Here is a 55728-nt window from a genome sequence, read left to right as displayed (position 1 = left end):
GTGCATCCGGTTGCACTCGTTGTGCTTTATTCCATGACTGGTTTCTTTGGCGGTCTCATCTTGGTGCCGGTGAATGCGCTTTTGCAGTATAACACGCGTCCGAACAACTCCGGTTCCGTGATTGCTCTTGCGAACTTGATCCAGGCTGTGGTGCTTGTGGCGTTCCTGTTCGTGTTCACGATGATGGTCCGCAACACCGATATCCGTCCGCAGAACTACTTCATTGGCCTTGCCGTGATTTCTGTGGGTGTTTTCGTCTGGTCAATTTCGAACTTGCCGCAGGCTATGCTCCGTACGCTTTTACGTTTTGTGTTTAGCCGCTATAGAATCCGCGTGTTGAACGTGCAGAACATCCCGAACGATGGTCCGATTCTCTTGGTCGGTAACCACCACAGCTTTATTGACTGGGCTATGGTGCAGATGGCTTCTCCGCGTCCGCTTTGTATTGCAAGTAACAAGGACCATTTCGACAAGTGGTATTTGCGCGCCGTGCTCAAACGCTTGGGTATGATCCGTATTGATAACCGCAATCCCAAGGTTGCGATGGATAAGATTCATGCCGCTCTCCTCGCTGGTAAGGCTGTCGTGATTTTCCCGTCGGGCGAAGTTTCCAAGTCTCCGCACGTGGAACCGTTTACGATTGACTATTCCTCCGCTGTCGATGGCACGAAGGCTCAGGTAATTCCGTTCTACATCCAGGGCTTGTGGGGTTCTAACTATAGCTATAGCTCCTCGAACATGTTCGGTGCTTCGGCTGAACGTTCTGTGACGGTTGCTTTTGGTGAAGCTCTCCCGGCGAACACGCCGCCCAACGAAATCCGCGCCATTATCCGCCGCATTTCTATTGACGCTTGGAACTACGCTGTTTCGTTTGTGCACCCGATTGCCGATAGCTGGATCCGCACTTACAAGAAGTACGTGAAGAATGGTCCTGCTATTTATAGCCCGGATGGCGCTCATTTCTCGGGTTACAAGCTGATGGGCGCTGTGATGGCTTTCCGCGGCTACCTCAAGAAGACGCTTGGCAAAAACGAACAGAACGTGGGTATTATGCTCCCGCCGAGCCCCGCAGGCGTAATTGTGAACCTCGCTCTTTGGGTGATTGGCAAGACGAATGTGAACTTGAACTACACGTCTTCTGTCGAAAACGTGAAGTTCTGCTGCGATCGCGCTGAATGCTCGACTGTGATTACGAGCCGCCAGTTTGTGCAAAAGCTGAAAGGCCGTGGCAACGATTACTCGCAGATTGCATCGGACAAGGTGCGCTTGCTCTATGCCGAAGATATCATGAAGGAAATCCCGAAGGCAAAGATTGCTGCTTTCCTTGTGCTTTGCATCCTCATGCCGAGCTGGCTTATTCGCCTTGTGTTTGTGAAACATCGCAACATGGACGACAATGCTGTGATTGTGTTTAGCTCTGGCTCTGAAGGTACGCCGAAGGGTGTGGAACTTACGCAGCGCAACTTGATGGGCAATATCCAGCAGCTTGCTTGCATTTTGAACGTGAGCCGTGGCGACGTGATGCTCTCGGAACTCCCGCTGTTCCATAGCTTTGGTCTTACGGTGACGACGCTCTTGAACCTCACGGAAGGCTGCCCGATTGTAGCTGTGGCTGACCCGACCGACGTGAAGACGATGTCTCGTGTTTGTGCTGAATTCCAGGTAACGTTCTTGGTGGCAACACCGACGTTCCTCCGAGCCTTTACGGTGAGCCGCTATGTGCACCCGTTGATGTTTAAGTCTGTGCGTATTATTATCGCTGGTGCCGAAGCGCTCCGCCCGGAACTTGCAACGGCGTTTCGCCTCAAGTTCGGTAAGGAAATTTACGAAGGTTACGGCTGTACGGAAACGGCTCCGGTGGCATCGGTCAATACTGAAAATACGTTGTTCGATGACTATACCACGTTGCAGGTGAACAACAAGCCGGGTACGGTGGGTCCTGCGCTCCCGGGTACGCAGTTCTTGATTGTCGATCCTGAAACAAACGAACCCCTCCCGACTGGTGAAGCGGGTATGATTCTCATTGGCGGTTGCCAGGTGATGAAGGGTTACCTCAAGGACGAAGACCGCACGAAGAGCGTGATTGTCCAGAAGGATGGCATTCGCTATTACCGCACGGGTGATAAGGGCTATCTCGATGAAGACGGCTTCCTTACGATTGTGGACCGCTACAGCCGCTTTGCAAAGCTTGGCGGTGAAATGATTAGCCTTGGCGCTGTCGAAAAGAAGATTCAGGATACGCCTGTTTTGCAGGGCTGTGATTACGTTGTTACTGCAATTCCGGATGCGACCAAGGGTGAAAAGATTGTTCTTTTGTACCAGGGCGAAAAGGATCCGAAGGACGTGCTCTCGGAATTGCGTGCAAGCGGCATGCCGCCTCTCATGCTCCCGTCCGCTGCGTTTAACGTAGACGTGATGCCGAAGCTTGGTTCTGGCAAGGCTGACTTTGTGACCGCAAAGAAGATGGCGAAGGAACTGGTGGAGAAGAAATAGGCGGCGGAGCCGTAGTTGCTAGTTATTAGTTGGTAGTTATTAGATTATAGTTTGGCGGCTATGCCGCGATTATTATGACTAATGACCATTGACTAATGACTAAAGACTAGGAGAACAAATGAAAAGCTTGACCCCTGTACGTACTGCACGTTTGATTGCATCGCTGATTGCGGTCTTTGGAATGTTCGTTTTTGCAGTCGAACGTGTGCTCACGAAAGTTTGCCTGATGGCAAAAGACGGCGTGCAGATGGGGCTTAACCGTTATTCGAATTCGTTCACAGGTCGTTTTGCGGCTGAGAATTTTTCGGATGACAAAAAACTTTTGGATGTTCTTCGTCAGGCAAAGGATTTATTGCCTACGGCTGATAATGCCTTGCTCGTGCTGTTCATCTTGAGCATTGTTCTTTTTATCATTGCCGCGTTTGGCCTTGCTTTCCCCAAGCAGTTCTGCCACATGCTCGTTGCAACGAAGCTCCTCAAGTGGCAAGACGGAATTGCTTTGCAGGACATGAAGCTCTCGGGTTCTCCGTCCGAGGGGCCGCGCGTTTCTGATAAACTTAAGGAACTTTGCGGAAAGATTGCAACTGCTGCGAAAAAGGTTCAGCCGAAGTACTGGATTTTTATTGGCTGTTCGCTTGCGTTTGTGCTTGTGCTCGTCTTTGGTGTGCGCGGTTGCTCAACGTCGAGCGTTTTCGGTGGATCGCAGGCGGTGTCCGAAGATTTGACCGGGCAGACTTTGTACTATATCCAGGCGCAAAAGTCTTTCTTTGCAAAGACAAACAAGGTGGGTGGGCCGAAATCGCTCCAGATGCCGGATTCTTTAGTGTCTGATTACTTTACGTATCGCATGACGGGCGGAAAGTTTACGGCGACGCTGAACAAAAACGTTAAGGATTGCCCTGCCGGTAGCCGTTGGTCGGTAAGTGCTTCTACCAAGGGCATTTTTACGGTGGATTTGGTGCTTTATCGCTCTGCGCCTAAAGACTCCAATTGCGTGTTTATCCAGCCGGAATTCAAGAAATTGGGCCGATAAGTTTCTGCATGGAATGGGGCCTAAATTTCGTATGATTCGTTTATTGCTTCTCTGCCTATTCTTGCTGGGGTGCTATTCGGCTCATACCGATTATATGTATGGGGATTTTCCCATTGACGATGAGGCGCGTGCAGACCTTGACGATGATTTCGCTCGGTATTTGAATTACTATTCGGAACTAGATTCGTCACAGGACGGTTATTACCTGGTTTATTCTCGTAATTGGGATGCTGTCGATGTAGGCAGTACGTTCCTCTTCTTTTACGATAATGGCGATTCCATAACGCTGTGCCCTTTTCGCCTTCGTTGTCAAAAGTATGAATTCAAGAAAGGAGACTTCCCGACGGAAGACCTTGAGAGAGCTCAACCCTTATTCCCAAAAGGGAGCGGCGATGTTGCCAGCAGGATATACGGCTATAAAAAGGATTCAGGGAAAAAGCGGTATTATAAGTTCTACCAGATGGATGCCTGCCATGGAGATTCCGCTTGCGCGGAAAAATGGAAAAATTCCATACAGGAAAATGCAGAGCAATACGATTTGAACGGCAGACTTCTAAAAAGTTTTGAGCAAATAGTATCAACCCTATATGAGGGTAAGTAGTTTCTTCACTCCTTTTTCCTTTTTTTCATAAAAAAGGATATATTACATTATATCCGGCATGGGTGTGCCGGATTCTTGGAGTGAATCATGAGATTGGACTATATGTTGGTTGGGATTGCGCTCGCGGCGATGGGGCCGAGCGCTTTTGCCGTTGAATGGGTCCCGCAGTGCGAAAGCAATGGCTTTACGCTGATTCGTTCTTCGGAACATTTTGAAGTTTGCAAAAAGCCGAAAGCCGATGATGGCTCTGTAAATAACGTTTCTATTGCGGTTTCCGATGCCGAAGGCGTGCTTCAATCGCTTGAAAAAGTGTATTCCTTTTACATTGATTCGCTCGGTTGGATGTTGCCGTTCCCGAAAAGCCCCGACAGAAAACTCAAGAGCAATATCTATGTGTTCGATAATTCCGTGATGGCGGCTCTTTATGGCGGTCAGGACTTTGTGAAGGACTTGAACGGCGAATATGGCCCGGGCATGTGGATTGGCGTGGGTTCGCTCAAGGATTATTGGGGAACTTCGCATGAATTCGCTCATGGCTTGCAGGGGGTTGCCGGTTGGCTCGGAAACAATAGCCACTCTGGCTGGATGGCGGAATCGCATGCAAACTGGATGGCACATCAGTACAATCCAAATGACGCTCATTGCTCGGAATATCTGATAAATTATCCGTATTTGTATTACGGTTCGACGCGTGACCGCTATTGCAACTGGCAATTCCTGGAACACTTGAAAGAAGAATTTGGAGGTGGCTACAAGGGAGTGCACGAAGTCAACCGCATCTGGATGGAATCGATTCGCGACGGGGAAGATGGCCGCATGGAACAGACTCCGTTTAGCGCGATGATGATGGTTTACGGCTGGTCGCTAGAACAGCTGAATGATCAGTTCGGCAAGTTTGCGATGAAGAACGCGACGCTTGAATACGCTCCGGCGAAAAAGAGTTTGTACAAAAAATTCTATGGCGATTATGAATTTAAGACGCGCCGCGATGCAAGCTGGGGCGACAATTACCGCAGGCACACGCGTGTGACAATGCTGAATAAGATGGATTGTGATGGTTCTGGTAATTTGGATGGGAACGTCGCGGGGGCCGAGAACTGCGCGAATCGTTACATTTCGCCCTCTTACTGGGCTCCGCAGCGCTGGGGCTACAACCTTGTACGCATTTATCCGGAAACGGCAGGGAAGGTGACGGTCAAGTTCCGTGGAATCGTGCAAGAGAAACCTACTGTAAGCGGGTATAAATGCTTTGGCGACAATATCGACTACTACAAAGGAAAAACGTACAATTGGTGTAATTACGCTCCGGACAAATTGCCGAATCCAGCTTCGGGTTGGACGGTTGGCTTGGTGGCGGAAGGTGCTGATGGTACGCCGCGATACAGCGAAATGAAGCACGGCACAGGATTCAATCTTGAAATCGAGACGAAGGCTAATGATAAGGCTTTGTGGCTCGCCGTAACGGCGACTCCGACCGAGATGCAGACGATTTTGTGGGACCAGTTCTATTACAGCATTGTGCGCTACCCGTACATGATTGAAGTCGTGAACGGCGCTCCCGAAGGCTACAACAAAGATTTCTGGAAACCCGCAAATGCAAGCGGCTACAAGCCTCATAGCAATGGGGGCGGCCTCGTGAGCAGTAAGGCAAAAGTTGCAGCTACGGCTTATGTGGGCCCCGATGCGGTTGTGAACGGTGGTACGGTTTCGGGGAATGCACGCATTGAAGATTTTGCCGTCGTGAATGGCGGAACGATTAGCGATAACGCCGTGGTTCGCGGGCGAGCGCTCGTGACTGCGGGAAACATCAGCGGCGATGCCGTGCTCGAAGATGATGCCTGGCTTGTGAGCGGAACGATTAGCGGCAAGGCTAAAGTTGGTGCGCTTTCGATTATCGTGAATACGACCGTGACCGACAACGCACAGGTCTATGGCGTGATGTGGGCGGTAAATGGCAAGAAACTTTCCGGCACGGCTCAGCTTCGTGGCGACCTCGAAAACAACTTCACGAAGGAACTTACGAAGGGCGTGTTCTACGGCATGGTCGATGACGGCATGCTGAACAATGCAAATTACGGTGCAAACCTCACGACGCCCCCGATCGATGCGACCGCAAGCATTGAAAATGCCAAGTGGTACGCTGTTGCGGATGATTCGATTGCTTCGGGCGATACGTCGACAACTGCTATTCATGTATTGCCACGCGAAGCCGATTTGATTTACTCGCACACAAGGCTCCAGGTTTTTGATCTCTCTGGCAAAAAGCTTGGTACGATTCTCTTGACGGATGATTTAAAATCTACCCTCGTGGCAGCCGGATTCAATAACGGTGTCTATATCGTCCGTAACCCGCATAGCAAGCGGTCGCTACGCATTCTCCTGAATCGCTGAAACTAAAATTTTACACCAGTCGATTATTTTAGACGCGAATTGCATTTGCTTTCGCGTCCTTTATTTTGCTATTTTATCCGTTAAGAATAAAAGTCATAAGGAAGGAATCATGAATACGACAACGCTTCTTGCACACCGCCTTTTGGGTGCGTTGGTCCTTGCACTTTGCTTTGGCAATGTGCATGCGCCCATGGCAAGACCCGATTTGGACCATTTCTATTCGTCCAGTAACCGCTATTTGTACACTCCGAAAATCGTCTGTTGCAAGAATAATGCGAAGTTCAACGATCCTTCGACAGCCTTGAAACTTGAAGTCGCCAGCGCGGATTCGAGCATTCCCCGATTTGATGAAAATTTTGAAATTCCGCATGTCGTAAGCGGTCATTCCTTGACGTTCTCCATTTACTCTTCTTATTTTGGGGGGCCTAGTGCAAATTTGAAAGTAGGCGATTATTGGTATAGTGTTTCTGAAATAATCGGTAAGGTCGATGCCGTGAGGACAAACATCATGCTTGCCATGAAGGGCAATATGAGAGAATTCAAGGACACGCTGTTGTTGGACTTGCCTGGCCTCAAAAAGACGATGGATTCCTTGAATTCGAAGATGGGTTCTCGACGGTATTCCGATTTCTTTTCGTCTATCAATCTCAACTTGATGCATGATGCCGATTCCAAGGTGGAGTCCATTGATCTCCTGACGCTGAAAGAAGATTCTTGCATGTCGAACACGTATGCCAAATTGTCGGGCATCGATTTCAATCTCAATACGGATAGCGTATATCTGGATTTGGGACCCCTGAAAAAAGATTCTCCCCTCAATGCTGTTGTTTCGTTCGATTTTAAAATTTCGAAATTCAAGGAGAATCCTGAACTGAATACAAATTTCAAGTCATTTGTCCTGGAAATGCCAGGATTGACGTCCGAGGATACGAAAGGCTGGCCGGCTCGGATCAAGGAAGGCTATTACAAGATTTTCCTGTCCAAGGATGGGGCGAAGGATAACCTGGAGTTGATAGATGAAATAGGGGAGGTGTATTTTTCGCTGAAGGGTTATTATTGGGCTTTGGACATTGTTGAAATCCCATTTCTTGAAAAAAAGGAATTCTCCTATGGAAAGAGTAAATACAGCATAAGGGAGATTGTCGAAAATCTCGATGAGTATCTCCACATTGTCGAATATGGCGTGGATTGTGCTATTGGCGATGACAACAAGATAAATCTCTCTGATGCAAAAAAAGTAATGGATAGCATTTTCGTGAAAAAAATTCCGTTGGGCGGAGTGTCCATATTGAACCGCACTCTACGGGATGTGCGGAAGGAGTATGACGAACGCGATTTTGTGAAGTTGTATGGAGATTCTTTGCAAGCTGTTACGGGGAGTGTCCCGTTGCATGAAGGGAAGAATTATATTGTTCTTAAAATTTCGCCCCAAAAGCTGATGTATCTCCCGAAATTCGATGTGGATATGAAAAATACACAGCGTTTTGAAGCCGAAGTCGATGTCTATGTTAAAATTCTGATTTATCTCGCGAAAGGGGGCACTCTAGTCTATGACGCTATAATTCTTGACAAGGTGGATTTGTCGTTGTCCAACCATGTTTATTCCATGGGGGTCGGAATGTTTGATACCAAGTTCGGAGATGGTCATGAGGAAAATTATGGAAAGCTCCGCTACAATGTAAGTATAAATGCGAAAGATGCAGATTCTGTGATGAGGGCTCATCCGTCTATGGTCGTGGATTTTGATTCCCTCTCGTTCAAGGTTGGCTATTCTGTTGTTTTGCCCATGAAGAACAAAGGCGGCAGGGAAAAGTTTACTTACGATTTTAACCGTGGCGAATGGAATGTACCCGCTCCTTTAAAACGTTTTGCCTCGTTTACTGGTGAAGATTTGCTAGCCCATGTCTATGCCGTCGAGAACGCCCTGCGTGAGTTGCGCAACCATGCGGAAGGTTCGGCGACGGCGGATTCCATTGGCGAGGCTGTCAAGATCGTTGCGGCGGTTGTCGGGAAAATGGATCGTGTCGTCTTCGTGGATACTACGAAATACAACAGCTACGGCCTTGTGAAAAACGTGGGTGCGAAGTACCGCAAGGTCTTTGGCGACGTGCAGGATTTTGCCGAAAAATTTAACAGTGCCTGGAAAAATGTCTTTGGAACCAAAGGCCTGTGCAAAATCGAATTTCTCGATGCCAAGAAAAAAGCGGTCGCTGCTGAACGGGACTTGTTCAAGGGGAAGGTCGCCTATGCAAAAATCTCGTTCGACCTGGACTTCGGATTGCGACCGGATTTCGGGCATGAGCTGGTAAAAATCCTGCGTAAACGTCTGGCGGAATTCCCGACAAAGGCTCAAGTCGCATTCTCCCGAGACGGAAAATTGACCATCGATTTACTGGTTGAATTTAAGTAAGAGACTGATGTAGAAAAGCCCCGGATTGGCCACAAGTTCTTTGGGAAAAGTAGTTATTTGCTTTTGTAAAATAATACGCTGTTTGCAGAAATGCGAACAGCGTTTTTTTATATATTGAGCGCATGATTTTTAGAAATTTCTTTATTCTGTTTGTGCTTGCGTTTGGCATTTGCAATGCGAGTTCTAGATTTTATACTGATTTTTCCTGGAGTTCATCAAAGTATGAACCGAAAATAGCTTGCTGTGGTAAAGGCTTGATGTATGATGATTCAGCTCCTATTGCCAAAGTCATTATCTCGGATAGTACTATTCCTGAATTAAACAGATATTTTGAAATTCCGTTTGTTACGAAAAAATTGAAAATTAATAGGTCTTTGTATAGTGCGCCTGAAGTTTTAAGAATTGTTGATATTGTCAGATCGGATATTATGCATGCTTTGCAAAACAACATAAGGGTACATAAAGATACTTTGCAAATGGATTGGGTTCATGTAAAACAAATCTTGTCATTGGATGATTTTTCAAAGTATTATATGAACGGTAGCTTGTGGGAGAATTTTTTCTCTTCCATAAATGTTAATCTGGTTAAGTGTAAAAATTCAAAAAGAGATTCGATTTTAGAAACTTTTAATATTCTTCCCTTGAATGGCCGAAGCCATATGATAAAAATCGTTGATGATAATTGGCAGAATGTTGTTGGCGATTCATTAAGCCTTGAATTTAAAATAAAGGCGGATAGTCAACTAGTTGATTTAGGCGCCATAAAAAAGAATTCTGAAATCACGGCTATAATATCGTTCGATTTGGAAATTTCAAAAAAAGATGATTCGATTTCTGTGGTGACGAATTTCAAATCGTTTGATATTGAATATCCTAGAATTACTGCGGAAATTACAAATGGATGGCCGCTTCATGTTAAAGATGAATGTCTAAAAGTCTCTATAACAAAGGATGGAGTGCAAGATAATTTAAAAATAGATGAAAGCTTGGATTATGTTGCTAGTATGACTGTGAATGGCGATGCAGGGATCCTTGAAGAGGTTGAGGTTCCTTTTTTGGATATGAAATCTTTTTCTGTTGGGGGTGCAAATTATAGCTTAAGAGAAATTGTGGACACTATAAAAAATTATGTAAAAATAATTGATAACGCTGCTTATGATGCATATGTTGAACCTGATATATTGGAATTGAGTAAAATGAAAGCCCCTTTAGATTGTGTAATTTATAAGACAATTCCTTTGGGAAATGTAGCTGTTTTAAATCATTCTCTTTACAAAGAAAAGGAAAAATATAGTGAAAAAGATTTTTTGAATTTGTATGGGAATTCAACTCCGGAGACTAATGGCAGTATTCGATTGCATAAGGATAGAAATGTTCTTGTTTATAGGTTTTCTCCTAAATCGATTAAAATTTTAAAGACTACGGATTTTGGCGTTTTCAAAGTTGATAGTTTTGATGTAGAACTCAATCTCTATTACAATCATGTTATTGAAATGAGTGATGAACCTTTTGGTTCTGAATATTTTTGCGTTGTATTTGGTTCTCTTACTCTTGATAGAATTGAAATAAATTTAACCGCTAAAAACCGAACTTATCATGATTATGATATTTTCCATCCGCATGGATTTGTTGATTATAAAGTATATTCAATGGATTTTGATGTTGGCATGTTTAAAGCCAAACTGAATATTGATTTTAAGAATAGAAATGAATTATTGCACTATAATGTGAGTATAGATCCAAAATCACTAGAATCGATAAAAAATGTTCGTTCTGTTTTATATTTGGAACCCGATTCTTTGACGCTTAAGACGGGGAATTTGATTGTAAAGACATTGAACAAAGATGAACTTAAGGATGGAATCCGGTATGATGCCAATCGCGATGAATGGATTTTGCCCAATTCCCTGAAACGTTTTGCGTCGTTTACCAGTGAAGATTTGCTTAAACATGTCTATGCTATTTCAAATTCTTTGCGCGAATTGCGAAACCATGTTGAAGGTTCTGCAAAGTCGGAATCTTCAAATGAATCCGGGAATGAAGTCTCGAAAGCTATCGAGGCGTTTGACCATGTTGTTTTCAATACAGACTCTGGACATGTTGTGAATGGTTTTGTGGATGAAAGTGGTCGATACCATCATCAAAAATTCCGTGTAAAACGGCGTGAAGCCCTTCTAGAATATGAGAACGGTAAGTACCATAAGCTTTTTTGTGATTTTTCTGACTTTGCAAGAAAGTTTAGTGGTGTGCATGGAGTGGAAGTCTTTTTCCTTGACGCTAATAAAAAGGAAATTCCTGTTGTCGATAATCGTCTTAATGGGAAAATTACCTATGTAAAAGTTGCCTTCAATTTGAATTTCAATTTGAGACCTGATTTTGCCCTTGAATTTGCTAAAATTCTGCGCTCGCGTTTAACCGACCTTCCGACGGAAAGTCGTGTTCAAGTTGATAAAAAATCAAATGTGCTATTTGAATTTGTTGCTGATTTACGGAAATAATTTTTTTATCTGCTGAAAAGATTATGAAATTTCTTGTGACTGTCTTGATTTTTTTTATGTTTAGCATTTGCAATGCAAGTAAAGTTGTTGAACATGCCGAAGAAAATGATGAACTATCTGTTGCATTTAAGCATAAAATCGCTTTAATGGATAGTGTTTTTGAAAATTCTTTTCCCAAGTTAAGTGCGGATTATGAAATTCCTTACATTGGGAAAACTCTAAAAATTGGTGGCCAAAGATTTACTGCATCAGAAATCATTGATTTTTCAAAAGAAGTTTCTGGAAAAATTCTACTTGCTTTGAGAAATCGTATAATGGCAAACGGATATACAGAAGACAGATACACTATTCAATATGATTCCGCTTGCGTGAAGAATGTTTTGGATTCTTTGAAAAAGACCGTGGATTTCAGAAAAGAACCCAAAAAAGAGGCTTTTTTATCGGCTTTAGAAATAAAAGATACGTTAATTTCGTGGTGCTATCGTAATTATTTAGAGAACCCTTTGGAAAATTTGGATTGCTCTATGGATGATGGCTATTTGATGATAGACTTTCTTTTGAAAACGGAAAAAAGAAAAATTGCTTTTAGCTTTAAAACTTTTGAAACTGAAGTAATTAATAAGATTTCTTTTGTTATTGAACGTTATTGGGATGACGAAAATCCCGTAGTGGTAACGAAGTTTAATTCCTTTACAATGGAAATGCCTGGAATAACATCCCAAAAAACGAAAAAGTTTGATTTGCCTATTCGTGTTAAAAAAGACGAATGTTTAAAAATTTCTATAACGAAAGAAGGATTTCGAGATAATGTTGAATTAGATAATTTTGTGAATCGTTATTATGATGGTGGATTGTCTTATTATGGAGATTATTTACAAGTATGGAATAAAACAACAATTCCTTTTTTTGATAAAAATTTTAATGGACTTGTCTTTTCTTGGAGTGGTCTGAATTTAAAAGATTTCATAGGTGTTGTAGATGATTATTGCAGTTTACTTCAATTTGTCTTAGATTATTCTATTAACGATGACTCTTATATCGATCTTGAAGGTGTAAGCAAATACCTCTATAATCTCAATGTTACAATTCCGCCAAACAGTTTGTGCTTGAAAATACTTGCTGATAAGGATGATAATTCCACGGACGAAAATTTTGTGAATTTATTAAAACCAGCTACACTATCAACCGTAAATTGGCTTCGCTTGCAAAAAGGTGAAAATATTTTTTTGTTCAAAATTTCACTAAAAATGCCTGACTATGCACAGAAGAGTAATCCTCTTCAGTTAAATGTCGCAAAACAAGAGGCTGAAATTAATGCCTATATCAAGTTTAAAGTGTATGTAACTAAAAATAGAAATGTTGTTTTGCTTGGTTCGTGGTTAGACGAGGTAGATTTGAGATGGCGTGCTGAAGTTCCTGAAATCAATCTTGGTTCGTATAAGGCGAAATTCGGAGGCGGCCCTAAAGAAAGAAACGGGATTTTGTATTATTGCCTAGTCATAAAACCGGATTCTAGTAATACGGTAGCAACACTTTATCCTTCGATTAAATTAAGTTATGACAAAGTCTCGCTAATGATGGGGGATTCCGTAATCAAGACGTTGAACCACCAAGATTATAAAGACGACTTTACTTTTGATATCTATCGCAAAGAATGGGTTATTCCAAGTTCGTTGAAGTGAAATAATAAAAAGCCTCGGATTAAATCCGAGGCTTTTAAACGATGTTAGGCGATTCCCGGTCCTTCAGCGGAGTTTACCCTGAGCTTGTCGAATGGGCTCAGGGCATTGCAGAGGCCGGAATGACGTTTTCGTTCGTCACCCTCGCACAGGCGAGGGTCTAGTTTCGTTTACACTTGCGGAAGCTTTGCAAGGCTCTTCGCGATGTCTTCATCCGTCGGGATGTAGTCGGCCATTTCGCCGTCGTTGAACTTCTGGTAAGCAACCATGTCGAAGTAACCCGTGCCGGTGAGACCGAATACGATGTTCTTGGCCTGACCGGATTCCTTGCACTTGAGAGCTTCGTCAATCGTTGCACGGATTGCGTGGCTGGATTCCGGAGCCGGGAGGATACCTTCGGTCTGGGCGAAGAGCTTTGCTGCTTCGAAAACCTTAGTTTGTTCGACAGACGTTGCTCGCATGAGACCCTGATCGTAAAGTTCAGAGAGAATGCTGCTCATGCCGTGATAGCGGAGACCGCCGGCGTGGTTTGCAGACGGGATGAAGCTAGAACCGAGCGTGTACATCTTGGCGAGCGGGCAAACTTTACCGGTATCGCAGAAGTCGTAGGCATACTTACCGCGAGTAAAGCTCGGGCAGCTTGCCGGTTCCACTGCAAGAATATCGTAGTCGGCTTCGCCACGGAGCTTTTCGCCAATGAACGGGCTCACGAGACCGCCGAGGTTAGAACCGCCGCCAGCGCAACCGATGATGAGGTCGGCCTTCACGCCGAGCTTGTCGAGAGCAGCCTTCGTTTCGAGACCGATCACAGACTGGTGGAGGAGCACCTGGTTCAGTACGGAACCGAGAACATAGCGGTAACCCGGCTGTTTGGTGGCTGCTTCCACAGCTTCAGAAATGGCGCAACCAAGGCTTCCGGTGGTGCCCGGAAATTCGGCGTTAATCTTTTTGCCGATTTCAGTTGTCATGGAAGGCGACGGGGTGACAGATGCACCGTAGGTGCGCATCACTTCACGGCGGAACGGCTTCTGTTCATAAGAAACCTTCACCATGTAAACCTGGCAGTCCAGTCCGAAGAATGCTGTGGACATCGAAAGGGCGGTGCCCCACTGGCCTGCACCCGTTTCTGTCGTCACGCCCTTGAGGCCCTGTTTCTTGGCGTAGTAGGCCTGAGCGATAGCGGAGTTGAGCTTGTGAGAACCCGAGGTGTTGTTGCCTTCGAACTTATAGTAGATGTGTGCCGGAGTGTCGAGTGCCTGTTCAAGGAAGTAGGCGCGAACGAGCGGAGAGGGGCGGTACATCTTGTAGAAAGTGCGGATTTCTTCCGGAATTTCGATGTAAGCGGTGTCGTTGTCGAGTTCCTGCTTGATGAGTTCGTCGCAGAATACCGGTTGCAGGTCTTCGAACGTGACCGGCTTGCCGGTTCCCGGATTCAGGAGCGGAGCGGGCTTCTTCTTCATGTCGGCACGGACGTTGTACCATGCCTTCGGGAGTTCGTCTTCTTTAAGATATGTCTTGACCGGACCTTCAATCTTGAGCGAGTTTCTCATCGTTATTCCTTTATTTTTTTGTGTAACAAAATCAATTTCTTTTTTACATAAAAAAGGACTCCGTTGAGGAGCCTGTTATTATGCATTCAATTTTAAACGCCAGACTCCATAACGCTTGGAATCTGCCACCACCAGAAGTTGATGCTTGTTACGATTTTCATGAACCGAAATATATTAAAACCAAGTAGTGACGACAACAGCATTTTTAAAAATGGCTCCATACTTTAATTATTTGCGTTGCAAAGAATGACTGATTTGAGTAACTTTTGCCAAAAACAATTAACAACGACTAACCCACATGCGTCTTTGGCTTTTTACTTGTCCTGATAATTTTGCATCTGAATATGACGACCTTGAAGAAATGTTTAGTCGAGGCTTGACTCGATTAATTCTAGACAAGCGTGGCCGTGGTGGCAATGCTCATGCAACATTCAACGATTATGATCGCTGGTTGCTTGGGCTCCCGATGGAATTGCGCGACCGCATTTGGGTACGCGGAACGCCTGACATGGCCGAAGAGCTCGATGTTCGCGGATGCGTCTGCGATGCGCAAAGTTTTATGGGCGAGGTCCCAGAAAGCTGGAAACGCATCAACTGTGTTGCGATTTGCAAAAATGTTAAAGAAGCTGAAGTGCTCCCAGAATGGGTGGCCGGCGTTTTGCTTGGTCCCGTCATGCATCCTTTGTCTGCAATTGAGCCTGTAGAAATCTTAGGAACATCTTTGAATGTACCGTCGAAGACTCCCGTTGTGCTGTGTGGTGGCGTCGATACGGATACGATTGACGAATTTAAGAAGTTGTCACCCGCGGGCGTCGCATCACTCGGTGGCGTCTGGAATTACGCTGACCCCGTGAATGCTTTTATAAAGCTTAATAGATTGGTCAATAGCATTTAGTCAATGGTCATTGGTTTCTGTTAGGCGACTCTACCGTGATTCTTTAACTAATGACTAATAACCAGTGACTAACGACTATTTTACTACGAACATTCCGTTACGCGGCTTGCCAGAAAGTCTGTTACCGAGCAAGTCAAAATAGATGGGATTGCGATTCAAATGTAAATCCTTGTGGCTTTTGCGGACCTGATTTCCAATTGCGGTCGTTACGGAATCTGGATTCTTGTACGGTTTATCCGGGTCATCGACGACAATCTTGATTTTCGTGACGCTCTTGCAGCCTGTTTCGTTGGTATAAGTCACGGTATAAATTCCGCTGTTGTCGCCATCTACATTTTTGAGGATGTTTTCTCGATTCGTAGACTTGAAGTTCTTGGGGCCTTCCCAGTTCCAATTTTTGCCGTCCCACGGGTGCGGACCAACAGTGATTGTCGCGCCCTTGTCGACCTTCAATTCTGTCGTTTCGTTCCATCCTCCTTCATCAACTTTGACGTAAGGAATGATTTTTGTGGCGCTGCACGGACCTACGACTTTTTTACCGTCGCAGACGCCGATGGAATCTGGAATGTCGATGACTTTCGGTTCGAAGCCTGAAGTGGGGAAGGCTTTCATGAGCGCCGCGGTTTCTTCGGCGGTAACCGGGAGGATTGTTCCATGACGGGGCGTGAAAGCTCCGCTAGTCTTGGTATTTTGCACGAACTTGAAGTTTTCCAAATCATTGCTACTCGTGAACTGGTAATGTCCGTTCACATAGCAATCGTACATCAGCACCCAGGAATTCTGGTTGATGAGCTTGAATACGCCTGCACCTTCGACGGCTTCGGTTGTCTGCTGGAGCGGCTTGCTCGGATTTCTCCAGGTGGGGGCCTTGGTGCCGTTTTCTGTTGTCAAATTTTGCGAAACGACCTTGCAGATGCCGCCATCGCCTTCGTTCTTGTAGAATCCGTGATAAAGCTTGTCAATTGGGTTATAGACGATGTCCATGTCGATGGTCGATTTTCCGCGGTCAAAGAAATGAATCGGGTCGCCTTCGAGGTCAGTAAAGTCTTCGTTTGTGTAATTGAAAAACACCTTGTCGTAAGGGATGGTGCCATCGTTGGTCAATAGCGAGTAATACACGAGCGGGCGGCCTTTGCTCCCGTCCTTGTTCACGTAGTTTTCATCCCAGAATGTTTCGGGCGCCCACACGCGGGTCACATTGGCGAAGTTCTTGCCTTTGTATTTGTCCGGAAAGTGCACTGTGCTGTGCTTCCAGTGGATGAGATCGCGGGACCTCATCAGCACCATGCCGCGGTTGCTGGACCAGCCTTCGGCGCTCTTCATGTCGGTATTCACCATGTAGAACCATCCGTCGGGAGCTCGCAGTACGTGTGGGTCGCGGAGCCCTTTCTTGATGCTCACTGTATCGGCAGCGACAACGCGGTTGCCGCCGTTCATTGCGGTAAAGTTATAGCCGTCGTTACTGAGCGCGTAGTAGATGTTTTCGTTGTTGTTTGCCGGAAAATACACAAAGAGGTAGTTGGAGTATGGCTCAAAGCCGTGGACGGACACCTTGAACAGTTTTTTCTCTGTCCGGTTATGCAAATCATCCGTAATACTTGCTGTAAGATCCACTACCTTATTTTCTCCGACAAAACGTCCATTGATATGCCCGTCGTGCCCTAAAAAAAGGGTATCGCTACTGGTCCAGGTAATCGGATATTTTTTGTCCGTTGTTACATAGGAAGGGAGCTTGAGGTCTTCGTAAAGGTCGTTTATTTGGTTGCCTAGCTTAATGCTGTCGTATGCGGCATAGAATGGGGTTACTTCGACAATCTCCTGCGCTTGAGCTCCTAGAGCTAACAGGGCTACCAGCGAAACAAATTTCTTCATAAAGTCTCCTTAGCAAGGAATAACGACCATTGACTAAAAACTATTGACTAATGACCATTTTAAATATACTTTCAGCCGTGATTAAAGTCACAAAACCAAGTGTTGGAACTCTTGAAAAATCGTCAATGGCAAAAATAAGTCTATTTTATGCTCTATGGTGGAATAAAATCAGTTGTAATATTTGGTTTTTTAAACGTATATTATAGCTATATGGAACTGCCTCGTTTAAAAATTTTAGTTGTCGATGACACCAAGACGAATATTGACGTCTTGGAAGGTATTTTATCGAATGATTATGATGTATGTGTCGCCCTCAACGGGAAAAAGGCTATTGAACTGACCGAAAAAATTCGGCCAGACTTGATTTTACTCGATGTAATGATGCCCGAAATGGATGGTTACGAGACATTGAGAATCATGCGCGAGAAGAATATCTTGCAAGGAATTCCGGTGATATTCTTAACTGCGAAAGCCGACAGCAAGAGTGAACAGACGGGGCTAGACCTTGGAGCGGTCGATTATATTACGAAGCCGTTTAATCCGGCGCTTGTGACGCTTCGCATCAAGAACCAGCTGCAGCTTAAGCAGCAACGAGACCTTTTGCAACGTCAAACTGACCATTTGCATGAACTAGTGGATGAGAAAACCGCCGATTTGCGTAAAACGCTCAAGGTCATGCTGACGAGTCTTGGTTCGCTTGCTGAATACCGCGACCCCGAAACGGGCGAACATATCAAGCGCACGCAAATCATTGTGCAACGCATCGCCGAAGAACTCCGCAAGAATCCAAAATTTAAAGGAACGATTACGCCGGAGTATATTGAAAATCTTGCGACGGCAGCCCCGCTTCACGACATCGGCAAGGTCGGTATCCACGACCGCATTTTGCGTAAACCAGGTTCTTTAACGCAGGATGAGCGCAAAATCATGATGCAGCACCCTCAAATGGGCTACGACGTCTTGCAGGAGGCGACCAAGGAATTGCACGACAGCCCGATGGTCCGTATCGCCGCTGAAATGGCTCTCGGCCACCACGAATACTGGAACGGGGAAGGTTACCCGAACCACAAAAAGGCAGACGACATTCCCATTGGCGCGCGTATCATGGCTGTCGCCGATGTTTACGACGCACTTGTATCCAAGCGCCCTTACAAGGAGCCGTACCCGCATCAAGTCGCCGTTGACGAAATTATCAGAGGCAGAGGCTCGCAGTTCGACCCGGATGTAGTCGATGCTTTCCTTTCTATTGCCGATGAACTTCCTGAAATCTACGAGCAGTTCAAAGACTCTTCTTCGTCCGAGGATTGTAAGGATTGACACCAAGTCCGCTAAATGAAAAAAAACGCCACCTTGGTTGGCGTATTTCGCTTGTTTACACGATACCGATGCTCGTCTTCACAGTCGTGCTGGTACTTGTGTTTTCGAACTTTCTGAAGTCAACATTAATATCGTCTTCATATAGTTCTTCCGAATCAAAATTCCAGGACAAGACCGTACAGGACCTGGAGCTGTTCTTCAGCAAATTTGAGAAGCAGTTCAAACCCCTCCCGCAGATTCTCCAGCATTCAAAGGAATCCGATATCAAGAAGGTGTTAAAGAAACACCTGCAGTCATCGCCATTTATTGTCGATGTTTATTACGGCTCCAAGAATGGAAAGTATATATCAGCAAGGGACTTTAAGCTAGAAGAAGGCAAGAAGGAGTTCCGAACAAGAACGTGGTATCTCGAAGCTTCAAGGCATAAGGGACTTGCCATTACGGGCCCGGAAATCAACGGAAATGCGAAAAAGCGCGTGCTCACTTATTCGTACCCGCTTTGGGACAAGAATCGTTCTTTTACTGGAGCGGTAGCTACAGATATTGACCTGCAGCGCGTTCGGCAACTGATGGGGGAATTTGCAAAAGCCGAGGGCGGAATCACGATGCTTGTGGGTTCGGAAAATGACAGCCTTTTCACGTATTTCCCTTACGAGACGAGCCTCCACAAAATCGTTGTCGATACGGTCGCTAAACTTTTGCATCTAGTGCAGGACGATATTCAATATGAAGATCTTGACCAAGAAAGCGTGACTCGTTACGAAAAGACTGATGTAGAAAATCGTAAGTTGATTTTCATGGTGATGCCGCTCAAGGATGTGCCTTTTTATGTTGTTCACGTTGTCCAAAAAAACAAGGTCGTCGCTAAAGTCCAGGAAAACTTGAATGCGATTATTGTTGTTGTGGCGCTTGTTGTCTTCGCGTTGATTTTTGTGACTTGGCTTATTGTGCGATTCCTTTTCAAGTTCTTTATTCAAAAAGACCTGAACGAAAGTGTTAGTTCCAGTACAATGTTTGAGACACTTTTGGGAAGTGATAACTTTAGGCTTATTCTTACGAACGACACGTTTGATATCCTCCATGCCAGTGCATACATTGCTGAATTCTTTAACAATGGTAACGATATCCGTGGTGAAATCCTTTGGAAATTCTTCCATTCCGAACAGTTTAAAAAATTTGTCTATAAGGTTTCGAAGGGCGGCAAAATGCACGCCAGCGAACGCCAAATTATCATTCCTGTTCGCAGTTGTATGGGCGAGGACGCCTGGTGGAAAGTGATTTTCCAGTTCCTTGTTGAAGACGATGGCTCGATTCGTTACCTGTTCCTCATTTCTGATGAAACAAGTGGCATCCAGAAAGATACGATTCTTGATACGATTATGCTTTCGGCGGGTAATTCCATCCTAGTGATTTTTGACAAGAACCGCAAAATCATGTATATGTCCAGGCAATTGGCGGATTACCTTGTTGTGGATTGGAAAGATGTTATTGGCCAACATCTCGATAATTTGCCCAAGTGTGGTTTCCACGAAGATGTCGTCGAATCGCTCAAAAAAGTTTTTGATGAACAGGGAGTCTGGAAAGATACGTTCAAGCTTCAGACGCTCAATACACACACGGACACTTGGTTCCGCGGCGAAGCCTGCACGCTTAAGGTTCAGGAATCAGTTGTCGGTTACATGCTTTCGATGATTGATATTTCAGAAGTCGTTGCCGCTCGTGAAATTGCAGAACACGCCACGCAGGCGAAGAGCGAATTCCTGGCGAACATGAGCCATGAAATCCGTACACCGATGAATGCTATTATTGGTATGGCTCATTTGTTGCAAGAAACGCAACTCGATGAACGTCAGCAAGGTTTTATTGAACGCATTAGCCATGCGGCGACATCTCTTTTGGGAATTATCAACAACATTCTCGACTTCTCGAAGATTGAAGCGAACAAGCAGGATCTAGAAATTACTCAGCTTGTATTGCAGGATATCATTGGCGAAGTGGCGGCTCTTGCCGAAGTGCGAATTGCCGGGAGACCGATTGAGTTGATTATTGATATCGACCCTGAAATTCCTGAAATCTTGATGGGCGATCCGCTGCGTCTTTCGCAGATTTTTACAAACTTGATTAACAACGCCACCAAATTTACAGAAAGTGGAAGCATCACTCTTAGGATTAAGCAAGAACAAGTTATAGGGAACAACGTAAAACTCTCGTTTAGCGTTATTGATACTGGAATCGGCATGACGGACGAGCAGTTGCACAACCTCTTTAATGCGTTTACTCAGGCGGATGGCTCAATTACACGCAAGTATGGCGGAACAGGGCTTGGGCTTGTGATTTCAAAATCACTTGTGGAACTCATGGGCGGTGAACTTGAAGTCGAAAGCGAATATGGTAAGGGTTCTAGATTCTTCTTTACAATAACGCTTGCTATGGCCCCGCAGACGACCGTTCCGAAGTGGAAGTCTGTTTCAACATTCCGTAACAAGAATGTGTTGCTAGTGGATGACTGCAGTGCACTTCGCGATGTGTTACGGCACTACTTGACAAAGCTTCGCTGCGTTGTTGAAGAAGCAGCCTCTGTTGATGAAGCGCTGGACCTGATTCAGGCGCATGAAGAAGCTGGGGAGACTCCCTACGATCTTTTCATTATCGATTACCAGATGCCTATTTTGAACGGATTTGACTTTGTACAGGGACTTCCTGCTAACATGAGAAAAATTCCGAAAGTTCTCATGCATCCCATTCACTTTGATGAGCGCAATTATCACGTTGCCGAAGAAATTGGCTACAACAGCTGCGTTGCAAAACCGCTACAGATAAGTTCTCTTCTTAGCGCCATGCAGGAAGCCGTTGATGAAAAACTCACATACCAAAAGGCTGTCAAAACAGAAAAGAACAAGATTTTCTTTAAAGAAGCGAAAATACTTCTTGTTGAAGACAATCAGATGAACCAGGAATTGACGGTTTCGCTTTTGAATAGCGTGGGCCTTGCGACGATGGTTGCTTCGAATGGTCAAGTGGCTCTTGACTTGCTTAAGAAAAATGCATTTGACTTGATTCTGATGGATATCCAAATGCCGGTCATGGATGGTCTTGAGGCGACACGGGCTATCCGCAACCGTTCCGATGAATATTTCAAGAATGTCCCGATTATTGCCATGAGTGCAAGAGCTTTTCAGAAAGACCGCGAAGACTGCATTCGTGCAGGAATGAATTCGTACATAGCAAAGCCGATTGATCCGAAACTCCTTTATGTGGAACTTTCCAAGTATTTGCAAGTTGCAGACAAGATGCCAATGGCGACCATTACGAACGAATCAGATTCCACTTCGGCAAATCCTGACGATAGTGTTGTTTCTTTGTTCCAGAAAGTTCGCAATTTTGATGCCGCTGCCGGACTGTATCATGCAAATGACAACAAGAATTTGTACTTTAAGATAATCCAGGGCTTTGTCCGTGACTATGGCAATGAAACGCAGAAGCTAAAGAAGGCTTTTGAACATGCTGACTTTGAGGAGTCTACACGCATTGTCCATACCATCAAGGGCCTTTGCGGAACGATTGGTTCGTATCATGTGCAGACACTGGGCGTGATGCTTGAAAATTCGCTCCTCAAGAAAGAGCTCAATTACACTGAGTTCCATGCGTTTGAAAGTGCTCTTGAAGACCTTATGGACGACCTTAAGATCGTGATGCAGAATATCGCTGCAGAACAGTCTAGTTCTGCTGTAGTTATCAAGCATGTGGATCCAGAAGCCGCAAACAAACTCAAACAGGCGATAGAAGAACTTAGGCCTGCAATTGAATCGTGTTCGTTGACTGCATGCAAGCGGATTCTTGAATCGCTTTATGAAATCTTGTTCACGCAGGAGCAAGAAGAAATACTACAGAAACTTCATAATCAAATTGACGATTACGATTTTACTGCCGCCGAAGAAACACTCAAGAGCCTGGAAGAAACGTTGTCGTCAAGCAATTAGAGAAGTCATGCTTGTTGAACGAGTTTCTCTATCTCATTTTGTCAGAAAATCATTGTTGCGATAAACGCAAGTGCAACGATGATGGCTGCAGTGATGGCGAGCGGGCTTGATTTTATCTTCTTTTCGCCGAATTCATTTTCGACAATTTCATCGTAGTCGGGGAGGTCGAGGTCGCTGTATTCAGCGCCTTCTTTCCAGCCTGTATTCTTGTCGCTCCCGCAGTGGGGGCAGAAGGTTGCGTTGTCTTTTAATTCGGAGTGGCAGTGAGGGCAAATCATAGTTTTAATATATAAAATAAAAACCGCCAGGCGATTTGCCTAGCGGTCTTTAAGCTTTTGCCTTTGGATCCTATCGGTCGCTGCGCGACCTCCAGGATGACTGATTACAGTTTGCCCGTGAGCAACAAAGCCCTCGGTATTAACCGAGGGCGTTTGCGAGAGTGAGCGCCTCTCACATATTTCTATGTGATTCTAGGCGCGAGCGGTCTCATTAGAGCTTGTCGTTGGAACCAAGAACGTCAACGATCTTGTGCATGTACATCTTCTTCATGTTTTCACGAGCCGGCTTGAGGTACTGGCGCGGGTCGAAGTGTTCCGGATGTTCGTCGAAATACTTACGGATAGCGGCAGTCATAGCGAGACGGCTGTCAGAGTCGATGTTGATCTTGCAGACAGCAGAGCGAGAAGCTTCGCGGAGCTGTTCTTCCGGAATACCGACTGCATCCGGGAGCTTGCCACCATGAGCGTTGATGGTGTCCACTTCGTCCTGCGGCACGGAAGAAGAACCGTGGAGCACGATCGGGAAGCCCGGGAGCTTCTTTTCGATGGCGTGGAGCACGTCGAATGCCAGAGGAGGTGGAACGAGCTTGCCAGTCTTCGGGTCGCGAGTGCACTGTTCCGGCTTGAACTTGTAAGCACCGTGGCTGGTACCGATGGAGATAGCGAGGGAGTCGCAGCCCGTACGGGTAGCGAAGTCGATCACTTCTTCCGGCTTGGTGTAGTGGGATTCTTCAGCCTGGACTTCGTCTTCAACACCGGCGAGAACACCGAGTTCAGCTTCGACGGTAACGTCGTGAGCGTGAGCGTATTCAACAACCTTCTTGGTGAGGGCGATGTTTTCTTCGTACGGAAGAGCAGAACCGTCGATCATCACGGAAGAGAAACCGTTGTCGATGCAGTCCTTGCAGAGTTCGAAAGAGTCACCGTGGTCGAGGTGGAGCACGATCTGCGGATTTGCGCAGCCGAGTTCCTTGGCGTATTCAACAGCACCCTGAGCCATGTAGCGGAGGATGGTGCCGTTAGCATAGTTACGAGCACCCTTAGAGACCTGCATGATCACCGGAGACTTGGTTTCAACGGCGGCCTGCACGATGGCCTGCATCTGTTCCATGGTGTTGAAGTTGAAAGCCGGGATAGCATAGCCACCCTTAACTGCCTTAGCAAACATTTCCTTGGTGTTAACCAAGCCGAGTTCCTTGTAAGAAACTGCCATTTGTTTTACCTCTTGTTTTGATTGGCGACTTGCGCCGCCGGTTTAAAAGTTACGTGCCTTAATTTAGAAAAAATAGGCTCGATTAAAAGGCATTTCTATCAAAAAGTTGATGAATTTTAGATCATTTGTCATGCCCGATTTAATCGGGCTCCTCCTTCTCGTATATAAAAGGAGATCCCCGCACAAGGCGGGGATGACAACAAAAATAGTTCTTAATCTTGAACTACTTCACCTTCTGCGTACGGTCCGTGATAACGAGGTCCACGCGACGGTTCTTCTGGCGACCTTCCTTGGTGGAGTTGTCCGCAATCGGCATAGTCATGCCAAGGCCCTTAGCGGTGAGGCGGGTTTCTGCGATACCCTGTTCCACGAGGAATTTCATCACATTTTCAGCACGCTGCTGAGAAAGCGTCATGTTAAATTCTTCAGAACCGGTGTTGTCTGTGTTGCCTTCAATGGACACGTCAAACTGCTGGTAAACAGAGAGGATACCGGCAATCTTAGCAAGGCTTGTCATGAGGTCGGTCTTCAAGGTGGCGCGACCCACGTCAAACAAGATATCGGACATCGAAAGGATGATACCGCGGGCGTCCTTGGTGACCTGAATCATCTGGGACTGGAGCGCGTTTAGCTTGTCCATAGCTTCGTTCTTGCTGGCTTCGAGCTTGTCCTTCTGGGCCTTGATGGCCTGCTTTTCGGCTTCGAGGTCAGAGACCTTGCCGCTGCGAGCTTCACCAATCTGTTCCTGGATGGCTTCAATAGTGCGGTTTGTGGCGGCTCGTTTTTCCCAGTTTTCGGCGATATTGTTGCGTACAGCCTGGGTTTCGCCCAGCAGTTTTGCAAGTTCAGCGTACTTTTGGCAGTTCTCCAAAATAGTCGGAATCAACTTGGATTCGTCATCGTCGGCATAAATTGTTTCGAGTGCGCTCAAGGTACCGTAGCCTTCGGCAAGGGTAAGCTTGGCCGCATTGGCGTTGGTGGGGAGTGTTGTCTTTGCGTTGTCGAGTGCAAGTCTGCACTGGTCGACTGGAGTGACTCCTGCGTTTTCCGCGGCGAAACTCATGGAAGCGGCGAGGGCGCCGAGTGTCAAAATCTTAATCGTCTTCATTTTGCGGCTCCTTACTTGCTGGTTTCCTTATTGAGAATGCTCTGGTACAAGACCTTGCGTTCTTCATCCGCGCGGAGTGCTTCTTCGAGCTTCTTGTCTTCGTTCTTTGCAGATTCGTATTCGGACTTGGCTATAGCGAGACGCATATCCAGTTCACTCTGTTCTGCTAAAACTTGGGCTTCTTCTTCGTTTCCGTCGTCTTTCAGGGCTTTTGCTTTGACCCACTTGGAGTATGCATTAGACGTAATCTTTGCATCAAGATTGTTCGATGCTAGAGAACGAGTGGCTTCGGCTTGGCCTAGGGTGCGGTTTACGGCGTTTTGGCTACTCGAGCAGCCGGTAAGGGCCACGAGAGCAATAACAGAACAACATGCGATTATTTTAGCCTTCATTGGGGCTTCTCCTATGATTGATAATCAGCGCTAAAATTACATTTTGGTTTATTAAAAAGTTCTTGCAATGCCTCAAAAACTTTTTTTACTTGCGTATATATATGGAATAGTGTAAATTGAGTAAGTGTATAGGGAAGGATTTTTATGAAAAAAAATTTTAAAAGATCAAGCCTTGTTGGATTCTTTACCTTCCTTCTTCCTTTATCAAGTGCTTTTGCTGGCAACGTTGAATACCATTTGAACAAATCCGCAAATCCGACTCAGGACGAACTCGACGCCTACGAACATATTACGGCGGCGATGGATTCGGCGGTTTACCTGTACAACAAGTATTCCGACCTTTCAAAGCATATCGAGGTTTACTACAGTTCGGGCGTTCCGACAGCTGAGGCGAGCAGCAATGGTGACTTGCGTTTTGGCAAGGATCGCAATTACATGTACGTGGGCACTGCCATGCACGAAATGGCGCATACCATGGGCATGGGGACGACTTCGGAGTACAAGGCGATGATGGACGGGGGCGTATTCAAGGGCGAAAAAGCCCAGGCGCTCATCAAGGAAATTGATGGTCCGGATGCCGTGCTCAAAGGCGATAGCCAGCATTTTTGGCCATACGGCATCAATTACAAGAGCGAAGTCCATTCCGAACAGGACTTGATCAATCACGTGAAAATCGTGAACGCGATGTACCAGGACATTTTCAAGGAAGCATTCTTCAAGCAGGGGAGGATAAAGTCCCTTTCTGAAGGAAAATGTATGGGAATAACTCGTTCGAACACGCTTGATCTTATGGACTGCGCCGATACAGCGACATTTGTGAAGATTTATTCGATGGGCGATAAGCCTGTTACGTACCGCTTCCAGCTCGGGAACCGCGTGGTCGATATTCCGAATGAATCAACCGCGGCTGGTGTAACAGCTTCGACTTATGGTTACAATGGCGGTGCGCACCAAAAATACCAGCTCGAAGATGCCGGAGTGAACACTCCAAATGCTTTCCTTCTCAAGAATTACAAGAGTGGGCTTTATTTGCAGGCGGTCGGTAAAAATGTCGTGCAGAACCCCATGCCATCGCGCTCCGATGATTTCATCTGGAAGATTGAAGAACAGCGAGCCGATACTACAGTTAAGCCGGTAGCCATTTCAAAACGCAGAATTCCAAACAAGAAATTGGAAGAATCAATGCCTGAGCGATTGTTTGACGCTCTTGGGCGTGCTGCAAGCAAAATCCGTCACAGCGTAACGTCAAGACTGTTGAAAAACAATTAAATAGTCCCGTCAAATCTAGTCCAAGCTGTAGCTACAGAATACTTCGCTGCCATTCACCATCATAGTATGATGGTGGTAATTTGCTCAATGATGCTTTAGCACAAATGACGAATGTGTAGAATATAAAAAAGACCGCTAAATGCGGTCTTTTTTGAACTTCTTATTTTTCGAAGATTAGAAAGCGTCTGCTGCTGCATCGCTTGCTTCTGCAACTGCTTCTGCGCTCGGAGCAACTTCTGCGGCGGAAGCCTTTACCGCTTCTTCAGTCACATCGTTAACGCCTTTTTCAACCATCGTAAGCTTATGTTCCTTAAAGCGGTTCATGGCAATAGTTGTCGGCTTTTGAGTGAGCTGAATGTAACCCTGTTTGGCCTGATTGTTAATGAAGCGGGCTTCGTGAGCCATCATGACAACAGCACGGAAAACCGAACCCTGACATTCTTCACTAGCATAGATATCATCAAGATAAACTCTTTGAGATTCAGCCATTAGGTACCTCGAAAAATTTTTAGAAGAGGGAGAGGGATTCGAACCCTCGTTACCGTAAGGTAAACACGCTTTCCAAGCGTGCGCCTTCAACCACTCGGCCATCCCTCCGTTAGGATGACCTCCACTGGGGAGGTGCGCCAATAATAACTTTTATTTTTTCGTTTGTCAAGTCCTACGGCGCATTTTTTTCATTTTTTTTGAAATTTATCAAAAAAAATGTAATTAAGAGCTAAAAAAGGAGATGCCCGCACTATGGCGGGCTTGACAGTTGGCTTGGCGGCGAAGCCGCGATTTTAGTCCTACAACCTGTAACCTAAGACCTATAGCCTACTGAGTTCATCCCATACAACTTGCATCAAGGGTTCCAGCGTTTTCGGCGTGAAATCGAACTTGATGTTTGCTGTGGCAAATAGTTCTGGAATCGGACGGCTGCTGCCAAGACTTTCTGCCTTGAACAAGTCGTCGATTGCCTTTTGCGGATCCTTTTTGAAGTTAGCCCAGACCTGCAATGCTCCTATCTGTGCGATGCCATATTCTATATAATAGAACGGGCATTCGAACAAATGAAGTTGCTTTTGCCACAGGTTACGGCGAACAGCTTCAAGTCCAGAGTAATCCACACCGGCATCGTAGCGGTCCATGATTTCGCTCCAGATATCGCTGCGATCTTCGGCGGTATGAGTCGGGAAGTTGTACAGACGATGCTGGAAACTGTCGATGCTTGCGACCCACGGGAACAGCCAAATCACGTCGGCGAGTTCGCCTTCGGTGCTGCGGACAATCGCTTCGTGATTGTCACCGTAGAACGGCTTCAGGTTCGACATGCCGATGAGTTCCATGCTCATGCTTGCGACTTCGGCAAATTCAGCAGGAACATCGCGGTAGGCGAAAATCGGCTGGTTTGCAAGCGCAAACTGATGGAACGAATGGCCGGATTCGTGCAACAGCGTGTAAATGTCGCGGTCCGTATTCGCGGAGTTCATGAAAATGAAGGGGAGGCGGCTTTCGTCAAAACCAATCTGGTAACCGCCTGGAGCCTTGCCGAGCCTCGAATCCGGATCGATAAGTTTTTTTGCCTGCATTTCACGGGCCCACTTGCCGGCCTGCGAATGGATGCTTTCAAAAATGGAATCAACCTTTTCAATCAGCTCGTCACCGCTCTGGTACGGCTTGAGTGGCGGCCTGTTCAGCGGGTCGACATCCAAATCCCACGGGCGCAAACGTTCGAGTCCCATCTTCTTGGCGCGGCGCTTGTACATTTCCTTCTGCAACGGGAGCACGAGCTTTTCGATGCTTTCGTGGAAAGCTTCGCAGTCGGCAGGAGTGTAGTCGAAACGATGTTTTGCAAGGAAGATGTAGTCGATGAAATCCTTGCAGTTTGCGTTCTTGGCAATCTGCTTGCGAATTTCGAACAACTTATCGTAAGATTTATCTAACGCATCTTTGTCCTGGAGACGGCGTTCCCACATAGCCCGCCAGGCGCGTTCGCGAAGATTGCGGTCGGTCTTTTCCATGTAGGCGGCAAGCTGCTGCATGGTCTTGACCTCGCCGTCGAACTCGACGCTCATGCCACCGGTGATTTTCTGGTACGCCTGAATAGCCTTGTTCTCTTCGGTTTCAAGCGGAATGTTATCGGGGGAGAACAAGTCCAAAGAAACTTGCACGCCCTTGAGCCATTCACCGAATTCGCCCTTGAGTGCGTCCTTGGATGGGTGCGCCATCAGCTTCCTATTCAGCTTGTCGTCGTATTCAATCATAAGCGGTTGAATGTTTTCGACAAAATCTGAATAAGCCTTGGCGGCTTTTTCGTCGCGGGTATCGCAAGTCATGGCGACATAGCGCCTACAGCTCACTTCGCCAAGAACCGATTCCAGTTCGCTCCAATCTAAAACCCATTGACGGAGCTCTTCTACGTTTACAGGAATATCGCGCTGCAAAAGAGCGCGATATAGTCTAGAGATTTCTTTTTCATCATCCGGATTCAAATTCTCCGGAACAAAGGTACGTTTTTTCATGTGTTATTATTTAATTATTTTTCCGAGCCATTTGTTCACGAGAAGATCAAACAATCTGTCGCGAACGAGGTTCTGGAGTTTTTCGACATCTTCTGGCTTCACGTCTCTCTTGATTTCGAAGTCCTGAGAGACCGGCTTTCCGCCTTCGGTGAGGGAAACGTCGATAAAGCCAGCAATGCCGTAGTACTTGATTTCGTTAATCTTAAAGACGTTGGCATCCAGAGGGAACGCTGCGTTGAAGTGCAAGTCATTGTCGCCTGGTGCAAGTCTGATGGTATCCTTTAGGGTCAAAGGGACTGTGACAAGCGTGTCGAACTTGATTTCAACCTTGAGCTGGTTGATCCAGAGCGTGTCCTTGGTGTTGTTGTTCGCATTCAGGAAAACGTCAAAGTTGGCGTGACCAAGGCTCTTGTTGATAACGTTCTGGGAAAGGTCCTTGACGAGCATGACTGCTTTGGGGTTCGGCAAGAAACCGTCCATTCCGTTATTCACGAGTTCCATGACATCTTCAAAGACATCGACGTTATCGAATGTCAAGTCCTTGTACTCCATCTTTGTCTGGATCAGGATTTTGGCGGCCTGAACCTTCTTGATGAGAGAACAACCGGTGAATGTCGTTGCCACGAGTGCGAGGGCGCCCGCGATAACGAGGGAAAGTGAGAGGCGTGAGAATTTGGTTTTCATATTTATCTCCTTATCTTTTAATCTTTATTATAATAAAATATCGAGGACTGTGCTAGCTCAATCTGAAATCTGCAAGTGTTTGGATAAGTTTTTGGGCGTCAATCGGTTTTGACAGATGTCCGTTCATTCCTGCTTCGAGGGCGTTTTTCTTGTCTTCTTCAAAGGCGTTTGCCGTCATGGCAATGATTGGGATTCTAGACTTCTGCGGGTCATCGAGCTTGCGGATCGCCTTGGTAGCATCGTAGCCGTTCATGTGGGGCATCTGCACGTCCATCAAAATGAGCTCATAATCGCCAGGAGCTGCTTTACGCACTTTATCGACGGCAATATCGCCATCATTTGCGGTATCGACGATTAGACCGTTTTCAGTCAGGATTTCTTCAGCGATTTCTCGATTCATCTCGTTATCTTCAACGAGCAACACCTTCATTCCCTTAAGAGGGATTGTCGTAATGGTTTTCTGTTCTGTAACTTCAGTCTTGAATTCCTGACACCACTTCATCGGGATGCTCACGACAATCTTTGTACCTTGCCCTTTCTTGGAAACGATGTTGATTGTTCCGCCCATGATGTCTGTCAGTTTCTTTACAATGGTCATGCCAAGACCTGTCCCTTGGATGCGACTGACGGTGGTGGAACTCTCGCGTGTAAATTCATCGTAGATGTGCTCGACGAATTCGGAACTCATGCCAATGCCGGAATCTTCAACGGTAAGCACGTAATTTCCATAGCCATCCCGCTCGCATTTTTGTTCTTCGAGGGTGCACATGATGCTTCCGTTTTCGTTGGTGTATTTGATTGCATTTCCGATAATATTTGCTGCAATTTGGTTGACGCGGTCGCAATCTACAAGGACGAACTTATGCTCGATGTTTGTGATTGTCGCTGTAAACAGTATGCCCTTAGTTTCAGCGTGCGAACCGTATGTTGTCGAAAGCGCCTTGATTACATTTTCAAGATTGCATTTCTGTTCGTTCAGGATGATTTTCCCGGATTCGACGCGCGACATTTCGAGCACTTGGTTTACTAGCGACAAGAGCTGCTTGCCTGCGATATCAATTTTGTCCAAGTAGCCCTTTACGGTTTCATGGTCGTCGATGTGCTTTTTGGCCATCGTCGTAAATCCCATGACCGCGTTCATCGGGGTACGGATGTCGTGCGACATGTTGAAAAGGAATGTCGTTTTGGCCTTGCTTGCTTCTCTAGCATCGGTTAACGCCTGTGTTAGTTTTTTGTTAGCCTCAATCTCCTTTGATTTTTCTGCGGTGATATTTCTGAATAAAATAATACCCTTGTTGACAACATTCTTTTTTATTTCGACTGGGATATAGACCATGGTGATGTATTCTTTACGGCCATTTAGTTTTGTATTGCTGAATACAACACTTGGAATGTAATCGAGGACCTTGCGTTCCTTGATGGTGACGTTAAAGAATGTTCTAAAATCTTCGCCATTCTGCATGTCGTCGTTGTACTTGACAAATCCTTCGACAATATCATCTAGGCGGCCTTTTTTGGGAAATGGCATTGGCATTATCGAGAGGTCCTTGAATGTTCCGTTTTCGGCATCGACGTAGATCATGGCTCTTGCAATTGCGTTTTCGGCTATGGCAATGTAGTTTGCCATGCTGTTCTGTCGGGATTCGTTACGCATTATCAAAAGTTGCACAATCAGGAGGTAGATGATGTAGCTTGCAAAAATGACGATGAGCAGAAACTGTAACATGCGCCCAGCCTTGATGCCCATGGAATAAAGGCTTTTGGAGGCTTCTATCGGAAAGTTTGAATAAACGCTCAATGGGGCTGTTTGCAGAGGGGCGATGTAACCTTGTATTTCGTCCGTATAATCTTTGTATTGGTAGCTGGATGGTGTTCTTGTTGTATATGCCTGAATAATTTTATTTCTATTCTCCTCGTCGAATTTTGAGGTATAAAGGAATTGCTTGAAGTTATCCTTGTATGGACCAAGAACCGAGGTTTGCTGCATTTTCATAGATTCAAGCGCAATTAGACTTTTACCTTCTGTATTGACGATGCCTGCAGAGGCGTGCGCTCCGTAAACCTTGTAGTCAAGAAATCTCTTTATTGTGTTTTCGTCGTACGAAGTGGAGAGGATACCGGTGATTTTATCTTGGACGAAGACTGGTGCGTAAAAAACAATGTAAGCCGGTGTGGTATTTGTCGGCATTATCACAAAGATACCGCTATTGCCTTTCATGCCGTCGGTGAAATACCACTTGTTGCCATCGTAACTTTTTTCACCAGAAGTCTTTAGGGTCAAACCGGTGGAATCCGTAAAGTAGAGGTGGTCAAACTGAATAATCTTCTCAACTTCTGCCAAGAAGACGGCGTTCATTTGTCCATCAGGGATTTCATTGGAACTGAGCTTTGTTAGTGCTTCGACGGATTTAAGGGAGCTTGAGAAAATGTCATCAAGCTTGTTTGCCATGGCGAGTGTAATATCCTTGATATAGTCCCTGTTTCGCGCCATGACTGCGTTCTTGTCTTCGGTCTGGAACGCAGAAAAAGCTTCGATAATTAAGTAAACGACAAGGATAAGAGGAACAAACCTTATGAAGGAATACTTAAATCGATTGTTCTTCTTCTTTATTTTTTTTAGACTCTGCACGGAGCTCCCCGTATTATGCATTGGATACTTAAAAATATACACTAATTATCGGTGCGATTTTCGAATTTTGCTGAAAAAAAGAGGAAAAGCTCTGGGCTGTGGAGAATCGTATATTTTTCCGATTTTTTACATCATATGTTATCTTTTTTGCGAAAATAATGTAATTTTCATATGAGTCAATTATTCCAACTTGGAATAGTAGTTAATTTAAGGAATCTAAATGAACCGTTACGATCTTGTTTTGCTCGGCCTCATTCTGGAACACGAACGCAGTGGGTACGATATCATCACGGAAATTCGTGACAGAGAACTTGACCGCTGGGCGAAGATTAGCACTTCGACCGTTTATAACAGACTGATAACGCTTGAAAAGAACGAATGCATTGTCGGTCATTCCGAACGCGACGGAAACCGCCCGGAACGCATGGTGTTCAACATCACGGACAAGGGTAGGGACGTTCTCCGCAAAGAGGTCCTGAAGCATTTGACTGGTTTCAATGACGATCCGCGTACGCTTGGTTTTGCTTTCCTCTACGGTGCCGAAAACAAGGAAGTTATCCGCACGCTCGAAGTGCATGAACGCAGACTGGTTCAGGAAATCGAAAATCTTGAAAAGATGATTGCCGAAGAACCGCGTCCGACGCTTTACCCCGAAGGTCCGTTCCTCAACTGCATGAGCCGTGACCACATCTTGGTGGAACTCAAGTACGTGCGTGCCGCTATCGGCATTTTGCGCGACCCGGTCCGCAGCAAGAAACTCGGCGGATACTTCTATATCAATTTCGGTAACAGAGATTTTGAAAAGTTTGAAGAATAGAGTTTAGACGAAAGAACGGGCTTACGCCCTACAGACTAGAGACGAAAGAGAAAAAATGGCGCTTAGCGCTAGTAAAACATTGGTTAAATGAATTACTTTCTCTCGTCTCTCGTCTCTCAACTCTCGTCTAATTTCTAAATTTACCCCGCAAAAGTTTTAACGGTTTCTGATAGGGTTCCTAACCACTAATCACCAACCACTAATCACTTTTTACAACACCCCCTCTCTAACGGAGATACAATGGCTACAAAAACAGTGAAGAAGAGCGCTGCAAAGAAGGCCCCGGCAAAGAAGACCGCTAAGGTCGCTGCCCCAAAGTATGGCTACTTTGATGACGCTGCAAAAGAATACGTGCTCACCACCCCGGCTACCCCGATCAAGTGGTGCAACTACGTCGGTACTCTCAACTTCGGCGGTATCGTCGATACGACCGGCGGCACTCTCGTTTGCAAAGGCGACCCGGCTCTCAACCGTATCACCAAGTACATTGCACAGATGCCGTGCTCTGACTTCAAGGCCAGCACTATCTACATCCGTATCAAGGATGGCAAGAGCTACAAGATTTTCTCCCCGTTCTACGTTCCGACACTCGTCAAACTTGACAAGTGGGAATGCCACGTGGGTCTTTCCTACATGCGCTGGATTGCCGAAGCTTTCGGTCTCCGCGTGCAGGTCACGATTTTCGTCCCGACGGGCTCCAACACGCTTCTCCAGGACATCCAGGTGACGAACATCGCCGGTGGCGCTAAGGAAGTGGACATCATCCCGGTTTATGAATTCAGCCACTTCGAAGCTGAAAAGCAGCTCACGAACGCCGACTGGGTTCCGCAGACCATGACCCTCAAGGGCCACTGGGAAAAGGACGGCCACGTCGTTTTGGAACAATACGCTTACATGAAGCGTGACTACGCCGTGAACTACGTTACTGCAGACTGCAAGGTCGGTAGCTTCGATGGTGACCGCCGCGTATTCCTCGGTCAGAACGAAATGGGTTCCTGGGCAAATCCGCTCAGCCTCCAGAACAAGGAACTTGCAAATAGCGAATGCGACCGTGGCGATAACATTGCCGCTCTCATGATCCACGCTGGCAAGATCGCAGCCAAGAAGACTTTCCGTACCTGCACCCAGCTCGGTCAGGAACAGAGCCTCAAGGTTGCGGCCAAGGCTATCAAGAAGTACCGCGACTTGAAGAACGTGGACAAGGCTTTCGACGAACTCGCAAAGTTCTGGGAAAACTACCTCTCCACAATCCAGGTCAAGACTCCGGATGCATCCTTCAACACGATGGTGAACGTGCACAACCCGCGTCAGTGCCACACCACCAAGAACTGGAGCCGCTACCTGTCCCTCTATCAGTTGGGCTACGGCACCAGCCGCGGTATCGGTTACCGTGACTCTACTCAGGACCTCATGGGCGTCATGAGCCACATGCCTGAAGAAGCTCTCGTTCTTACGAAGAATCTCATCTCCGTGCAGCGTCCGGAAGGTAACGCTATGCACCAGTACGCTCCGCTTGCCCTTGCCGAAGACAACGGCAACGAAGCCAACGCCGGTGACTCCCGCGAAAAGGCTGGCGTCCTCGACGCTAACGGCAATCCGATGTATGCCGACTGGTACGGCGATGACCACCTCTGGATCGTCCTCACTGTCGCTACCTACCTCAAGGAAACAGGCAAGATGGATTTCCTGAGCGAAGAAATTCCGTTCTACGTTGCAGGCAAGAAGCATGCTGAACGTCCGACTGGCACGGTCCTCGAACACTTGAAGCGCGCTCTCAAGTTCACTCGCGAACACCTCGGCCAGCACAACCTCCCGCTCCTCGGCTTTGCCGACTGGAACGACTGCATGAACCTCCCGCTCGGTGCAGAATCTACGTTCAACACTGCTTTGTACGCAAAGGCTTTGCTCGAAATGATGGGCATTGAAGAAGCTCTCGGCGACAAGGAAGCCGTTGAAATGTACAAGGGCTGGTACGAAGATGTCAAGAAGGCTTTCAACGACAGCGCTTGGGATGGCAAGTGGTGGACTCGTTGGTTCGATAAGGACGGCAACGGCTACGGCGTTTCCTCTGCCAAGTACGGCAAGATTTACTGCAACGGCCAGTCCTGGCCGGTCATCGCTGGCATCGCTTTCGGCGACCGCGCAGTGCAGGGCATGGACAGCTTGAACAAGCTCCTCAACACCAAGTACGGTGTGAAGAGCTCTACTCCGGGTTACCGTGGCTTTGAACCGGCTGTCGGTGGCATCTCCACCTATCCTCCTGGAGCAAAGGAAAACGGCGGTATCTTCCTCCACACGAACCCGTGGGTGATGATTGCCGAAACTATCCTCGGCCGTGGCGACAACGCCTTCCAGTACTACAACCAGATCAACCCGGCTTCCAAGAACGACATCCTCGACGTGTTCGAATCTGAACCGTACTGCTATCCGCAGAACATCCTCGGTGACGAACACAAGCAGTTCGGTATGGGCCGTAACGCATGGCTCTCCGGTACTTCTACTTGGACGTATCAAGCTGCAACGCAGTTCATTCTCGGTATCCGCGCAAGCTTCAACGGTCTCGTTGTCGATCCTTGCATCCCGAGCGCATGGAATGGCTTCGAAGCAACCCGTAAGTTCCGCGGTGCTACCTACCAGATCACAGTGAAGAACCCGGATCACGTCTGCAAGGGCGTTGCAAAGATGGTTGTTGACGGTCAGGAAATCGATTCCAACGTCGCCCCGATCTTTACGAAGGGTGTTCATAAGGTCGAAGTGACATTGGGTTAATTTACCCGGTGTCATGCCCGCCACCGAGCGGGCACCTCCTTCTCGGAGAATCTTGAACATTTCAAAAGCTCCAGTCTCTAATGAGGCTGGAGTTTTTTCATCCATATATTTTGTATATATAAATTATGGCGAATTTTTTCGGAAAATATTTGGGTATGTTTGTGCTCTTGGCTGCGGCGATGCTGTGGGCGGGGTGCAGCGATGTTGATAAGATTGCGGAAAAATCTACGGAACAGGAAAACACTAAAATTGAATATCCGAATGAATCGAAAAAAACAGTTTATGACAAATCCAGTGTCACAATTCAAGAAAAACAAAAAGTTCTTGATAATGTTTATGAACTGCTGAACGAACCTCCAAAGAGAGACTATAGGTTTGACCAAACTCAATTTAATGCAAATAACGTTGAAATAAAGATATCAAGAGCTGTTCTAATTGATGATAGCCTCTATAATAATGATGTAGAGAAAATTGCCAATATCCTTCGTAAAAAATCAAAAGATTTGTTTAAAACCTATGATTCGTTTTACAAAAAGGATGTTCACGAAGAATGGAATCATCTCTTTTTAACTTTAGACATTTTCATAAATGAAAAAGGTTCTGTTAAAAAGATTGAATTCGATAAAGTTGATAATAAAGTACATAAAGGCTTTGAAAAGAAAATTATAGAACTTCTGAAGCGGACTCATTTTAAAGATGTTGGTAAAAATATTGTTTCGCTGTCATTTGACTTTCATCATCCGATAAAAGATATCACTAATTTTGAAAGACTTGATGGTCTTCTTTACGGTTCTCCTGCAGTGCTTATGAGTAGAGTAAAAGGTGCAGTAAACACACCGACGAAGGACGAATTAATATTATCAAACGGAGTTATATATGATAAAGCATCGATTTTAAGAGTCATTCGTCAACGGATACCTGGATTGCGTCACATTTATAACAAACATTTAAACAGAAATCGCGCAAAGGCATGCCAAAAGAATAATCAAGACGATGTCGATCCAGATTTTAGCGGAACTATAGTTTTTCAGTTGAATATTGATGTAAACGGATTCGTCCAAAAAATTGATATTCAATCTTCGAATACCGGCAATAAAAATTTCGATGACGAAGTCAAGAACGCAATAAGCCGTTGGATATTCCGGGAGTTGAAATCAAGTGATGTCGTCACATTCCCGATAACATTCTTTAAAGATGTTTCAGAGTATGAGATTACGACATCCTACAAGAAACCGACTTATCCTGAGATTCGCATATAGACGCAAAGCACGCGGCTCACGGTATAGCCGGACTTGAGGAGCGACTTGAGCATGGGCACGACGTTGATGGTACAAATCCAGTCGCTGTCATCAAATTTTCCTTTCCAGCTCTTTTGTGAACCATTGTCAAATACATCCTTGATCATAGATTCGTAGTAGGGGAGGTATTTGACGGAGATGACATCGCGCAATGATTTATTTACGACTTCGTTTGTCTTTGCAAATCCAAAATCTGTTGCAAAGGCGTTGTTGCATCCTAGAATATTGAAGTTTCGGTCAACCCAGAAAACACCAACGTTTGGAAAATTGAAGAAAGAATTTATTAGAGATTCTTCGACACCACTCTTCATGAGGAACGGAATTTCGGGAGATGTTTCTACGCGGCGGGCTGATCCCATCATCACGATGCGGTCTTCGTCGTCAGGGGAAAGGTGACCTCGGAAATCATACCAGACGAGATTTTTTTCACTATTCCAGCAACGGATTTTGAGCGTGTCAAATCGTGCGTTTTCATTGGCGAGGCGATTGAGTTGGCTCTGTTCGTCGAGCAAGTGGCCTTTGTCGTCATAGGCGGCTTCGCCACCGGCTTTCATCATACATTCGTTCATCACGCGTTCGAGCAGTTTGAAGTCGTCTTCTGGCATGAGCGATTCAATGTCAATCACACCTCCAGAGCGAGGAACGTCGCGATAGTCATCATCCATCATCGGCGTGAGCAAAAAAAGCTGACGGCTTTCGAAATCAAATTTCCACAGGAAGTCACCCGTGTTGCGCAAGAGCGATTTCAGCTTTGTTTCGGCTTCATCCAAACGATGCTGGTTTTCGACCGTGTTAGAAATGTTCTTAATCAAGCAGATGTAACGAGACTCGTCCATCGAAAGGCGTTGGTGCTGGCAACGCATTTCGAACCAGAGCATGGTGCCGTCATCACGCTTGTACGAGAACATGAACGGCATTTCGGGATGCTTGTCGATATCGTCAAAGTAAAGTTTGAGACGAGCCCAGTCCTTCGGCGGAAGAATATCTCGGAACAAGCGGTCCTTGCTCAAATTGTCAAAGAGCGGGTCCGACATGAACTGCGGAAGTGAACTGATGAATTCAAACTTGTCGGAAAGTACGACGATGAACTCACCCAGGTTGCCAGCAAAGAGTGTATAAAGCCGTTGCCTTTTCCAGTAATCGAGCAACAGTAAAATGGTGACAATCAATAAAAGCAAGAGCACGGTGCAGACGTAGCACCAGCCCACAGACCAGTCAATAGAGTTCATCATATATTTATAAGATAATCAATTTTACAGGGATGGGGCAATAGAGCAAAGAAAAAAGCCTGCTCGTAAAGCAGGCTTGCAATTTTTAAAAAAGGAGATTCCCGCTCAAGGCGGGAATGACACGTTTATTCAGCGAAGTATTCCTTGGCCTTGGCGATAACGTCTTCGACCTTGACCATGGTGAATTCCTTCTCGTTGCGGAACTTCCATTCGACTTCGCCGTTGGCGAGTCCCTTCTTGCCGATAGCGATACGCACCGGAGAACCCCAGAGGTCGGCGTCCTTGAACTTGACGCCCGGACGTTCGTCGCGGTCATCTACGAGCACGTCGATGCCGGCTGCTTCGAGTTCCTTTTCGAACTTTTCAGCGAGTTCCACGAGTTCAGCTTCCTTGCCGATGGGGACGATTTCCACTTGGAACGGGGCGATGGACTTGGGCCAAATCGGTCCGAAGTCATCGTGGCTGTTTTCCACGACGGAAGCCATCAAGCGGCCCACGCCGATGCCGTAGCAGCCCATGATGGCGGGAGCGGTTGTCTTTTCGGCGGTGAGGAACTTGGCACCCATAGATTCAGAGAACTTGGTGCCGAGCTTGAAGATGTTGCCCATTTCAATGCCGCGAGTCTCGGTGAGGAGCTCGCCGCAGCAGGGGCACTTGCAGACTTCGCTCGCTTCGGCGATGTCGGCCACTTCGAACTTCGGGAAGTCGCGCTTCGGGTTGCAATGCTTGAAGTGGAAGCCTTCTTCGTTGGCGCCGGTCACGAGGTCGAAGGAATCGGCGATTGCTTCGTCCACGATGATGCGGGTGTCGTGAGCGTTAATCGGGGAAGCAAATCCCGGAACCATGCCGCAAGCCTTGATGAGGCTGTCTTCGGCCGGGTAGAGTTCCTTGGCCTTCAGCAAGTTGTGGAGCTTGATTTCGGAAACGTCGAGGTTGCCCGGAACCACGACCGTGATGAGCTTGCCTTCGAAGTCGAAGAACACGCACTTGGCGGTAGATTCGGCAGGAACGTTCAGGAACTTGGTGAGTTCGTCGATGCTTGCACAGTGCGGAGTTTCGACCTTTTCGAGTGCTGCATTTTCGTCGCCCTTGAACGGCACACGCTGGAACTTCGCGATTTCGCGGTTGGCCTGGTAGCCGCACTTCTTACAAAGAATCAAGTAGTCTTCGCCGTTCGGAGTATCGAGCATGAATTCGTGAGCGACCTTACCGCCCATGATACCCGTATCACTCTGCACCACCACCGGTTCAATGCCCACGCGACGGTAGATGCGGAGATAAGCGTCGTATTCTTCCTGGTAGTGACGGTCGAGGTCTTCCTGGCTGGTGTGGAAGCTGTAGGCATCCTTCATCAGAAATTCGCGGACGCGGATAAGACCGCCGCGGGCGCGGGCTTCGTCGCGGTACTTGGTCTTGAACTGGTAGAGCATTACCGGCAGCTGCTTGTAGCTGTTGAGCACGTAGCGCACGAGGTCGGTCATGGCTTCTTCGTGGGTCATGGCGAGCACCATGTTGTGGTTGTTGCGGTCCTTGAAGCGCAGCAGTTCTTCGCCAATGGCCTGGTAACGACCCGATTCGCTCCAGAGTTCAGCGGTCTGCACCACCGGCAGGTCCACTTCGATACCGCCAATCTTGTTCATTTCTTCGCGGATGATGTTTACAATCTTCTGGATCACGCGGAAACCCATCGGCATCATGGAGTAGATACCGGTAGAAACGGGCTTGATGTAGCCGCCGCGCATGAGGAAGATGTGGGAGGGCATGGTGGCATCGCTCGGCGTTTCGCGGAGCGTGACGTAAAAGTACTTGGAGAGTTTCATTGTTTTTGCCTTTTAAAATTTTTACGGCGTAAATTTAGAAATTAGACAAGAGATTAAATGCGCGATCCGAGAGAATGTTAATCTTTATGGATTGTTTTTTTATCTTACTGTCATGGAATTTTTAAACAGGTTGCGGGAAAAATCCGCCGTGCAAAAGGTCGAGCGATTTTTCCCAGCTATCGCCTTTTTAGGCGGGTTCAGTTGGGATTCGTGGACGATTGGGAGCAGGGTCTATGGCTCTGACCTCATATTCTTGTTATTCTATTATATGCTTGCTCTAGTCTCGATATACTTTATAGCTACGCGAAAACCCGTTACTTGTCGCGACGATTGTTGCGCAGAGGAATCCCCCGTTGAAATTTCAAAAAATATAATCAGCAGGGCGATGAATCACGAATGGCCGGTTGCTTGGATAGACCGCTTGACTTGGGTAGTGCAATTTTGTTTTGGAAACCTTTACAGCGCACTTGTCATTTGCTATTTCAAAAGCTCTGGTTCCATAGCTGCATTTATCATCGTATTAATCCTAATTGCGCTCCTTATCGGCAACGAATTTTTGAAACAGAAATATGAAAAATTTGGAGTGAGCCTTGCGTTCTTTTGCCTGCTCGGAACGATGTTCTTTAACTTCTTGATTCCACATTTGGTACACGGAATGGGGGCGTTCTGGTTCTTTTTAAGCACCTTTATTTCTATAGGAATTTGCTATTTACTTTGGTTAAAGTCGGAACGTCATAAGCGAACTCTTGTAGCTCCAGTTGCAATTACATTTATTTTATCCGTCGCTTATATGGCAAATTGGATAGCTCCTGTGCCACTTGTGCTGAAACAGCAAATTGTCTGCAAAAATTTTGATAACGTTTCTTATTCCTGCGATGCGGACCATTTAAATTTTTGGCAAAAAATCGGATTTAGTCAAGCGACAATCCATAAAGACGAAGGGGAAGAAATTTATTTTATGTCCTCGGTTTACGGCCCGGCAGAACTCAAAGCACCCGTAGAATTCCGCTGGTACTACAAAGAACCTTCTACCGGAAAATTTAAATTGACGGACAAGATTTCGTCAAGTCGGATGGTGATTCGTGGTGGGCGAGATATGGGCTATCGAAGCTATTCCAAAAAGAAAAATATCCCTAGCGGGGACTATCGCGTAGAAACGGCATACAAAGATGGCGCAGTTATCGGGGCAACTTCGTTTAAAGTCCTTGACGGAATGCCTAAAAATGGTTTTGTCCGTGATTCACTCCGCTAAAAAATATGTATATTAACACGCGAAAATAGGAATGAATACATTCCTAGAGATTTTATGACTTAGGAGTCTAAAAAATGAAACTGAAAAAAATTGCTCTTGGTGCAGCAGCCCTTGCCTTGGTGGCTTGTGGCGAAGCACAGAAACCGATTGCAAAAGTGGCTGCTATTACGCCGGATTCCGCTGATGACCAAAAGTTTGCCTATATGCTTGGTGCTCAGTTCGGCCTTCAGAATTTTACAAACCTTCCGTGGCAGACAGGGTATGGCCTTGATGAAGATGCTACGGTTCAGGCTTTCCGCGATGCTATCGCCAACCTGAACGATACAGCCGCCAAGCTCCAACTTTCGGAAGATTCTATTGCCGCTGTCAGCAGACGCATTCAGAACGCCATGCGTGAACGCTATTTCAAAACTCAGCCGGACTCGACGGTAACCAAAGATAAGAACGATGAACAAATTCGTGCTTATGTCGATTCTGTCCGTAAGGCACTGCCGGTTGAAGCGGCTCCCGCTGTTCAAAATGCCAACGTGAAACTTTCCGCAGAAGCGTCGGAACTGCAAAAATTTTCTTATGTTGTCGGTGTCCAATTTGGGAACCAGTTCTATAACATTGGTCGCCAGTTCCAGACCGAATTTGACGGTGACTATTTTGTGCTTGGCCTCCGCGATGCCGCAAAGAAGGTGCGCGACACAACGCAGGTTCTTGCTCTTCCGGATGATTCCCTCAGGGCTATCGGAATGCGCTATAACGAAAAGGCCAAAATTCTTCGTGAAGAAATGACTAAGAAGCAGCAGGCTGAAGAAGAAAAGCTTAAGGCAGAAGTTGCTAATCTCCGTGGCGATACGCTTGCAAATGGCATGCCCGCCAAGATGAACTTCAGCGTGAAGGCTTCGGGCATTACGGTCAAGGCCGAAGACTTGAGCGCATTCGCTGGTAAGCCGCTCCTCATGTTCTACTTCTCTGCTACATGCGGTCACTGCGCACACGCTGCTCCGCAGATTCTCGAAATCGCAAAGGAATTTGCACCGAAGGGACTTACGACTGTTTCTGTCGCTAGCGGTGGAAATAACAAGCCGGGCATTCGTCGCTTTATCGACGACGCCAAGTTTGATGAAACGATTAGCGTTATTTGGGACGAATCCCGCCAGTTCGGTGAACTCTACAGCGATGGCTACGTTCCGAAGGTCTACCTCGTGAATCCGGACGGCACCTACAAGCAGTACGCCGCCTTCGAACGTGAAAAAGACGACTTGAAGAAAGAAATCGCAGAACTTCTCAACGGCAAGAACGTTGAATGGAAGATTGAAGTGAAGCAGGCTGCTGATTCTGCTAAGGCTCCTGAAGCAAAGCCTGAAGTCAAGAAAGACGCTAAGGCAAAGGTCAAAAAGTAATCTTTAGCTTTTTCAAAAACTTAAAGACGCATCCTCTCGAGGGTGCGTTTTTCTATAGCCGTATTGATTCATATTTTTTAAATTTGGCGCATGATTATCGCAGAATTTGATGTTGTCGTTGTCGGTGGCGGTCACGCCGGTATTGAAGCCACACATGCCGCATGGAAGATTGGTGTCAAAACCGCCATGCTCACGATGGATTTGAACGCTATTGGCAGAATGTCGTGCAACCCGGCAGTCGGTGGCGTTGCTAAAGGTCAAATCGTTCGCGATATCGATGCTCTCGGTGGCCTCATGGGGCTTTTGACCGACAAGGCTGGCATCCAGTTCCGTATGCTCAACATGAGCAAGGGCCCCGCCGTTTGGGGACCGCGTGCGCAGTGCGATATGAAGTATTACAGCGAAGTTGCCCGCGAAACGATGGAAAGCTTGCCAGGACTTACGCTAATCCAGGGGGAACTGGCTTCGTTTGAACGTATGAACGACGGACGTTTGGAACTAACGCTTTTGAATGGCGACCGCTATATCACGCGTGCGATTGTGGTGACGAGTGGAACGTTCCTTGCCTCCAAGATGTTCACCGGCCTTGAAACAAGCATCGGTGGGCGAGTGGGCGAACCGAGTGCAGACAAACTTTCAGAATGTTTAGCAAAAAATGGCATCCGTCTGCGCCGCCTCAAAACAGGTACACCGAGCCGCCTGGATCCAGATTCTATCGACTTTAACGAATGCGACGTGCAACATGGCGACGAGCATCCGTGGCCGATGAGCGACCGCCATTTTGACGGATTAACTCCAGACAAATTCTGGGGAGACCAGATTAACAAGTTTATCCGCAACGATTGCGTTTGCTGGATTACTCGCACGAACATCAAGACGCACGACATTCTGCGCAGCGGCTTCAAGGACAGCCCGATGTTCAGCGGCCGTATCCACGGCAAGGGCCCGCGCTACTGCCCGAGTATCGAAGATAAAATCAACCGTTTTGGCGACCGCGACGGGCACCAGCTGTTCCTCGAACCGGAACAGGCTGATATCGGGCGTGTCTATATCAACGGTTTCAGTTCCAGCTTGCCAGCGGACATCCAGCTTGCCGCCATCCACACAATTCCGGGCCTCACACGTGCTAGGGTTCTGCAAATTGGTTACGCCGTGGAATACGATTCCGTAGACGCCACGCAGCTTTATCCGACGTTCGAATGCAAGAATGTTCCGGGACTCTATTTTGCGGGCCAGGTCTGCGGCACGAGCGGTTACGAAGAAGCCGCCGGTCAGGGTCTTATGGCAGGCATCAACGCCGCTCTCAAGGTCAAGGGCGAAGAACCCTTCATTCTCGGGCGCTCCGAAAGCTATCTCGGCGTGATGGTCGATGATCTTGTAAACATATTGCTCGATGAACCGTACCGTATGTTCACGAGCCGAGCCGAATACCGCCTGTTCCTCCGCAGTGACAATGCCGAAATGCGCCTCAAGGAAAAGGCCCGCAAGATTGGCATGATCAGCGACCGCGATTGGGAAGACTGGACTCGCCGCCGCGACCTCATGACAAGTCTCAAGACGCAATTTACGGAAACTTCTGCAACGCCGGAAGAGGCAAACGTCATTCTCGAAGCGGGCGGTCAAGCTCTTGCATCCGAACGCACCCGTTGGATTAACGTGCTCCGCCGTCCAGGAATCGACCCTGAAACGTTCTTCAAGGTGGCTGCTCCCGATGCTAAAATCACGCGCCGAGACCAGTGGTACATGTATGCCGAAGAGCTTTATGCCGGGTTCTTCGACCGTCAGGAACGCGAAATTGACGACCAGAAGAAGATGGAAAAGGTCAAGCTCTCGCCAGACTTCGATTACATGTCCATTACGGCCATTAGCATTGAAAGCCGCCAGCGCCTCAACGCCCACAAGCCGCTAACGCTTGGGCAAGCAAGCCGCGTGCCCGGAGTGCGCCCCGCCGACATCACCGTCCTCGCGCATTGGCTGGAAAATAGGTCGTAGGTTTTAGGTTACAGGTTGTAGGGAAAAAGTCGCGGCTTTGCCGCCCTTTAAAAATTTGCGTAGCAAATGATTATTTACCCTAACCCCTAAAACCTAATACCTAACCCCTAACCTCTCACTTGCTTTTTCTCGATTTTTTACTATCTTTGCGCCCGTCAACTTAAACAATTTTCCAAGAGGTATATATATGGCAGAAGAAGCAGAAGTCAAATCCACAGAAGAAGTTAAGCCTCAGGAAACAAAATCCCAAGAAAAATCTCAAGTAAAGAAGGCTCCGTCCAAGAAAAAGCGCCCGTTCAACGGCAAGCGCAAGGGTGGTGCTCCTGCTGCTGCAAAGAAGCCGGCTGTCTTTAGTGATTCCCTGGAAGATCGTTTCCCCAACCTTGCTGCAAAGCTCAAGAAGTCCATCGAAGATGGTATCAAGCAGAAGATCAAGGACGCTCAGAACGATCCGAAGGTCAAGGCCGCCTCTAAGAAATTTGCTAAGGAAAAGTAATCTTACTTCTCAAAATCTTTTGAAATGCTCCGCACCGCGGGGCATTTTTGTTTATAGAAAAAGCGCGGCAACCGCCCTAGTTACTTGCCAAATACCCCTTCAATAGTTAATTTTATGGCGCTTACGGGAGCTCGTAAAACGGGCTGAGAGGAAGTTGAAAACTTCGACCGAACCTGATTTGGATAATGCCAACGTAGGGAGGTTCCATTGAACTCAAATCCAGTCAAAATCAACGGTGAAAACGTCACGGCAGCAGGCATGACCATTGCCGAATATTTGGCGTCCGCAAATTACGATACAAAACGCATCGCCGTTGAGCGCAATTTGGAAATCGTCCCCAAATCAAAGTATGCTGAGGTCGTCCTCGAAGCGGGGGATGTCGTCGAAGTTGTGAACTTTGTTGGAGGCGGGTGATGGAAAGCGTTCGAATCCCGAGCAGGGAAGAGTTCCGACGCGCACTCGTACAAAAGCAAGGCGAAGAAATCGTTCAAAAATTGGAACAGGCCACAGTTGCCATCTGTGGTGTAGGTGGACTGGGCTCAAACGTCGCCATCAATCTCGCTCGCGCGGGCATCAAGAAGCTCATTCTCGTGGATTTTGACCGTGTTGACGTGACGAACTTGCAACGCCAGCAGTACAAGGCATCTCAGGTTGGAGAGCCTAAAGCGTTTGCGCTCGTTGAAAATTTGAAAGAAATAGCACCGTACACAGAGCTTGAAGCATACGACGAAAAAATCACGGAAGAAAACATAGACAAGTTCGTGGCTAACGCTGATGTTGTATGCGAAGCGTTCGACAATCCCGAAACAAAGTCGATGCTGGTAAACGCTGTGCTTGAAAAGTATCCGCAAAAGTATCTCGTCGCAGCTTCTGGAATGGCAGGCACGGACGATGCGAATTCCATCAAGACGCGTAAGATTTCAAAACATTTTTACCTCTGTGGCGATGGCAAGAGCGATGTGACTCAAGGGCTTGCGCTCCTTGCTCCACGCGTGCAGATTTGCGCAGCGCATGAGGCGCTCACGATTATCCGGATTATCGCCGGTCTAGAAGTTTAACATAAAGGACATGCAAATGAATTCTGACAAACTTGTTATTGGCGGTCATGAATTTGATTCTCGTTTTATTCTTGGTTCTGGAAAGTATTCCCTCAAGCTCATTGAAGCTGCGGTCAAGGATGCAGGCGCTCAAATTGTAACGCTTGCCGTTCGCCGTGCAAACACGAAGGAACACGAAAACATCCTCGATTACATTCCGAAAAACGTTACGCTTTTGCCGAATACGTCGGGCGCTCGCAATGCCGAAGAAGCAGTCCGCATCGCAAGGCTTTCCCGTGAACTTGGTTGCGGCGACTTCGTGAAAATCGAAATCATGCGCGATACCAAGTACTTGCTCCCGGACAATGCCGAAACCATCAAAGCGACCGAAACACTTGCGAAGGAAGGCTTTGTGGTGATGCCGTACATGTACCCGGATTTGAACGTGGCACGCGATCTCGTGAACGCCGGTGCAGCCGCCGTGATGCCGCTTGCATCGCCGATTGGATCGAACAAGGGCCTTTGCACAAAAGACTTTATCCAGATTTTGATTGACGAAATCGAACTCCCGATTATCGTGGATGCTGGCATCGGTAAACCGTCCGAAGCTTGTGCTGCCATGGAAATGGGTGCTGCCGCTATTATGGCAAACACCGCTCTTGCAACGGCTGGCGACCTCCAGCAAATGGCATCGGCGTTCAAGCTTGCTATCGAAGCTGGCCGCAAGGCTTACCTCGCCGGGCTTGGCCGCGTACTTTCCCGTGGAGCATCCGCATCCGATCCGCTCACAGGTTTTTTGAGGGACTGATTTTAGGACTTAGGTTTTAGGTCTTAGGTTTTAGGAAAATAATTGCACCGAAGGTGCCTATCTAACCTAACCCCTATAGCCTACAACCTATAACCTAACATTGACCATTGACTATTGACTAACGACTAAAGCAATGACAACAGAACGCAAAGACAACAATTACTTTTTTGATTCTGGGAATCTCTCGCCGGCGGCTCTAGAACGCAAGCACAGAATCGAAACGGATCCGTCTGTCCGCACGGACATTATGGAATACCTGCCGGGAATGGAAGTGATTCAATCCGACATCCGCGACAAGGTTCTTGCGGCATTTGATAGCTACGAAGCATCCAAATATACGGCACGAGATGTGCAGTTTGCATTGCAGCACGACACCTGTTCTATCGAAGATTTCAAGGCTTTGCTTTCACCGGCTGCGGCTCCGTTCCTTGAGCAGATGGCCGCCAAGGCAAAGATTGAGACGGGTCGCCATTTCGGCAACAACGTCTATCTCTTTACGCCGCTCTACATCGCGAACTACTGTGAAAACTACTGCGTCTATTGCGGATTCAACTGCTACAACCACATCAAGCGTATGCAGCTGAACATGGAACAAATCGAGCACGAGATGAAGGTCATCGCCGATAGCGGCATGGAAGAAGTCTTGTTGCTCACCGGCGAAAGCCGCGCCAAAAGCAGTGTCGAATACATCGGTGAAGCTTGTAAGCTTGCCCGTAAGTACTTCAAGCTCGTAGGCGTTGAAGTTTACCCGGTGAATGTCGATGAATACAAGTATTTGCACGAATGCGGCGTCGATTACGTGACTGTGTTCCAGGAAACGTACGACCGCAAGCGTTACGAACAGCTTCACTTACTCGGCCACAAGCGCGTATTCCCGTACCGCTTCGATTCTCAGGAACGCGCCCTCATGGGAGGCATGCGTGGTTGCGGATTCTCTGCACTTCTCGGACTTTCGGATTTCCGCCGTGACGCTCTCGCAAGCGCTCTGCATGTTTACTACTTGCAAAAGAAGTATCCGCATGCCGAAATGAGCCTTAGCTGCCCGCGTCTCCGTCCGATTGTGAACAACGAAAAAATCAGCCCGCTCGATGTTCACGAAAAGGAACTCTGCCAGGTGCTCTGCGCCTACCGCATTTTCCTTCCGTTTGTGGGGATTACAGTCTCTAGCCGCGAAAGCAAGGAATTCCGCAATGGCATCGTAAAAATCGCCGCCACGAAGATTTCTGCAGGCGTTTCGACCGGCATTGGCGACCACGAAAGCAAATACAGCGGTCATGATGACGGGGAAGGCGGCGACGAACAGTTCGAAATCAATGACGGTCGCAGCATCGACAAGATGTACGCCGACATGAGTAGCGAAGGCATGCAGCCCGTGCTGAACGATTACCTGTATGTGTAAATGTGAAAAAATGATTTAGCTCACATTTGATTCCTAAAAAGCGCCATTTTCAATATGAAAAAGGTGCTTTTTTTTGTGAATACCTATATTTAAGAAAAAAAGGGAGCGATTATGAATACATCCAAAAAAAACACAGGTTTCTCATTAATTGAGATAATGGTTGTCATCGTAATTCTAGGGATTTTATCAACAGTTGCAGTTCCAAAATTATTTGGTGTAGTTGAACGATCAAGAGAGCGGCTTGATTTGATAAAACTTTGGAATATTAAGAAAGCCGTTGAAAGAAATTTGGTTGGACATGATTACAGCGTATTCACCTCGATTTCAGGTGCAACAACCGGCAATTGGGGAGATCTTTGTAAAGAAGCCTGTACTTTAGATATGTATTTGAAGGACAAAAGCGGAATGACTTTGTTTGGTGTCGATGTAGCTCAGACAACGCCAAGATACCGAAAGGGAACTGCAAATATGGATGAATCCTACCAAAATGGTTTTCTTGCTGATGTTCTAAAAGAATCTGGTTTTGAGGTAATGGCTCGTTGCTTGCTAGGACGGGGTGGGACTGGTGGATTAAGAACTTGCTCTCAGAAACCTTTTGAATCAAGGTCTTTAAATACAAAAATATCTGAAGGTGGCGTGGCTGCAATGCACAATGGAACATATAGCGTAAAAATAAAGTGGCAGAACGTAGGAACTAAAAAAGAAAACGGACAAAATGTTTCATATCCAGCATCAAAAGATGTTATTGTCTGGATAGGCGGCGATTGGAATGATGCGGGACGCGGAAAATATGGCACTTGTTTTTCAACATTGGGTGATTCCGCTTGTAAAAACAAATAGGATGATTAGTAGCAACGTCTAAAAAGCATTGTTACTTATTGAAGCAGTCAAAGGATGGATAAAAAAGCCTCGGATTTTGTCCGAGGCACTTTTATTACTTCTTGGAACATGCTTTTCGACCATAAGTGGAGAAACAGGTTCCGTTATCGGATAGATAAGCTGAATTCCAATTATGTCCGTTTTCAATCATGTATACTTCCACTGAATATCCTGGATTTTTTGGGTCGGACCAACGAACACTGACGGTATAGCGAGTATTGTCATTTATCTTACCGTGATTGAGTGCTCGGCTTTGGAACAGCTGTTTTTTAGGAGCCGTTCGATACCATAATCCATTATTATCTCTCCATGGTATGGATGTGTAAGTCTCCGATCCTTCACTCTCTTTTTTCCAAATTCTATCGGCAATGATATCGGCAACGCCTTCAAAGTTCGCGTCCTTTAGAGCCGAATAGAACGTGCCGTCGTATCCTATCATTTCACAAATGTTGTTTGCGTTGTTTGCGCTACCATGGCTTCCCTGAACATTGATTGACAATGTTTTATGTAGTTCAATCACAAACAACGTTGCACCACGGTCGGATTTAAGACCATTGACAAGTCTAGTCAAGAGAGCATTTTTTGCATTGTCATCCTGCTTCTTAACAGGTGTATAGTGAGTCATGGCATCGCCATCCTCAATAAGCGCCAAATTGATGGCGTTTCTGAGGTCGTAAAGTTTCATTAAGTCGATTTTTTCACGAGCCTTTTCACCAAAACCAAAAAGTTTCGGCATAGCAACGGTGGATAGGATGCCCATAATTGCGATAACCACCATAAGCTCCATGAGGGTAATACCCCTCTTTGAATTCATCGGTTTCATAGTATCGCTCCATATGTCTGTAGGACGATTCGTCCCATTTTTTATAAAAATAGATAACCAAAACAGGTCGCGACATATTTTCGTGATAAAAAAGTAACAAACGTGAGAAAACGCACAGATTTCAAGCTTTAAGCTGTTCTATTCCAAAGTAGAGCAATTTTTTCTACCTTTAAAAACATGAAAAATCTTGATACTACGCTCTATTTCATTACCGATAGCACAAGCGTGCCAGCAGAACGTTTTTTGCCTACTGTAGAAGCAGCCTGCAAAGGCGGAGCAACGCTAATCCAGCTCCGCGAAAAGAACCGCTCTACGCGAGAATACATGGAGCTTGCGACAGCGACACACGAAATAACCAAGCGTTACAATGTCCCATTGATTATTGATGACCGAGTCGATGTAGCTCTTGCAATCGATGCCGAAGGCGTACATGTTGGTCAAACTGACATGCCCGTGAAAATCGCCCGCCAGCTGATGGGTGAAGATAAAATAATCGGAGCGACGACGAAGACTGTACCTCAGGCTTTGGAGGCTTACGAACAAGGTGCGGATTATCTAGGCGTTGGTGCAATTTATCCGACGACTACTAAAGTAGTCACAATTCTCACAAGTGTCGATACGCTCAAGGCAATTGTCAAAGCCGTACCGATTAAGGTGAATGCGATTGGCGGGCTCAATAAAGACAATATCGATGTGCTCAAGAGCTCAGGAATTTCTGGCATTTGCGCGGTTTCGGCCATTATGAAGGCGGCGGACCCGGAAAAAGCAACACGAGAATTGAAGCAGGCTTTTTTTAAACTAGTCAATAGTCATTAGTCTTTAGTTATTAGTTTTTAATTTGGCAGCTATGCTGCGATTATAAAAACCAATGACCAATAACCATCAACCAATAACTAATTGATTATTACTATCTTTCATTGCAATGAAAAAGAATTTAAAGAATGCGTTGTCGTTTGTGGTCGATGTGGGCAATACGCACACAGTCCTTGGAATATATAAGGGCGACAAAGTTGTAGATCACTGGAGACTCACCACTCGCAAGGAAACAACTTCTGATGAAGTGATGAACCGCGTGGGTGGCCTCATTCATCTTTCTAAGATTAAACTTGAATCCGTAACGCATGTCGGGCTTTCTACCGTGGTGCCATCTCTTGAACGCCCATGGGTCAAAGCATTGCAAACACTCCTCAAACGCCCTGTACAGGTGGTCAGTTCGACCAACTGCCTCAGTTGCCCAATTGCATACCCAAATCCGAGCACGCTTGGTGCAGATAGACTCTGCAATATCATTGCACTCAAAGAACGCGGCTTGACAGATGCTATTGTCATCGATATGGGAACGGCGACCACTTTTGATGTGATGAAGGATGGCGGATTTGCTGGAGGGATCATCATTCCTGGCATTAGCGCAAGTCTTGACGTCCTAACGCAAAAGGCAGCCCGACTCTTGCCGGTGAGCATCGAATGGCCCAAGCGCCTTATTGCTAATAATACGGACGATGCTATCCGAGCGGGGCTTTTGTTCGGCTTTATGGCGGAACTCGAAACGCTTGTTGCAAAAATTAAGCAGGAGATGGGTAAGAAGGATGTTCCAGTTTTTGCAACGGGTGGCTGGGGACGCACGATTGCAAGCCATACAAAAATAATCGATACTTACGATCCGTATTTGACACTTGATGGCATTCGTCTGGTTGCGCTTCATGGCGATTCCGCGGCGGAAGTCATTGACAAAGACGCCGAAGAATAATTGAACTCGGAGGGGAAAATGAAAGCTATTTTCACAGGCCTTATTTTAGCAACGATGGTTTTTGCCGAAACCGGTCGTTCTCCTGTAATCAGTTCTGAACGCACTCGTAACCTGCGCGGGCTCGATTACGCACCGATGCTTTTTGAATACCATCGTCAAACAATAGGCGAGGGGAACCACTTTTTCACCTATCCTCGGCGCGATACAACGTTCCAAAAAGATTTTTACAAGAATCACAAAAACGCGATGGCATTCTTTGAAAGCGATAGCAATTCCTCGCACAAGTTTGCTATTGCGGTAAGCCCGATTCTTGGCATAGACTACAAGTCTTCGTCTGCACTCGGTGATACTATTTGGCCATCAATCGATGGAGGCCTTTTCATCCGCGGTTTTGCCGATTCACTCGACTTCGATCTCGATGCAAGAATGTACTCAGAAGGCCATGCCGCCAAGAAACCCAAAAGCTACGACCACGAAGTCTTTGACGTCCAGAAAAAAGACAAAGGTGACGGCGGAATTGATTACGTCAGTTTTTCACGCTACCGCGCACACTTAGCTCTAAACTACGCATGGGCAAGACTCCAGCTCGCTCGCGATGTTTTACATTGGGGCCCAGGCTACTACAACAATCTTTCGCTCAACCAGTTTGCGCTCCCGTACAATATGCTCTCGCTCGACCTCACATTTGGTCCGTTGCGCATCTACAGTGTATACGCAGATCTCCGTGTAAATTCCTGGAGCTACAGCAAAGACAACCTGAACGACCGCAACCTCTATGCACATCGTTACGAGCTCTCCTTCAAGAATTTCACACTAGGCATTTCTGAAATTCAAATTCTTTACAACGAGAATAAGCCTTGGCTGTTCGTTCCTATAGCACCGCTGTTTATTGAAAAAGGGAACTACTCCGAACGCGTGAATAACGGGGCTCTAGCCATCGACATGAACATCCAGCTATTCAAGATGGCCCGTATATACGGTGAATTTTTCCTGGACGACATGGAATCGCCTTACGCCGTTTACCAGAACCGCTATAGCAACAACCGCTGGGCAGCCATGCTTGGTGTCCAAGTCGCTCGAGATATGGAGGTTAAAGGCAAGCCCTTGCAACTCGGAACAATCGCCGAAATCGCACGCGTAGAACCGTTTACATACTGCCATTACGACACCGCTCAGGGACAAATGGCGCACCTCGGCCTTCCGCTCGGAAACCCCAACGGCCCGAACTCTCTAGCTATCGACTGGACGCTTTACAGCCGCCTTTTCTGGAACGCATCATCAAGTTTTTTCTTTAGCCTGCACAACAAGTGGCTCTGGAAAGGGGTGGATTACGGCAGCGATATTAACGACCCATATAAGACTCAGCGGAAAAAATTTATAGACAAGGCTCCCTTGCAATACACGATTTCCCCATCCATCAGCTATGGCGGCAGACACGCCTCTTTTGAATTTGAGCTGATTTTTGGCGAAATTAGGGGTGCTTTTGTGCGTTCTACCTTGCATTGGTAGTCTTTTGTAACTATTTTATAATCATAATGTTGCTTTCGCAACTAGATTTTAATAAATCTGTAGGGATTTGGTATGTCCAAAGTAGTTAGCTTGTTTTCCAATTTTCGTATCCGTAAACGGGTTTTGGCGTTAGCGGATGCATTTATTGTTGTTGTTGCTGGACTATTTGCCAATTTTTTATTGCCTCTTTATGCAAACGCCATTGATAGAACAGACCAGTTTTCCATTTTCTTTTTAAGCGTCATCATGTGCTTCAGTGCGCTTCTTTTCTTTGGGGCATACAACAAGCTGTGGCGCTACTTGAACCGCTATGATTTTTTGAGCTGCGTTAAAGGTGTTTTTACAGGACTTATCGTTACCCATTTTGTCTTCTATTTAATGAGGGGCGTGCTGTATTGGGAGTTTGCCCTCGTACATGCTTTTATTGCAAGCTTTGGCGTGTGCCTTTTCCGCTACATGTTCCGAAGAACATTTATTTCCTTAGTCAATACCGGACATAAAGAAGCAATAAAAAAACGCACCATGATTATCGGTGCCGGTAATGCCACTATGCTTTTGCTCAACGAAATCAAGAACAGCGCAAAAGATGCAGAAAACGGCGTTGCCACATCAAACGCATCAAAGATTAATCCAATCTGTCTCATAGACGACGACCGCCATAAGATCGGCAAAATGTTTGAAGGCGTACTCGTTGCTGGCTCGACTACTGATATTCCCAAAATTGCAAAGCAAGAAGAAATCGAACAGATCCTTTTTGCAATTCCGAGCTGCCAGCCGAAAGATCGCCAGGTCATCATGGACTTGTGCGGTAAAACCGGACTCCCGGTAAAGGTTCTTCCTTTTGTGGGCTCGATTTTAGATACATCCAATGTCGGAGACGGTTCAACCAGCTTTGCCACTCAGATCCGTGATATCAAGGTCGAAGACTTGCTTGGACGTGATCCAATCAAGTTCGACAACAAGGATATTCGCGCCTATATCGAAAATAAAGTTTGTATGGTGACCGGTGGCGGAGGAAGCATCGGTAGTGAACTTGTTCGTCAAATTGCAAAGTACAATCCTAAACAAATTATCATTGTCGATATTTACGAAAACAACGCTTACGATATCCAGCAGGAACTTGTAATGGAATACGGAAAGTCTTTGAACCTTGTCACGCTTATCGCTAGCGTTCGAGACTATTTCCGCATGAACCAGATTTTCAAGACCTACCAGCCGGAAGTGATTTTCCATGCCGCAGCCCATAAGCATGTACCGTTGATGGAAAACAACCCGATGGAAGCGATTAAGAACAACGTTATCGGAACATTTAACGTGGCCACCCTTGCCATGTTCAATAACGTCAAAAAATTTGTGATGATCAGTACCGACAAGGCCGTGAACCCGACAAACGTTATGGGAGCCTCTAAACGTTGCTGCGAAATGATTGTGCGTTTCATGTCTATGCAGAAAGACAGTAATACTGAATTTGTTGTCACTCGTTTTGGTAATGTGCTTGGCAGTAACGGTAGTGTAATCCCTCTGTTTAAGCGCCAAATTGAACAGGGCAAGCCTGTTACGGTTACTCATCCCGAAATCATCCGCTACTTTATGACGATTCCAGAAGCGGTAAGCCTTGTGCTCGAAGCGGCTAGTATCGCTCAGGGAGGAGAAATCTTTGTTCTTG

The 55728-nt window shown here is 46.6% G+C and carries 41 protein-coding genes, 1 tRNA gene and 1 riboswitch; of the genes, 27 read left to right on the top strand and 15 right to left on the bottom strand.

Annotated elements, in window-relative coordinates; translation table 11 throughout:
* The 7 genes from B3A20_RS06165 to B3A20_RS06135 form a co-directional block, all read left to right on the top strand.
* Positions 1-2493, top strand: a 2493-nt coding sequence (locus B3A20_RS06165; RefSeq protein ID WP_290762848.1) for an AMP-binding protein, incomplete at its 5' end; no start/stop codon positions are given.
* Between the two features lie 118 nt (positions 2494-2611).
* The gene (locus tag B3A20_RS06160; protein ID WP_290762847.1) at positions 2612-3526 is read left to right on the top strand and encodes a hypothetical protein; all 915 of its coding nucleotides are present in this window, start codon (positions 2612-2614) and stop codon (positions 3524-3526) included.
* Positions 3527-3557: 31 nt separating this feature from the next.
* On the top strand, positions 3558-4127 hold the full coding sequence (locus tag B3A20_RS06155; RefSeq protein ID WP_290762846.1) for a hypothetical protein: 570 nt from the start codon (positions 3558-3560) through the stop codon (positions 4125-4127).
* A gap of 87 nt (positions 4128-4214) precedes the next feature.
* Positions 4215-6518: a DUF6055 domain-containing protein gene (locus B3A20_RS06150; protein WP_290762844.1), complete on the top strand. Its 2304-nt coding sequence runs from the start codon at positions 4215-4217 to the stop codon at positions 6516-6518.
* 109 nt (positions 6519-6627) lie between these two features.
* Entirely contained in the window at positions 6628-8928 is a 2301-nt protein-coding gene (locus B3A20_RS06145; protein ID WP_290762843.1) for a hypothetical protein, read from the top strand.
* A gap of 122 nt (positions 8929-9050) precedes the next feature.
* Entirely contained in the window at positions 9051-11426 is a 2376-nt protein-coding gene (locus B3A20_RS06140; RefSeq protein ID WP_290762842.1) for a hypothetical protein, read from the top strand.
* Positions 11427-11449: 23 nt separating this feature from the next.
* A complete protein-coding gene (locus tag B3A20_RS06135) occupies positions 11450-13108 on the top strand; it encodes a hypothetical protein (RefSeq protein ID WP_290762840.1) in 1659 nt (552 codons plus the stop codon).
* A gap of 167 nt (positions 13109-13275) precedes the next feature.
* Here the strand turns inward: B3A20_RS06135 and B3A20_RS06130 are convergent, their stop codons facing one another.
* The gene (locus tag B3A20_RS06130; RefSeq protein WP_290762838.1) at positions 13276-14655 is read right to left on the bottom strand and encodes a TrpB-like pyridoxal phosphate-dependent enzyme; all 1380 of its coding nucleotides are present in this window, start codon (positions 14653-14655) and stop codon (positions 13276-13278) included.
* 298 nt (positions 14656-14953) lie between these two features.
* Here B3A20_RS06130 and B3A20_RS06125 point away from each other — a divergent pair, with 298 nt between their 5' ends.
* Positions 14954-15550, top strand: coding sequence for a hypothetical protein (locus tag B3A20_RS06125; RefSeq protein WP_290762836.1), 597 nt, complete (start codon positions 14954-14956; stop codon positions 15548-15550).
* A gap of 75 nt (positions 15551-15625) precedes the next feature.
* On the opposite strand, the gene B3A20_RS06120 is transcribed toward B3A20_RS06125, so the two are convergent.
* Complete coding sequence (locus B3A20_RS06120; protein WP_290762834.1) at positions 15626-17422, bottom strand: glycoside hydrolase family 43 protein; 1797 nt, start codon at positions 17420-17422, stop codon at positions 15626-15628.
* Positions 17423-17632: 210 nt separating this feature from the next.
* Between B3A20_RS06120 and B3A20_RS06115 the strand changes: the two genes are divergently transcribed.
* Both B3A20_RS06115 and B3A20_RS06110 read left to right on the top strand, forming a co-directional pair.
* Positions 17633-18739 (top strand): HD-GYP domain-containing protein, encoded by a 1107-nt coding sequence (locus tag B3A20_RS06115; protein WP_290762833.1) that lies wholly within the window; start codon positions 17633-17635, stop codon positions 18737-18739.
* Between the two features lie 68 nt (positions 18740-18807).
* Positions 18808-22719, top strand: a complete 3912-nt coding sequence (locus B3A20_RS06110; protein ID WP_290762831.1) for a hybrid sensor histidine kinase/response regulator — start codon at positions 18808-18810, stop codon at positions 22717-22719.
* A gap of 41 nt (positions 22720-22760) precedes the next feature.
* Here B3A20_RS06110 and B3A20_RS06105 read toward each other — a convergent pair whose 3' ends face one another.
* The 4 genes from B3A20_RS06105 to B3A20_RS06090 form a co-directional block, all read right to left on the bottom strand.
* A complete protein-coding gene (locus tag B3A20_RS06105) occupies positions 22761-22997 on the bottom strand; it encodes a zinc ribbon domain-containing protein (protein WP_290762829.1) in 237 nt (78 codons plus the stop codon).
* 211 nt (positions 22998-23208) lie between these two features.
* Positions 23209-24210, bottom strand: coding sequence for a class II fructose-bisphosphate aldolase (locus B3A20_RS06100; RefSeq protein WP_072828454.1), 1002 nt, complete (start codon positions 24208-24210; stop codon positions 23209-23211).
* A gap of 223 nt (positions 24211-24433) precedes the next feature.
* Positions 24434-25318, bottom strand: coding sequence for an OmpA family protein (locus B3A20_RS06095; RefSeq protein ID WP_290762826.1), 885 nt, complete (start codon positions 25316-25318; stop codon positions 24434-24436).
* 11 nt (positions 25319-25329) lie between these two features.
* Positions 25330-25710 carry a hypothetical protein gene (locus tag B3A20_RS06090; RefSeq protein WP_290762825.1) on the bottom strand — a complete coding sequence of 127 codons (381 nt, stop codon included), beginning with the start codon at positions 25708-25710 and terminating at the stop codon, positions 25330-25332.
* Positions 25711-25854: 144 nt separating this feature from the next.
* Here B3A20_RS06090 and B3A20_RS06085 point away from each other — a divergent pair, with 144 nt between their 5' ends.
* Positions 25855-26979: an RICIN domain-containing protein gene (locus B3A20_RS06085; protein ID WP_290762824.1), complete on the top strand. Its 1125-nt coding sequence runs from the start codon at positions 25855-25857 to the stop codon at positions 26977-26979.
* Positions 26980-27153: 174 nt separating this feature from the next.
* On the opposite strand, the gene B3A20_RS06080 is transcribed toward B3A20_RS06085, so the two are convergent.
* From B3A20_RS06080 to B3A20_RS06060, 5 genes are all read right to left on the bottom strand, one after another.
* The gene (locus B3A20_RS06080) at positions 27154-27468 is read right to left on the bottom strand and encodes a hypothetical protein (RefSeq protein WP_290762822.1); all 315 of its coding nucleotides are present in this window, start codon (positions 27466-27468) and stop codon (positions 27154-27156) included.
* Between the two features lie 23 nt (positions 27469-27491).
* Positions 27492-27576, bottom strand: a tRNA-Ser gene (locus B3A20_RS06075).
* Positions 27577-27788: 212 nt separating this feature from the next.
* Positions 27789-29483 carry a M3 family oligoendopeptidase gene (locus tag B3A20_RS06070; RefSeq protein WP_290762820.1) on the bottom strand — a complete coding sequence of 565 codons (1695 nt, stop codon included), beginning with the start codon at positions 29481-29483 and terminating at the stop codon, positions 27789-27791.
* 6 nt (positions 29484-29489) lie between these two features.
* On the bottom strand, positions 29490-30167 hold the full coding sequence (locus B3A20_RS06065) for a hypothetical protein (RefSeq protein ID WP_290762818.1): 678 nt from the start codon (positions 30165-30167) through the stop codon (positions 29490-29492).
* Between the two features lie 52 nt (positions 30168-30219).
* The gene (locus tag B3A20_RS06060) at positions 30220-32796 is read right to left on the bottom strand and encodes a response regulator (protein WP_290762816.1); all 2577 of its coding nucleotides are present in this window, start codon (positions 32794-32796) and stop codon (positions 30220-30222) included.
* A 220-nt stretch (positions 32797-33016) separates the two neighbouring features.
* Between B3A20_RS06060 and B3A20_RS06055 the strand changes: the two genes are divergently transcribed.
* The 3 genes from B3A20_RS06055 to B3A20_RS06045 all read left to right on the top strand — a co-directional run bounded on the left by B3A20_RS06055 (position 33017) and on the right by B3A20_RS06045 (position 37641).
* Entirely contained in the window at positions 33017-33613 is a 597-nt protein-coding gene (locus tag B3A20_RS06055; RefSeq protein ID WP_290762815.1) for a PadR family transcriptional regulator, read from the top strand.
* A gap of 240 nt (positions 33614-33853) precedes the next feature.
* Complete coding sequence (locus B3A20_RS06050) at positions 33854-36382, top strand: GH36-type glycosyl hydrolase domain-containing protein (RefSeq protein WP_290762813.1); 2529 nt, start codon at positions 33854-33856, stop codon at positions 36380-36382.
* 125 nt (positions 36383-36507) lie between these two features.
* The gene (locus B3A20_RS06045) at positions 36508-37641 is read left to right on the top strand and encodes an AgmX/PglI C-terminal domain-containing protein (RefSeq protein WP_290762811.1); all 1134 of its coding nucleotides are present in this window, start codon (positions 36508-36510) and stop codon (positions 37639-37641) included.
* Here the strand turns inward: B3A20_RS06045 and B3A20_RS06040 are convergent.
* Positions 37620-38912 carry a PAS domain-containing protein gene (locus B3A20_RS06040; protein WP_290762809.1) on the bottom strand — a complete coding sequence of 431 codons (1293 nt, stop codon included), beginning with the start codon at positions 38910-38912 and terminating at the stop codon, positions 37620-37622. The two genes, B3A20_RS06045 and B3A20_RS06040, sit on opposite strands and share 22 nt — an antisense overlap.
* A 122-nt stretch (positions 38913-39034) precedes the next feature.
* Complete coding sequence (locus B3A20_RS06035; RefSeq protein ID WP_290762807.1) at positions 39035-40729, bottom strand: proline--tRNA ligase; 1695 nt, start codon at positions 40727-40729, stop codon at positions 39035-39037.
* A 616-nt stretch (positions 40730-41345) separates the two neighbouring features.
* Between B3A20_RS06035 and B3A20_RS06030 the strand changes: the two genes are divergently transcribed.
* The 9 genes from B3A20_RS06030 to B3A20_RS05990 all read left to right on the top strand — a co-directional run bounded on the left by B3A20_RS06030 (position 41346) and on the right by B3A20_RS05990 (position 49944).
* Positions 41346-41981, top strand: coding sequence for a DUF2914 domain-containing protein (locus B3A20_RS06030; RefSeq protein WP_290762805.1), 636 nt, complete (start codon positions 41346-41348; stop codon positions 41979-41981).
* Between the two features lie 74 nt (positions 41982-42055).
* Positions 42056-43372, top strand: a complete 1317-nt coding sequence (locus tag B3A20_RS06025; RefSeq protein WP_290762803.1) for an FKBP-type peptidyl-prolyl cis-trans isomerase N-terminal domain-containing protein — start codon at positions 42056-42058, stop codon at positions 43370-43372.
* Between the two features lie 90 nt (positions 43373-43462).
* Positions 43463-45364, top strand: coding sequence for a tRNA uridine-5-carboxymethylaminomethyl(34) synthesis enzyme MnmG (gene mnmG / locus B3A20_RS06020; protein ID WP_290762801.1), 1902 nt, complete (start codon positions 43463-43465; stop codon positions 45362-45364).
* Positions 45365-45551: 187 nt separating this feature from the next.
* Entirely contained in the window at positions 45552-45860 is a 309-nt protein-coding gene (locus B3A20_RS06015; RefSeq protein WP_290762799.1) for a hypothetical protein, read from the top strand.
* A gap of 112 nt (positions 45861-45972) precedes the next feature.
* Positions 45973-46077: riboswitch (TPP riboswitch) on the top strand.
* On the top strand, positions 46068-46274 hold the full coding sequence (gene thiS / locus B3A20_RS06010; RefSeq protein WP_173562422.1) for a sulfur carrier protein ThiS: 207 nt from the start codon (positions 46068-46070) through the stop codon (positions 46272-46274). (Overlaps the previous riboswitch by 10 nt.)
* Positions 46274-46918, top strand: a complete 645-nt coding sequence (thiF, locus tag B3A20_RS06005; protein ID WP_173562424.1) for a thiamine biosynthesis protein ThiF — start codon at positions 46274-46276, stop codon at positions 46916-46918. Before thiS ends, thiF begins: the two co-directional genes overlap by 1 nt.
* Positions 46919-46934: 16 nt before the next feature.
* A complete protein-coding gene (locus B3A20_RS06000; protein ID WP_088639744.1) occupies positions 46935-47705 on the top strand; it encodes a thiazole synthase in 771 nt (256 codons plus the stop codon).
* Positions 47706-47838: 133 nt separating this feature from the next.
* Complete coding sequence (thiH, locus tag B3A20_RS05995) at positions 47839-49104, top strand: 2-iminoacetate synthase ThiH (protein ID WP_173562427.1); 1266 nt, start codon at positions 47839-47841, stop codon at positions 49102-49104.
* A gap of 111 nt (positions 49105-49215) precedes the next feature.
* Positions 49216-49944, top strand: a complete 729-nt coding sequence (locus B3A20_RS05990) for a type II secretion system protein (RefSeq protein ID WP_290762792.1) — start codon at positions 49216-49218, stop codon at positions 49942-49944.
* A 94-nt stretch (positions 49945-50038) separates the two neighbouring features.
* On the opposite strand, the gene B3A20_RS05985 is transcribed toward B3A20_RS05990, so the two are convergent.
* On the bottom strand, positions 50039-50806 hold the full coding sequence (locus tag B3A20_RS05985; protein WP_290762791.1) for a type II secretion system protein: 768 nt from the start codon (positions 50804-50806) through the stop codon (positions 50039-50041).
* 177 nt (positions 50807-50983) lie between these two features.
* On the opposite strand from B3A20_RS05985, the gene thiE reads away from it, so the two are divergent.
* From thiE to B3A20_RS05970, 3 genes are all read left to right on the top strand, one after another.
* Positions 50984-51622, top strand: coding sequence for a thiamine phosphate synthase (gene thiE / locus B3A20_RS05980; protein ID WP_290762790.1), 639 nt, complete (start codon positions 50984-50986; stop codon positions 51620-51622).
* A 106-nt stretch (positions 51623-51728) separates the two neighbouring features.
* Positions 51729-52553 (top strand): type III pantothenate kinase, encoded by an 825-nt coding sequence (locus B3A20_RS05975; protein ID WP_290762789.1) that lies wholly within the window; start codon positions 51729-51731, stop codon positions 52551-52553.
* Positions 52554-52571: 18 nt separating this feature from the next.
* Complete coding sequence (locus B3A20_RS05970; protein ID WP_290762788.1) at positions 52572-54062, top strand: hypothetical protein; 1491 nt, start codon at positions 52572-52574, stop codon at positions 54060-54062.
* 234 nt (positions 54063-54296) lie between these two features.
* Here the strand turns inward: B3A20_RS05970 and B3A20_RS05965 are convergent, their stop codons facing one another.
* On the bottom strand, positions 54297-54425 hold the full coding sequence (locus tag B3A20_RS05965) for a hypothetical protein (RefSeq protein ID WP_290762786.1): 129 nt from the start codon (positions 54423-54425) through the stop codon (positions 54297-54299).
* Between the two features lie 15 nt (positions 54426-54440).
* On the opposite strand from B3A20_RS05965, the gene B3A20_RS05960 reads away from it, so the two are divergent.
* The coding region (locus B3A20_RS05960; protein ID WP_349680069.1) for a nucleoside-diphosphate sugar epimerase/dehydratase at positions 54441-55728 on the top strand (1288 nt) is incomplete at its 3' end.

The sequence above is a fragment of the Fibrobacter sp. UBA4297 genome, from assembly GCF_002394865.1.
In the GTDB taxonomy this organism is placed as follows: Bacteria; Fibrobacterota; Fibrobacteria; order Fibrobacterales; family Fibrobacteraceae; genus Fibrobacter.
This window is presented reverse-complemented; position numbering and strand designations above follow the sequence as displayed.

Excerpts from the sequence above, each read along its gene's own strand:
- B3A20_RS06160 (WP_290762847.1), top strand. The coding sequence starts at position 2,612 with ATGAAAAGCTTGACCCCTGTACGTACTGCACGTTTGATTGCATCGCTG.
- B3A20_RS06155 (WP_290762846.1), top strand. The coding sequence starts at position 3,558 with ATGATTCGTTTATTGCTTCTCTGCCTATTCTTGCTGGGGTGCTATTCG.
- B3A20_RS06150 (WP_290762844.1), top strand. The coding sequence starts at position 4,215 with ATGAGATTGGACTATATGTTGGTTGGGATTGCGCTCGCGGCGATGGGG.
- B3A20_RS06145 (WP_290762843.1), top strand. The coding sequence starts at position 6,628 with ATGAATACGACAACGCTTCTTGCACACCGCCTTTTGGGTGCGTTGGTC.
- B3A20_RS06140 (WP_290762842.1), top strand. The coding sequence starts at position 9,051 with ATGATTTTTAGAAATTTCTTTATTCTGTTTGTGCTTGCGTTTGGCATT.
- B3A20_RS06135 (WP_290762840.1), top strand. The coding sequence starts at position 11,450 with ATGAAATTTCTTGTGACTGTCTTGATTTTTTTTATGTTTAGCATTTGC.
- B3A20_RS06130 (WP_290762838.1), bottom strand. The coding sequence starts at position 14,655 with ATGAGAAACTCGCTCAAGATTGAAGGTCCGGTCAAGACATATCTTAAA.
- B3A20_RS06125 (WP_290762836.1), top strand. The coding sequence starts at position 14,954 with ATGCGTCTTTGGCTTTTTACTTGTCCTGATAATTTTGCATCTGAATAT.
- B3A20_RS06120 (WP_290762834.1), bottom strand. The coding sequence starts at position 17,422 with ATGAAGAAATTTGTTTCGCTGGTAGCCCTGTTAGCTCTAGGAGCTCAA.
- B3A20_RS06115 (WP_290762833.1), top strand. The coding sequence starts at position 17,633 with ATGGAACTGCCTCGTTTAAAAATTTTAGTTGTCGATGACACCAAGACG.
- B3A20_RS06110 (WP_290762831.1), top strand. The coding sequence starts at position 18,808 with ATGCTCGTCTTCACAGTCGTGCTGGTACTTGTGTTTTCGAACTTTCTG.
- B3A20_RS06105 (WP_290762829.1), bottom strand. The coding sequence starts at position 22,997 with ATGATTTGCCCTCACTGCCACTCCGAATTAAAAGACAACGCAACCTTC.
- B3A20_RS06100 (WP_072828454.1), bottom strand. The coding sequence starts at position 24,210 with ATGGCAGTTTCTTACAAGGAACTCGGCTTGGTTAACACCAAGGAAATG.
- B3A20_RS06095 (WP_290762826.1), bottom strand. The coding sequence starts at position 25,318 with ATGAAGACGATTAAGATTTTGACACTCGGCGCCCTCGCCGCTTCCATG.
- B3A20_RS06090 (WP_290762825.1), bottom strand. The coding sequence starts at position 25,710 with ATGAAGGCTAAAATAATCGCATGTTGTTCTGTTATTGCTCTCGTGGCC.
- B3A20_RS06085 (WP_290762824.1), top strand. The coding sequence starts at position 25,855 with ATGAAAAAAAATTTTAAAAGATCAAGCCTTGTTGGATTCTTTACCTTC.
- B3A20_RS06080 (WP_290762822.1), bottom strand. The coding sequence starts at position 27,468 with ATGGCTGAATCTCAAAGAGTTTATCTTGATGATATCTATGCTAGTGAA.
- B3A20_RS06070 (WP_290762820.1), bottom strand. The coding sequence starts at position 29,483 with ATGAAAAAACGTACCTTTGTTCCGGAGAATTTGAATCCGGATGATGAA.
- B3A20_RS06065 (WP_290762818.1), bottom strand. The coding sequence starts at position 30,167 with ATGAAAACCAAATTCTCACGCCTCTCACTTTCCCTCGTTATCGCGGGC.
- B3A20_RS06055 (WP_290762815.1), top strand. The coding sequence starts at position 33,017 with ATGAACCGTTACGATCTTGTTTTGCTCGGCCTCATTCTGGAACACGAA.
- B3A20_RS06050 (WP_290762813.1), top strand. The coding sequence starts at position 33,854 with ATGGCTACAAAAACAGTGAAGAAGAGCGCTGCAAAGAAGGCCCCGGCA.
- B3A20_RS06045 (WP_290762811.1), top strand. The coding sequence starts at position 36,508 with ATGGCGAATTTTTTCGGAAAATATTTGGGTATGTTTGTGCTCTTGGCT.
- B3A20_RS06040 (WP_290762809.1), bottom strand. The coding sequence starts at position 38,912 with ATGATGAACTCTATTGACTGGTCTGTGGGCTGGTGCTACGTCTGCACC.
- B3A20_RS06035 (WP_290762807.1), bottom strand. The coding sequence starts at position 40,729 with ATGAAACTCTCCAAGTACTTTTACGTCACGCTCCGCGAAACGCCGAGC.
- B3A20_RS06030 (WP_290762805.1), top strand. The coding sequence starts at position 41,346 with ATGTTCTTTAACTTCTTGATTCCACATTTGGTACACGGAATGGGGGCG.
- B3A20_RS06025 (WP_290762803.1), top strand. The coding sequence starts at position 42,056 with ATGAAACTGAAAAAAATTGCTCTTGGTGCAGCAGCCCTTGCCTTGGTG.
- mnmG (WP_290762801.1), top strand. The coding sequence starts at position 43,463 with ATGATTATCGCAGAATTTGATGTTGTCGTTGTCGGTGGCGGTCACGCC.
- B3A20_RS06015 (WP_290762799.1), top strand. The coding sequence starts at position 45,552 with ATGGCAGAAGAAGCAGAAGTCAAATCCACAGAAGAAGTTAAGCCTCAG.
- thiF (WP_173562424.1), top strand. The coding sequence starts at position 46,274 with ATGGAAAGCGTTCGAATCCCGAGCAGGGAAGAGTTCCGACGCGCACTC.
- B3A20_RS06000 (WP_088639744.1), top strand. The coding sequence starts at position 46,935 with ATGAATTCTGACAAACTTGTTATTGGCGGTCATGAATTTGATTCTCGT.
- thiH (WP_173562427.1), top strand. The coding sequence starts at position 47,839 with ATGACAACAGAACGCAAAGACAACAATTACTTTTTTGATTCTGGGAAT.
- B3A20_RS05990 (WP_290762792.1), top strand. The coding sequence starts at position 49,216 with ATGAATACATCCAAAAAAAACACAGGTTTCTCATTAATTGAGATAATG.
- B3A20_RS05985 (WP_290762791.1), bottom strand. The coding sequence starts at position 50,806 with ATGAAACCGATGAATTCAAAGAGGGGTATTACCCTCATGGAGCTTATG.
- thiE (WP_290762790.1), top strand. The coding sequence starts at position 50,984 with ATGAAAAATCTTGATACTACGCTCTATTTCATTACCGATAGCACAAGC.
- B3A20_RS05975 (WP_290762789.1), top strand. The coding sequence starts at position 51,729 with ATGAAAAAGAATTTAAAGAATGCGTTGTCGTTTGTGGTCGATGTGGGC.
- B3A20_RS05970 (WP_290762788.1), top strand. The coding sequence starts at position 52,572 with ATGAAAGCTATTTTCACAGGCCTTATTTTAGCAACGATGGTTTTTGCC.
- B3A20_RS05965 (WP_290762786.1), bottom strand. The coding sequence starts at position 54,425 with ATGGGTAACGATAAGTCCTGTAAAAACACCTTTAACGCAGCTCAAAAA.